The sequence below is a fragment of the Nocardia blacklockiae genome (genome assembly GCF_015477355.1).
In the GTDB taxonomy this organism is placed as follows: domain Bacteria; phylum Actinomycetota; class Actinomycetes; order Mycobacteriales; family Mycobacteriaceae; genus Nocardia; species Nocardia blacklockiae.
This window is the reverse complement of record NZ_JADLRJ010000003.1, coordinates 572,015-629,460: the sequence shown is the minus strand read 5'-3', so window position 1 is coordinate 629,460 and position 57,446 is coordinate 572,015. Positions and strand designations below refer to the sequence as shown.

At 70.6% G+C, this 57,446-nt stretch carries 53 protein-coding genes (2 of these 53 running past the window's edge); 14 read left to right on the top strand and 39 right to left on the bottom strand.

Features of this window, described 5'->3' with window-relative positions; genetic code table 11:
- Window positions 1-704: the 5' portion of a TIGR00266 family protein gene (locus IU476_RS12380; protein WP_195099621.1), read on the bottom strand. Its footprint begins 1 nt before the window's first position; 704 of the gene's 705 nt are visible here — the first part of the coding sequence; its start codon is at window positions 702-704; its stop codon straddles the left edge of the window (only 2 of its three bases are visible, at window positions 1-2).
- A 146-nt stretch (window positions 705-850) separates the two neighbouring features.
- Between IU476_RS12380 and IU476_RS12375 the strand changes: the two genes are divergently transcribed.
- Entirely contained in the window at window positions 851-1,612 is a 762-nt protein-coding gene (locus tag IU476_RS12375; RefSeq protein ID WP_195099620.1) for a glucose 1-dehydrogenase, read from the top strand.
- Window positions 1,613-1,753: 141 nt separating this feature from the next.
- Here the strand turns inward: IU476_RS12375 and IU476_RS12370 are convergent, their stop codons facing one another.
- The 12 genes from IU476_RS12370 to IU476_RS12320 form a co-directional block, all read right to left on the bottom strand.
- Window positions 1,754-4,039 carry an Hsp70 family protein gene (locus IU476_RS12370; protein WP_195099618.1) on the bottom strand — a complete coding sequence of 762 codons (2,286 nt, stop codon included), beginning with the start codon at window positions 4,037-4,039 and terminating at the stop codon, window positions 1,754-1,756.
- Window positions 4,040-4,597: 558 nt separating this feature from the next.
- Window positions 4,598-6,184: an FAD-dependent oxidoreductase gene (locus IU476_RS12365; RefSeq protein WP_195099616.1), complete on the bottom strand. Its 1,587-nt coding sequence runs from the start codon at window positions 6,182-6,184 to the stop codon at window positions 4,598-4,600.
- A gap of 13 nt (window positions 6,185-6,197) precedes the next feature.
- Window positions 6,198-7,202 carry an AurF N-oxygenase family protein gene (locus tag IU476_RS12360; protein ID WP_195099890.1) on the bottom strand — a complete coding sequence of 335 codons (1,005 nt, stop codon included), beginning with the start codon at window positions 7,200-7,202 and terminating at the stop codon, window positions 6,198-6,200.
- 254 nt (window positions 7,203-7,456) lie between these two features.
- The gene (locus IU476_RS12355; RefSeq protein ID WP_195099614.1) at window positions 7,457-8,605 is read right to left on the bottom strand and encodes an Hsp70 family protein; all 1,149 of its coding nucleotides are present in this window, start codon (window positions 8,603-8,605) and stop codon (window positions 7,457-7,459) included.
- A gap of 311 nt (window positions 8,606-8,916) precedes the next feature.
- A complete protein-coding gene (locus IU476_RS12350; RefSeq protein ID WP_195099612.1) occupies window positions 8,917-9,531 on the bottom strand; it encodes a hypothetical protein in 615 nt (204 codons plus the stop codon).
- A 246-nt stretch (window positions 9,532-9,777) separates the two neighbouring features.
- A complete protein-coding gene (locus IU476_RS12345) occupies window positions 9,778-10,773 on the bottom strand; it encodes a sulfate/molybdate ABC transporter ATP-binding protein (RefSeq protein WP_195099610.1) in 996 nt (331 codons plus the stop codon).
- Window positions 10,770-11,579: a sulfate ABC transporter permease subunit CysW gene (gene cysW / locus IU476_RS12340; RefSeq protein WP_195099609.1), complete on the bottom strand. Its 810-nt coding sequence runs from the start codon at window positions 11,577-11,579 to the stop codon at window positions 10,770-10,772. The genes IU476_RS12345 and cysW overlap by 4 nt, the downstream gene beginning before the upstream one ends.
- The gene (gene cysT, locus IU476_RS12335) at window positions 11,576-12,436 is read right to left on the bottom strand and encodes a sulfate ABC transporter permease subunit CysT (protein ID WP_438944008.1); all 861 of its coding nucleotides are present in this window, start codon (window positions 12,434-12,436) and stop codon (window positions 11,576-11,578) included. The genes cysW and cysT overlap by 4 nt, the downstream gene beginning before the upstream one ends.
- Before the next feature lie 46 nt (window positions 12,437-12,482).
- The gene (locus IU476_RS12330) at window positions 12,483-13,532 is read right to left on the bottom strand and encodes a sulfate ABC transporter substrate-binding protein (protein WP_195099607.1); all 1,050 of its coding nucleotides are present in this window, start codon (window positions 13,530-13,532) and stop codon (window positions 12,483-12,485) included.
- Between the two features lie 196 nt (window positions 13,533-13,728).
- A complete protein-coding gene (locus IU476_RS37035; RefSeq protein ID WP_324194030.1) occupies window positions 13,729-13,818 on the bottom strand; it encodes an Ms4533A family Cys-rich leader peptide in 90 nt (29 codons plus the stop codon).
- A 285-nt stretch (window positions 13,819-14,103) separates the two neighbouring features.
- Entirely contained in the window at window positions 14,104-14,370 is a 267-nt protein-coding gene (locus IU476_RS12325) for a hypothetical protein (RefSeq protein WP_195099606.1), read from the bottom strand.
- Between the two features lie 138 nt (window positions 14,371-14,508).
- Entirely contained in the window at window positions 14,509-14,739 is a 231-nt protein-coding gene (locus tag IU476_RS12320; protein WP_195099605.1) for a hypothetical protein, read from the bottom strand.
- Between the two features lie 365 nt (window positions 14,740-15,104).
- Between IU476_RS12320 and IU476_RS12315 the strand changes: the two genes are divergently transcribed.
- The gene (locus IU476_RS12315) at window positions 15,105-17,015 is read left to right on the top strand and encodes a glycoside hydrolase family 15 protein (protein ID WP_228823608.1); all 1,911 of its coding nucleotides are present in this window, start codon (window positions 15,105-15,107) and stop codon (window positions 17,013-17,015) included.
- Window positions 17,016-17,028: 13 nt separating this feature from the next.
- On the opposite strand, the gene IU476_RS12310 is transcribed toward IU476_RS12315, so the two are convergent.
- From IU476_RS12310 to IU476_RS12300, 3 genes are all read right to left on the bottom strand, one after another.
- Complete coding sequence (locus IU476_RS12310; protein ID WP_195099604.1) at window positions 17,029-17,298, bottom strand: hypothetical protein; 270 nt, start codon at window positions 17,296-17,298, stop codon at window positions 17,029-17,031.
- A gap of 77 nt (window positions 17,299-17,375) precedes the next feature.
- Entirely contained in the window at window positions 17,376-19,166 is a 1,791-nt protein-coding gene (locus tag IU476_RS12305) for a P-loop NTPase family protein (protein ID WP_195099603.1), read from the bottom strand.
- Window positions 19,163-22,039 (bottom strand): hypothetical protein, encoded by a 2,877-nt coding sequence (locus IU476_RS12300; RefSeq protein WP_195099601.1) that lies wholly within the window; start codon window positions 22,037-22,039, stop codon window positions 19,163-19,165. The genes IU476_RS12305 and IU476_RS12300 overlap by 4 nt, the downstream gene beginning before the upstream one ends.
- 24 nt (window positions 22,040-22,063) lie before the next feature.
- On the opposite strand from IU476_RS12300, the gene IU476_RS12295 reads away from it, so the two are divergent.
- The gene (locus IU476_RS12295; protein ID WP_195099599.1) at window positions 22,064-22,330 is read left to right on the top strand and encodes a hypothetical protein; all 267 of its coding nucleotides are present in this window, start codon (window positions 22,064-22,066) and stop codon (window positions 22,328-22,330) included.
- Window positions 22,331-22,369: 39 nt separating this feature from the next.
- Here the strand turns inward: IU476_RS12295 and lepA are convergent, their stop codons facing one another.
- Window positions 22,370-24,214, bottom strand: coding sequence for a translation elongation factor 4 (gene lepA, locus IU476_RS12290; RefSeq protein WP_195099597.1), 1,845 nt, complete (start codon window positions 24,212-24,214; stop codon window positions 22,370-22,372).
- Between the two features lie 428 nt (window positions 24,215-24,642).
- On the opposite strand from lepA, the gene IU476_RS12285 reads away from it, so the two are divergent.
- Together IU476_RS12285 and IU476_RS12280 are read left to right on the top strand one after the other, a co-directional pair.
- Window positions 24,643-25,212, top strand: a complete 570-nt coding sequence (locus IU476_RS12285; RefSeq protein WP_195099595.1) for a type II toxin-antitoxin system PemK/MazF family toxin — start codon at window positions 24,643-24,645, stop codon at window positions 25,210-25,212.
- Window positions 25,213-25,216: 4 nt separating this feature from the next.
- On the top strand, window positions 25,217-26,065 hold the full coding sequence (locus IU476_RS12280; protein WP_195099593.1) for a class I SAM-dependent methyltransferase: 849 nt from the start codon (window positions 25,217-25,219) through the stop codon (window positions 26,063-26,065).
- Between the two features lie 134 nt (window positions 26,066-26,199).
- Here IU476_RS12280 and IU476_RS12275 read toward each other — a convergent pair whose 3' ends face one another.
- Window positions 26,200-26,991, bottom strand: coding sequence for an aquaporin (locus IU476_RS12275; protein ID WP_195099591.1), 792 nt, complete (start codon window positions 26,989-26,991; stop codon window positions 26,200-26,202).
- Between the two features lie 185 nt (window positions 26,992-27,176).
- Window positions 27,177-28,376, bottom strand: a complete 1,200-nt coding sequence (locus tag IU476_RS12270; protein WP_195099589.1) for a cytochrome P450 family protein — start codon at window positions 28,374-28,376, stop codon at window positions 27,177-27,179.
- A gap of 251 nt (window positions 28,377-28,627) precedes the next feature.
- On the opposite strand from IU476_RS12270, the gene IU476_RS12265 reads away from it, so the two are divergent.
- The 4 genes from IU476_RS12265 (at window position 28,628) to IU476_RS12250 (ending at window position 31,946) form a co-directional block, all read left to right on the top strand.
- Window positions 28,628-29,572 carry an AraC family transcriptional regulator gene (locus IU476_RS12265; RefSeq protein ID WP_195099587.1) on the top strand — a complete coding sequence of 315 codons (945 nt, stop codon included), beginning with the start codon at window positions 28,628-28,630 and terminating at the stop codon, window positions 29,570-29,572.
- A gap of 119 nt (window positions 29,573-29,691) precedes the next feature.
- Window positions 29,692-29,955, top strand: coding sequence for a 30S ribosomal protein S20 (gene rpsT, locus IU476_RS12260; protein ID WP_195099584.1), 264 nt, complete (start codon window positions 29,692-29,694; stop codon window positions 29,953-29,955).
- A gap of 140 nt (window positions 29,956-30,095) precedes the next feature.
- Entirely contained in the window at window positions 30,096-31,289 is a 1,194-nt protein-coding gene (locus IU476_RS12255; RefSeq protein ID WP_195099583.1) for a phosphatidylinositol-specific phospholipase C, read from the top strand.
- Window positions 31,290-31,598: 309 nt separating this feature from the next.
- Entirely contained in the window at window positions 31,599-31,946 is a 348-nt protein-coding gene (locus IU476_RS12250) for a type II toxin-antitoxin system HicB family antitoxin (protein ID WP_228823484.1), read from the top strand.
- Window positions 31,947-31,957: 11 nt separating this feature from the next.
- Here the strand turns inward: IU476_RS12250 and holA are convergent, their stop codons facing one another.
- The 14 genes from holA to IU476_RS12175 form a co-directional block, all read right to left on the bottom strand.
- The gene (gene holA, locus IU476_RS12245; protein ID WP_195099582.1) at window positions 31,958-32,929 is read right to left on the bottom strand and encodes a DNA polymerase III subunit delta; all 972 of its coding nucleotides are present in this window, start codon (window positions 32,927-32,929) and stop codon (window positions 31,958-31,960) included.
- A 10-nt stretch (window positions 32,930-32,939) separates the two neighbouring features.
- Complete coding sequence (locus IU476_RS12235) at window positions 32,940-34,793, bottom strand: ComEC/Rec2 family competence protein (protein WP_324194029.1); 1,854 nt, start codon at window positions 34,791-34,793, stop codon at window positions 32,940-32,942.
- Window positions 34,794-34,951: 158 nt separating this feature from the next.
- Window positions 34,952-35,758: a ComEA family DNA-binding protein gene (locus tag IU476_RS36075; protein ID WP_324194028.1), complete on the bottom strand. Its 807-nt coding sequence runs from the start codon at window positions 35,756-35,758 to the stop codon at window positions 34,952-34,954.
- 1,068 nt (window positions 35,759-36,826) lie between these two features.
- The gene (locus IU476_RS12225) at window positions 36,827-37,666 is read right to left on the bottom strand and encodes a class I SAM-dependent methyltransferase (protein ID WP_195099580.1); all 840 of its coding nucleotides are present in this window, start codon (window positions 37,664-37,666) and stop codon (window positions 36,827-36,829) included.
- Window positions 37,667-37,731: 65 nt separating this feature from the next.
- Complete coding sequence (locus IU476_RS12220; protein WP_195099579.1) at window positions 37,732-38,574, bottom strand: DegV family protein; 843 nt, start codon at window positions 38,572-38,574, stop codon at window positions 37,732-37,734.
- Window positions 38,575-38,665: 91 nt separating this feature from the next.
- Window positions 38,666-39,376, bottom strand: coding sequence for a diglucosylglycerate octanoyltransferase (octT, locus tag IU476_RS12215; protein ID WP_195099884.1), 711 nt, complete (start codon window positions 39,374-39,376; stop codon window positions 38,666-38,668).
- A 92-nt stretch (window positions 39,377-39,468) separates the two neighbouring features.
- Complete coding sequence (locus tag IU476_RS12210) at window positions 39,469-40,752, bottom strand: hypothetical protein (protein ID WP_195099578.1); 1,284 nt, start codon at window positions 40,750-40,752, stop codon at window positions 39,469-39,471.
- Window positions 40,742-41,431 (bottom strand): histidine phosphatase family protein, encoded by a 690-nt coding sequence (locus IU476_RS12205; RefSeq protein ID WP_195099883.1) that lies wholly within the window; start codon window positions 41,429-41,431, stop codon window positions 40,742-40,744. Before IU476_RS12205 ends, IU476_RS12210 begins: the two co-directional genes overlap by 11 nt.
- A gap of 20 nt (window positions 41,432-41,451) precedes the next feature.
- Entirely contained in the window at window positions 41,452-41,841 is a 390-nt protein-coding gene (rsfS, locus tag IU476_RS12200; RefSeq protein ID WP_195099577.1) for a ribosome silencing factor, read from the bottom strand.
- Window positions 41,838-42,476: a nicotinate-nucleotide adenylyltransferase gene (gene nadD, locus IU476_RS12195; protein WP_195099575.1), complete on the bottom strand. Its 639-nt coding sequence runs from the start codon at window positions 42,474-42,476 to the stop codon at window positions 41,838-41,840. Before nadD ends, rsfS begins: the two co-directional genes overlap by 4 nt.
- 130 nt (window positions 42,477-42,606) lie before the next feature.
- Window positions 42,607-43,290, bottom strand: coding sequence for a hypothetical protein (locus IU476_RS12190; RefSeq protein WP_195099574.1), 684 nt, complete (start codon window positions 43,288-43,290; stop codon window positions 42,607-42,609).
- 65 nt (window positions 43,291-43,355) lie between these two features.
- Window positions 43,356-44,774, bottom strand: coding sequence for a vWA domain-containing protein (locus tag IU476_RS12185; protein WP_195099882.1), 1,419 nt, complete (start codon window positions 44,772-44,774; stop codon window positions 43,356-43,358).
- A gap of 66 nt (window positions 44,775-44,840) precedes the next feature.
- Window positions 44,841-45,716 carry an AAA family ATPase gene (locus IU476_RS12180; RefSeq protein WP_195099573.1) on the bottom strand — a complete coding sequence of 292 codons (876 nt, stop codon included), beginning with the start codon at window positions 45,714-45,716 and terminating at the stop codon, window positions 44,841-44,843.
- Window positions 45,717-46,050: 334 nt separating this feature from the next.
- Entirely contained in the window at window positions 46,051-47,319 is a 1,269-nt protein-coding gene (locus IU476_RS12175; protein WP_195099572.1) for a glutamate-5-semialdehyde dehydrogenase, read from the bottom strand.
- A 23-nt stretch (window positions 47,320-47,342) separates the two neighbouring features.
- Between IU476_RS12175 and IU476_RS12170 the strand changes: the two genes are divergently transcribed.
- Window positions 47,343-48,197: a ribokinase gene (locus tag IU476_RS12170; RefSeq protein WP_195099571.1), complete on the top strand. Its 855-nt coding sequence runs from the start codon at window positions 47,343-47,345 to the stop codon at window positions 48,195-48,197.
- A 125-nt stretch (window positions 48,198-48,322) separates the two neighbouring features.
- Here the strand turns inward: IU476_RS12170 and IU476_RS12165 are convergent, their stop codons facing one another.
- Window positions 48,323-49,126: an NmrA family NAD(P)-binding protein gene (locus IU476_RS12165; RefSeq protein ID WP_195099570.1), complete on the bottom strand. Its 804-nt coding sequence runs from the start codon at window positions 49,124-49,126 to the stop codon at window positions 48,323-48,325.
- A 57-nt stretch (window positions 49,127-49,183) separates the two neighbouring features.
- Complete coding sequence (locus tag IU476_RS12160) at window positions 49,184-50,086, bottom strand: helix-turn-helix transcriptional regulator (RefSeq protein ID WP_195099881.1); 903 nt, start codon at window positions 50,084-50,086, stop codon at window positions 49,184-49,186.
- A 77-nt stretch (window positions 50,087-50,163) separates the two neighbouring features.
- Between IU476_RS12160 and IU476_RS12155 the strand changes: the two genes are divergently transcribed.
- The gene (locus IU476_RS12155) at window positions 50,164-50,841 is read left to right on the top strand and encodes a class I SAM-dependent methyltransferase (RefSeq protein WP_228823482.1); all 678 of its coding nucleotides are present in this window, start codon (window positions 50,164-50,166) and stop codon (window positions 50,839-50,841) included.
- A gap of 78 nt (window positions 50,842-50,919) precedes the next feature.
- Here IU476_RS12155 and IU476_RS12150 read toward each other — a convergent pair whose 3' ends face one another.
- Window positions 50,920-51,483, bottom strand: a complete 564-nt coding sequence (locus IU476_RS12150; RefSeq protein WP_195099567.1) for a TetR/AcrR family transcriptional regulator — start codon at window positions 51,481-51,483, stop codon at window positions 50,920-50,922.
- A 113-nt stretch (window positions 51,484-51,596) separates the two neighbouring features.
- Between IU476_RS12150 and IU476_RS12145 the strand changes: the two genes are divergently transcribed.
- Window positions 51,597-53,270, top strand: coding sequence for a nitroreductase family deazaflavin-dependent oxidoreductase (locus tag IU476_RS12145; protein WP_195099566.1), 1,674 nt, complete (start codon window positions 51,597-51,599; stop codon window positions 53,268-53,270).
- Window positions 53,271-53,435: 165 nt separating this feature from the next.
- On the top strand, window positions 53,436-54,263 hold the full coding sequence (locus tag IU476_RS12140; protein ID WP_195099565.1) for an IclR family transcriptional regulator: 828 nt from the start codon (window positions 53,436-53,438) through the stop codon (window positions 54,261-54,263).
- Window positions 54,264-54,270: 7 nt separating this feature from the next.
- Here IU476_RS12140 and IU476_RS12135 read toward each other — a convergent pair whose 3' ends face one another.
- The 3 genes from IU476_RS12135 to IU476_RS12125 are packed head-to-tail and all read right to left on the bottom strand — an operon-like array spanning window position 54,271 to window position 56,315.
- On the bottom strand, window positions 54,271-54,939 hold the full coding sequence (locus tag IU476_RS12135) for a class I SAM-dependent methyltransferase (RefSeq protein ID WP_195099564.1): 669 nt from the start codon (window positions 54,937-54,939) through the stop codon (window positions 54,271-54,273).
- Window positions 54,940-54,986: 47 nt separating this feature from the next.
- On the bottom strand, window positions 54,987-55,394 hold the full coding sequence (locus IU476_RS12130; protein WP_195099563.1) for an MmcQ/YjbR family DNA-binding protein: 408 nt from the start codon (window positions 55,392-55,394) through the stop codon (window positions 54,987-54,989).
- Between the two features lie 9 nt (window positions 55,395-55,403).
- A complete protein-coding gene (locus IU476_RS12125; RefSeq protein WP_195099562.1) occupies window positions 55,404-56,315 on the bottom strand; it encodes an LLM class F420-dependent oxidoreductase in 912 nt (303 codons plus the stop codon).
- A 127-nt stretch (window positions 56,316-56,442) separates the two neighbouring features.
- On the opposite strand from IU476_RS12125, the gene IU476_RS37030 reads away from it, so the two are divergent.
- Window positions 56,443-57,446, top strand: partial view of a LuxR C-terminal-related transcriptional regulator gene (locus IU476_RS37030; protein ID WP_195099561.1) — the beginning only. It continues 1,273 nt past the right edge of the window; 1,004 of the gene's 2,277 nt are visible here — the first part of the coding sequence; it begins with the start codon at window positions 56,443-56,445; its stop codon lies off the right edge, out of view.

Genomic DNA, 57,446 nt, shown 5'->3' with positions numbered 1-57,446 from the left:
CACTGCCGGTCGGTACGCTCCGGCGGCGCCAGGTAGGGCGCGATGGCCTGGGCGAGATTGCTCATCGTCAACGACTGCAACCACACTCGGCCCGGCCCGGTGAGCGCGGCGAGGAACAGGCCGTCACCGCCGAACAGGATGTTGCGGATGCCGCGCAGGATGGTGATGTCGAAATCGACTGTGGCATCGAACATTCCGATGTGGCCGGGGTGCACCCGCAAGGTCTGTCCCGGCGCGAGGTCGTACTGCACGACCTCGCCGGAGAGTTCCACCCAGGCCTGTCCCGTGCCGCCGACGCGTTGCAGCGTGAACCCGGCGCCGCCGAAGATCCCCGCGCCCAGCCGCCGCTGAAAGCTCAGTGCCACCCGCACATCGCCGGTGGCGCAGAGGAATCCGTGCCGGTGCACCAGATACTCCACGTCCGGCCGCACCGGCACGGGCACGATCCGGCCGGGCAGTTTCGTCGCGAACGCCACGGTTCCGGGGTGGCGGCTGACCGTGTACTCGGTCATGAACCAGCCAGCCCCGGCGAACGCGCGCTTCACCGCCCCGAACATGCCGCCCGTCATGACCCGCGACGAGGTGTGCAGCCGCACCGACTCGCTCATCCAGGACAACTGGCCGGACTCGGCGACGACCCGGTCGCCCGGGTCCAGGGTGACCTCGAGCACCGGCATGACGGTCCCGATGATTCTGGCGTCCATTCTCTCCAGTGTGCGCGCGGGACATCGGCCGACAATACATGACATATCAACTCGATGTCCGGTTTCCGCCAGCTTCGGCGCACCGGCGTTGGTTGACTGAGTTCTGTCAGCGAAACGCCAAGAAGCGCAAAGGAAGTGAATCGACGATGGAACAGCGATTCGAGTCGAAGGTCGTGTTGGTGACCGGGGCGACCTCCGGTGTCGGGGCGGCGGTGGCGCGCCGGGTGGCGGCCGAGGGCGGCGCGGTGGTGCTGGGCGCGCGCGGCAAGGAGTCCGGTGACCGGATGGCCGAGGAGATCCGGTCCGCCGGGGGCCGTGCGGTTTTCGTTCCCACCGACGTCACCGTCGCCGACGACGTGGCCCGGTTGACGCAGACCGCGCTCGACGAATTCGGCAGGCTGGACGCGGCATTCAACAACGCGGGCGCGGTGAGCGCCTTCGGGCCGATCCAGGACATCGACGAGGCGGGCTGGCGCGCTGACCTCGAGCTGAACCTCACCGGCGTGTATTACGGCCTGCGCCACCAGGTTCCGGCCATCCTCGGCTCCGGCGGCGGCGCGATCCTCAACAACGCGTCGAATCTCGGCGTGGTGGGCATGGGCTCGGTGGCCCCGTACGTGGCCGCCAAGCACGGCGTGGTCGGGCTCACCCGGGCCGTCGCCTTGGAGACCGCCCAGCAGGGAGTCCGCGTGAACGCACTGGTATCCGGCGCGGTCGACACCCCGGCCTTCCGCTCCTCCATGGGCGCCACCCCCGAGGGCGAAGCCACCGTCGCCGCCCTCCACCCCCTCGGCCGCATCGCTCGCCCCGAGGAAATCGCCACTCTCTGCGCCTACCTCCTCAGCGACGAAGCATCCTTCGTCACGGGCGCGGCGGTAGCCATCGACGGCGGCTTCACAGCCCAGTAGCGCCTATCCCGCACCCGCTGGTTCCCTTCGTGCGGTGATCGCGCCGGAGCGCGCGGCGGCGCACCGCACGCGCCGCCACGGCCTGCTGCCCCCGACAGGGCCAGCACGGCGGTGGCCGATAGACACGGCAAGCCGGGCGCGTCAGCGGCGGGAGCCGCCGCCACCGCCGGAGGACCCGCCGTGTGAGCCGCCGCCGGATCCGCCCGAGGAGCCGCCGGAGCCCGACGCCCCCTTGGAGCCGCCCGCGTCGGCCTTCGAGGTTCCGCCAGAAGTGCCACCGCCGCTGGAGGTTCCGGCGGACGACGAGCCTCGTCCGGAAGAGGATGCGCCGGAGGAACCTCCGGAGCCGCCCGAGTGATCGCCCGCGGACGAAGCGCCGGAACCTCCCGAACCGCCGGCGCTTCCCGCGGTCGAGGAGTTGCCGCCGGAAGTGGTGCCGCCGGATGCGTTTCCGCCGGAACCGGAACCACCAGAGGCGCTTCCGCCAGAACCGGTACCACCAGAGGCGCTTCCGCCGGAACCGGCGCCACTAGAGGCGCTTCCGCCAGAACCGGTACCACCAGATGTGCTTCCGCCGGAAGCGGTGCCACTGGATGCGCTTGCGCCGGAATCGGTTCCGCTGCCTTGGGTGGACCCGCCGACGCCGGGACTTCCACCGGTACCGGTCCCGCCCGCACCGGCGCCTGTTCCGGAGCCCGCGCCCACAGCCGTGCCCGTACCTGCGCCTACACCCGTGCCCGTGCCGCCCACACCACCGGTGCTGGCACCACTCCCGGAACCCGTGCCACCGGCGGTGCCGGTCCCGGTTCCCGTGCCGCCGGTGCCCGGCCAGGCACTGACACCCCCGGAACCACCGGAGACTCCGCCTGCCGTCCCGGTCCCCGGGGAACCGCCGAGGCTCCCGGATATCGGTGTGCCGGAAGGGCTTCCGTCGGCCCAACCGGTGCCGGTGCCGGACGCACCGTCGGTCGGCCGAGACAGCGACCCGCCGGGTAGGCGCATCGACGGGGCGGGCCCGATGTCGGGGTTGGGTGAGGCCGTCCCGGAGGGGGACGAACCCCACGAGCCCGGGAGACTGACCGAGGGGATGCCGCCGACCGACGCGGCCGAGGTCGAGAACGGGAGGGGGTTGGTGAAGCGGGCCGGGTTGGCGTAGGTGGAGAGCGTTCGGCGGTCCACGGGATCGCAGTGGGTACCCGGCCCGTGGACGCGGACGGCGCGCTCCACCGCCGCCGCGGACCCGGCGACGGCGGCGACCGCTTGTCCCACAGCGATTTTGGGGCGCGCCAGGGACGACGGCGAGAGCAATCCGTCCGCGCCGGCCGGTAATCCGGGCGCGGACTCGAGGCTCTCGAACAGCCGCACATCACGGAACTGGCCGCGGGCGCCCTGCGCGGGACCGGCCAGGGCGGGCGCGAATTCCAGTGCGGGGCCGTCGGTTCCGATCGGCCCGCCGCCGAGCATGGAGGCCGCCGACATGGCCACCGCGGAGGCGACGGCCGCGCTGGAGATCACCGCGGCGCCTCGTGCGTACCGCCCCAGGTTGGTGCCCGGATCGGCCGCGCGGGCGGCGGCGAGCGCCGCGCCGACGGCCGCGGTGTGCGCCGGGTCCTGCGACATCACCACCGGCCGCCCGAGTTCGCTCAGCACCCGCGCCACCTCCGGCGGCCGGGCCGCGCCACCGACGAGCAGGACCCGGTCGATCTCGCCCAGCGTGAGCCCCGCCCCGTACACGCACTTGCGTACCAGGCGCAGGGAATTGCGCACCGTCCAGGTGCGTAATCGGCTGGTGTCGTCGACCGGGACCACCTTCGACACCGGCGTCGGCACGCCGGGAGCGAGGGCCCGCGCGTACCGGGCGAGCACGGTGCCCAGCGGGCGGCCACCGTACTCGTGGGAACGCACCGGTTTGCCGAGCACGCCACGCTTGTCGCGATCCCCCTCAGTGCGTACGACCGCGACATCGAGGGTGTTGCCCCCGAGGTCGTAGACCAGCGTGATGCCGTTCTCGGACACGCCGTGCTCGGCGTCGAGCCATTCCACCGCCGCGACCGCTTCCGGCATCAGCGTCACATCGGCGGCGCCCGCTTTCTCCAGCGCGTGCCGCAGCGGCGACAGCTGGCGCTCGGTATAACTCGCGGGATAGGTGGCGACGGGACCCGCGGCCGGCTCGTCGGCATCGAGCAGGCACGCGACCACCGCGGCCACCAGATCCGCCTGCGTCCAGATCCGGCCGCCCACGATGACCGGCTCCACGTGCCGCGTGAGATCGGCGAAATCCGTGACCACAGGGGCGAATCGGGGCAGCGACCCCATCCGCGGACCACCGGCGCTGTCGAAGGTGACGGCCGTGCGGCGCACACGCACGGCGGGCCGATCGCGCTCGCTGGCGACCGCCCACACGGAGTTCACTGTGCCGATGCTCATGCCGAAGCCAACAGTCATTGCTATCCCGTCAACGCACCGAGACCACGGCCTCACGTAAGCGAACCATGTGGTCGCGGTCGTTTACCAAACAGCGAACACAGGTTAGCTGGTACCTGTCGATTTCGAATACCGAATGCCCCGAAAAGGTTTCATACCCACCGGTCTAAGACACAAAATGCCTGATAGACCAGTGTCCAAGTCGCCGAACGGGTTTCGGATCCGACAAGAACCGACAAGTCGGGGTGAAAACTGGCTACCTTTCAGTAATCTTCCCGACATACCGACCGGTGTGCTGTAGCGCGCCGCAAACGATCACCCGAAACCCGAATACCACCCGCACATTCCGAATGGCTGGAAGGTTGCCGCCCTGCCTCGCCGCCGCAATTCCGGCAGATCCCCCAACCCGAACGAACCGCTCGGTACTTCCGAATTCCCCATGCCCCAGGCCCACTCACACCCAATGGACAGCGCCCTGCCCGGGAATCGAAGCCCGGCAACGACGAACGCGCCCGGCTCCGCTCCTGAGGAAGCGGAACCGGGCGCGTTCGCGAGCAGCGGTCAGGCGCGAGCGAGCAGCTTGCGCTTCCACCACGGCCGGTCGGCGACGGCACCGCCGCGCACGGCCGCCGGATTGCGGGTCTCGATCAGCCGATCGAGATCGGCCGCACCACCGCGCGGCGTAGCCAGCCGCCCCGCGTTGAAGTCGTCGACCAGCTGCCGGATCGTCTGCTGCGCACAGGACTTGTTGGTGCCGATGAAGCCGGTCGGCCCGCGCTTGATCCAGCCGGTCACGTAGGTCGCGGGGACCACCGTGCCGCCGGGCGCGTCCAGCACCCGGCCCTCCTGGTTCGGGATCACGTTCGCGCGCTCGTCGAACGGGAGTCCGGGCAGCGCCACCCCGCGATAGCCGACGGAGGTGAGCACCAGTCCGGTGTCGAGGGTTTCGACCTCACCGGTACCGGCGGCGCGCACGGTGCCGTCCGCGTCGGTGCGAAGTTCGTTGCGCTCCAGCTCGATTCCGGTGACGCGGTCCGTCCCGGCCAGCGCGACCGGCGACGACAGGTACCGGAACACGATGCGCTTGCGGGCGCCGGTCGGCCGCTCGGCCACCCCGCGCAGCAGGCGCAGCTTCTGCTCCACCTTCTGCGGCAGCCCCGGAACCGCCTCGGGCACTTCGCCTTCCACGACGATGTCGACGTCCGCGCCGAGCAGGCCCACGAATTCCGGCACGGTGAACGCCGATTCGGCGGGACCGCGGCGTCCGACGACGACCACTTCCTCGATCTTGCTGTGCCGCAACGCCCGCAGCGCCGCGGGCGACACGTCCGTGCCGGCCAGCGTCTCGGGGTCCACGGTGAGAATCCGGGCGACGTCGAGCGCGACATTGCCGTTGCCGACGATCACCGCCCGCCGCTGCGACAGGTCGAACTCCCGGCCGGCGTGGTCGGGATGCCCGTTGTACCAGGCCACGAACTCGGTGGCGGACACGCTGCCGGGCAGGCCCTCACCGGGAATCCCGAGCTTGCGATCGGCCGAGGCGCCGACCGCGTACACCACCGCGTGGAAGTGGTCGAGCAGCTCGGCGTGCGAGACGTGCTCGCCCACGGCCACATTCAGGTACGACCCGAAACCGGGCTGGGCCGAGATGACGTCGAACAGTCGGCTCACCTGCCGGGTGCGGGCGTGATCGGGCGCGACGCCGTGCCGGGCCAGGCCGTAGGGCACCGGCAGCCGGTCGAAGACCGTCACCGTGACGCCCGGCTGGGTCAGCAGCTCGTCGGCGGCGTACATCGCCGACGGGCCCGAGCCGACGATCGCCACCCGCAGCGCGCCCCGCCCGGCCTCGACGACCGGCGCGGGGATCGGCTTGGCCAGCACCGGCCGCGGCCGGGCCTGGCGGTAGAAGTCGGCGTTGATCTCGATGAACGGCTTCTGCTCGTCGGTGAGCTTCTTCGACGAGGTGATCGCGTCCACCGGGCAGGCCGACGCGCAGGCGCCGCAGTCGACGCACGCCTGCGGGTCGACGTAGAGCATCTCCGCGGTCAGGAAGTCCGGCTCGTCGGGAGTCGGGTGGATGCAGTTGACCGGGCAGGCGTACACGCAGGAGGCGTCGCTGCAACACGACTGCGTGACCACGTAGGGCATCGCGGTCCGCCGCTCAGCCGGCCCGCGCGGCGCGCAGCGGCTCCGAGCGGTACCGGGTGGTGTGCCCGTCGATCTTCAGCAGCTTCCACACGGTCTTGGCGATCGGGTTCATCAAGCCGATGTCCTTGGCCAGCGCGCGCACGTCACCGAAGAAGTCGCTGAACTCCTGCTTGGCTTCCTTGGTGCCGTAGAACAGCTCCTTGCGCACGTAGTCCGGAATGTCGAATTCCTTCCAGAACGACCGCGGCGGGGTGTAGATCGAACGGCCCAGGATCCACATCACGATCGGCATCAGCAGCGACAGCGCGAACTTGTTCGCCTTGGACGTCTCCGGCACGTGAGTCTTGAGGAACTCGTGTGCGAAGGAGATGTGCCGCGCCTCCTCGGCCACGTGAATGGCCATGACGCCGCGCATGATCGGGTGAATTTCCTCGCCCGAGCGCAGGATCGCCTTCTGGATGTGGTCGATCGGCTCCTCGCCGGCGAGCACGGCCATGAAGAACAGGTTGGGGAACTTCGCGGCCACCGGCGCGCCGAGGTACTTGAACTTGCTGACCAGCGGGCCCATGCCCGGCACGTCCAGGCCGATCCGGTTGACCATCTCCTGGAACATCAGGGTGTGGTTGTGCTCCTCGATCATCTCGTGGGAGCAGTACCGGAACTCCGGCGAGCCGTTGGGCAGCCCGAAGTTGTGCGTCACCATGCCGCTGATCAGGATGGACTCGAACTGCAGGCCCACCTTGGCGACATTGGCCTGGCGATACTTGCCGATGGCGATCTTGCGCTCCAGCGGCTGCGCCTGATACCAGGGGTGGCGGCCGAGAACGTCACCGGATACCGGCAGCACCCAGCGCTCCTCGCCGGCGTCGGCGGCGAAGTCGGGGTTGTCCCAGTCGATGTCCTCGAAGGGGTCGAAATGCTTGTTGACCGAGCCCTCGGACAGCAGCATCAACTTCTGCGCGTACTCCTGAGCCTGGGCGACCACGGGGTCGACGTCGGGCGTCGCGGCAACAGACATCGTCGTCACAGCCTCTCCATCTCGCACTACTAACTGTGTCCCATAGTTACACCAACACCCGAGATGGTCAATAGCGAGGACGCACCGAGTCGGAATCGAGTGCACATTTGTACACCGAAGATCCGTCAGTGTGACGTCCCCGCGCAGGCCAGGGCGGCATCGCCGAACCCCTACCCCGCAGTACCGTGTCTCGGATCACGTTCACCGAGTACCTCACATGACGAGGCGTCACACGGTGGTGATCTTCGAAAGTTTCAGCGGTACAGATGAATCAGGCAGGAATCGGCCGTGATGGCGCCGATGCTGGCCTCGTCGCCGGCCACCGCCGTGGCCGCGAACAGCGCCCCCGCGGCCACCAATGTCGCGGTCACCGCCGCGCGGGTCAGGCGTCGGCCGGGCAGCAGCGCGCCCGCGCGGCCGATGCGGGACTGGCCGGAACTCCACCAGCTCCGGCGCGGGCCAACGACGCCGAACTCCTCCTCGGCGGCGCGCCGGGCGAGAATGGCCGCGCCCTCGGCGACCGTGCGTTCCGGGTCGGGCGCCACGATCACCGGGCGGGCGAGCGCGTCGGCGAGAACGCCCGCCACCTCGGGCGGGCGAGCCGCGCCGCCGATGACCAGGACGCGGTCGACGTCGGCCATCGTGACGTCGGCGACGCGCAGGCACCGATACACGACCTCAAGCGATTTGCGCACATGGGCGCGGCGGCGCTCGGTGATCACGGTGTCGGTGTCGGCGTCCGGATTCGCCGCCGATCGCCACGCGGAACCGGTCATTTGCGCGCCGAACGCGCGGCCGCCGAACTCGGTGGAGCGCAACGACTCTCCGACGACGGGATTGCCGGGGCTGCCCGCGCCGACCCGCACGAGGGTGACCCGCAGACCGGACCCGCCCAGGTCGTAGACCAGCGCCAGGCCGGGCATGAGGGGGCCGCAGGCGTCCTCCAGCCAGGCCGTCGCGGCGACGGGCTCGGCGGCGAGCATCGCGCGCTCCAGGCCGACGGCGTCCAGCGCCGCGCGCAGTTCGTCGACCCGGCGCCGCGGATATCCGGCCGGGTGCGTGACCGTAATGCCGTCCTCCGGAGCGGGTTCCGCGCCGCGCACGTCGGTCAGCACGCTGGCCGCGACCGTCGCCACCAGGTCGGCGGCCGACAGCGCGCGGTGGCCGACCCGCGCGGTCGGGGCCGAGCGCTGGGTCAGGTCGGCGAAATCGGTGATGGCGCGGCCGTGTCTGGGGATGCGGCCGACCCGCGCGGCGCCGGTGCTGTCGAAGGTGAGCGTGGTGCGCCAGGTCGCGGGCGGGCCGCTCGCGCGGCGGGCCGACCCCTTTCTGCCGCCGATCCCGCCCTCCACGGCGCACACCGTATTGACCGTGCCGATACTGACTCCGAGCCCAACCCGCATCAACGTCCCACCTCGATCGACGAACCGCAACCGAACCGTGATCCGAACTCGATCCAGGCAACCATTGTGCTGAGAAATTGCCAACCACCGGACAAGTGGTTGTCCGCAGGACCGCCGGTCTCGAGGGAGTCGGCGGAGCGTCGACAAGGTCAGCTCTCACCTGCGCGGTTGTTGATCTTCGGTGCGAGAGAAACAGTCTCGGCACCGAACACGCAGCGGCGATGGTCGATTTGCGGAAAGAAAGCTGCGGGGCGCGGTTCGCCCGGTCCGGAACGTACCGGCGAACGATTCTGCCGCACAACGCATCCGGTTCACTCGGCGAGAATGTCGCCGACCATGGCCGCGGCCTGCTCCTCCCACTGCGCGTAGGCCAGCGGGAACGCCGAGGCCTGGGTCTCCTGCGCCGACTGCCACAGCGGTAGCTCGGGGTAGTCCGGCACCCCGGCGGTCAGTGCGTCGAGGAAGGCCCCGGCAGCGTAGGCCGGGTCGGTCAGCTGCTCCGGCAGACCCCAGCCGGTCGAGGGTCGCTGCTGGAACAACCCCAGCGAGTCGGCGTCGACGGGCACGGTCAGATTCTCGAGCAGCGATTCCTGGAGCGCGGTGGCCAGCGCGATCACCGCCGCGTACACCGGCAGCGCCCGCTCGCGCGCCGCCGCGACGATCACCCGCGCGTTCTCCCACTGCGGCGGGCTCGGCGTGAAATGTTGCTGGGCGCCGACGGTTTCGCGCGGTGACAGTTCTTCGGGCGCGGGATCGGCGTAGGCGTCGCGCGGCGGCGCGGGCGCGACGAGGGGTTCGGCGAAGCGCCGGGTGAGTTCCGGTTCGGCCGCGACGGTCCGTTCGTACCGGGCGGCCTCGTGGCCGGTGACGATCGCGAGGGCACAGCAGGCGGCGACGGCCGCCAGTGATATTCGAGGAAATGGCATGGGAATGGGCTGTTTCTGTGCAGCCGGCGCTCCCCCACCGTGCCGCGGTCGTCAAAGCGCATGCGGCAGCGACGGAAATGACACGGACTACCCGGCGCACATTCCCGCCGGGCACGGGTATGCGATCGCGCGGCGCGCGACCCACGAGCTCACGGTCCTGACGACTGCGGAATTACTCGTTTTGCACGAGGTGTATTCGACCACATTCCCCGAATTAGAAACGCCATTTACCGTCGGCGTGTCGAATCAGCTCACCGGCAGGTCCGGAATTCGCGTCGCCCGCGCATAGACCGTTTCCCCGTCGGCCAGTCGCAGCGCCTCGGCGTCGCCGCGGGTGACCTGCGCGGTGAACAAATCACCGGTCGCCGCGTTGCGCAATTCCAGGCGCACCTCGAAACCCAGTCGCACCACGCGTTCCACCGTCGCCCGGGTGACACCGGACGATTCCGCGGTGCCCTCGTGCTCGGCCAGCGCCATGGCGGGATCGCGGCCGATCCGGATATCGTGCGGCCGCACCAGGTGCCCGTTCAATTTCGCCACCGCGCCCAGGAACGACATCACGAAATCGTTGGCCGGGCGGTCGTAGACGTCCTCGGGGCTGCCGACCTGTTCGATGCGGCCGGCGTTCATCACGGCGATCCGATCGGCCACGTCCAGGGCCTCCTCCTGGTCGTGGGTGACCAGCACGGTGGTCACGTGCACTTCCTCGTGCAGCCGCCGCAGCCATTTGCGCAGATCGTGGCGGACTTTCGCGTCCAGGGCGCCGAACGGCTCGTCCAGCAGCAGCACCTGCGGATCCACCGCGAGCGCGCGAGCCAGCGCCATGCGCTGCCGCTGACCGCCGGACAATTGCGCCGGATAACGGTGCTGGAAGCCGTCCAGACCGACGATGCCGAGCAATTCGTCGACGCGTTTCGCGATCTCGGCCTTGGGCCGCTTACGAATCTTCAACCCGAATGCCACATTGTCGCGCACGGTCATGTGCTTGAACGCGGCGTAATGCTGGAAGACGAATCCGATATCCCGCTTCTGCGGCGCCAGCCGGGTCACGTCGCGCCCGGCGATGGTCACCACGCCGGAATCCAGCGATTCCAATCCGGCGATCGAGCGCAACAGCGTGGACTTACCGGAACCGGACGGTCCGAGGAGCGCGGTCAGCTCGCCCGAGGGAATCTCGAGGCTGACGTCGTCGAGCGCGGCGAACGAGCCGTAGCGTTTGTTCGCATTGGTCACGGTGATCATTTGGCAGTGCCCCGCTTGCGTTCGAGGAGAGTCATCAGAATGAGGGTGACGAGCGCGAGGCCCATCAGCAGGGTCGCCGCACAATAGGCGCCGAAGGTGTTGTGGTCGTTGATGTACCGGCCGTGCACGAGCAGGGTGAGCGTCTGCGAGATGCCGGGCAGCGCGGAGGACACCATGATCACCGCGCCGAACTCGCCGAGCGCGCGGGCCACGGTGAGCACGATGCCGTAGGTCAGGCCCCACCGGATGGCCGGCAGCGTGATGCGCCAGAAGGTCTGCCACCGGTTGGCGCCGAGCGTGGTGGCGGCCTGCTCCTGATCGTCGCCGATCTCGTGCAGCACCGGGACCACCTCGCTGACCACGAACGGCAACGTCACGAACAGGGTGGCGATCACCATGCCGGGCAGCCCGAAGATCACCCGGAAGCCGAGGCTCTCGACACCGCCGAACCAGCCGCCGGCGCCCCACAGCATGATCAGCGAGACGCCCACCACCACCGGCGACACCGCGAACGGCAGGTCCACCACGCCCTGGATCAGGGTGCGGCCGGGGAAGTTCCCGCGCACCAGCGCGATCGCGGTGAGCACACCGAACACCACGTTGAGCGGCACGACGATGGCCACGATCAGGATCGACAGGTTGAACGCCGAGACGGCCGCGGGCGTGCTGATCGAATCGATGAACGCGCCGATGCCCCGCTCGAAGCTGCGCCACAGGATGATGACCAGCGGTGCCACCAGCAGCACCAGCAGGTACGCGAGCGCGATCACACGCAGCGAGATCCGGGTCGGGAGAGACAGTTTCATCGGCTCGCCTGCTCCTTGCGTGCGGTGCGGTCCGCCAGCACCCGCAGCACCAGCAGCGCGACGAACGAGATCGCCAGCAGCGCCACCGACACCGCGGCGGCGTTGACCGGCCGGTCCACCTCGATCTGCTGCTGGATGTACTGCGAGGTCATCTGGGTCTCGCCGGGGATGTTGCCGCCGATCAGCACCACCGAGCCGTACTCGCCGATGGCGCGGGCGAAGGCCAGGCCGCCGCCGGAGATGATCGCGGGCAGCAGGGTGGGCAGCACGACCAGCCGGAACGTGGTCCAGTTGTCCGCGCCCAGCGACGTGGCTGCCTGCTCCACCTCGCGGTCCGCCTCGATGAGCACCGGCTGCACCGAGCGCACCACGAACGGCAGCGTCACGAACGCCAGCGCGACCACCAGGCCGGGCTCGGTGGCGTTGAGGTGCACGCCGACCGGGCTCTGCGGGCCGTACAGCGACAGCAGCACGATGCTGGCGACGATGGTGGGCAGCGCGAACGGCAGGTCGATCAGCGCGTTCACGATGCCCTTGCCCGGGAAGTCGTCGCGCACCAGCACCCACGCGACCAGGGTGCCCATCACCACGTTGAGCAGTGCCACCACGGCCGAGACCAGCACCGTGACCCGCAGCGAGTCCAGCGCCGCGGGTGCGGTGACGGCGTCCCAGAAGCCCGACCAGCCGTCGTCGAAGGAGTGGAAGGTCAGCGCGGCCAGCGGCAGCAGCACGATCACGCTCAGCCACAGCACCGCGATCGCGGCGCCGAGCGGACCGGTCGCGCCGGTGACCCGCAGCAGCGAGCGGCCGCGCGGCGCCTTCGGCGTGACGCCGGGAACAGCGGTCCCGGCGTCGATACTGCTCTCAGTCACAGTAATCGAGTATCCCGTGTGCTCGGTCGGGCTACTTGGTGGCCTTGTCGTAGATCTGCGCCACGCTGCCGGAGCCCTGCGTGAACAGATCCTTGTCGACGGTCTTCCAGCCACCCAGGTCGTCGATCGTCCACAGCTTCTGCGGCGTCGGGAAGTCCTTGCCGAACTCGGCCGCGACGGCGGGATCGACGGGCCGGAATCCGGCCTTGCCCCAGGCCTTCTGGCCCTCGGTGGTGTACAGGAAGTCCTTGAAGGCGACGGCCTTGTCCAGGCTCTTGCTGTTCTTCAGCACCGCGACGGGATTCTCGATCTTGAAGGTGGTGGGCGGCACGACGTGCTCGATCGGGTCGCCGTTGCGCTCGGAGAAGATGGCCTCGTTCTCGTAGCTGAGCAGCACGTCGCCGGTGCCCTGCAGGAAGGTCTCGGTCGCCTCGCGGCCCGACTTCGGCTGCACCTTGACGTGGTCCTTGGAGATCAGCTGGCTCAGGTAGTCGAGGCCGGCCTGCGGGTTCTTGCCGCCCTCGCTCTTGGCGGCGTAGGGCGCCAGCAGGTTCCATTTGGCCGAGCCGGAGCTGAACGGGTTGGGGGTGACCACCTCGACGCCGGGCTTCAGCAGGTCGTCCCAGTCCTTGATGCCCTTGGGGTTGCCCTTGCGGACCGCGATGACGACGACCGAGCCGAACGGAATGCCCTTGTGCGCGTCGGCATTCCAGCTCGCGTCGACCAGGCCCGCGTCGACCAGGCGGGTGATGTCGGGCTCGACGGAGAAGTTCACCACGTCGGCCTGGGCGCCGTCCTTCACCTTGCGCGACTGGTCGCCCGAGGCGCCGTAGGACTGCTGGATCTGCACGCCCTTGCCCGCGTCGGTCTTGTTGAACTCGGGGATCACCTTGTCGAAGCCCGGCTTGGGCACGGCGTAGGCGTAGAGGTTCAGCGTGCCGCCGCTGCCGTCGGCCGCGGGCCCACCGCTGGTGCTGTCGCTGGCCCCGCCGCTGCAGGCGGTGAGGGTGAGCGCCGCCAGCGCGGTGAACGCGACGGCGAGCTGACGTCGGCGCGAGAAGAGCCGTGTGTTGCGAGACATCGGGTGGGCCTTTCCTCATTCCCGCCAGCACTGGGAATGCTCGGGGATGGCGGGTCGATATGGTTGCCGAGTAGACCTGACGCGAAAATTTGCGGCAGTGGCGCGACTGCGGCACGAAACCGCCGGAAACGGGATATCTCTGCGAAAGATTGCGCGCCAGTCTACTGGGAGGACTCGCAGACACCCCGATCTGCCGTCAGCGACAGTGGATGTCCGCGACCACGAGGCAGCCGACTGCGATCAACGCCAATTCATGGCGGACCTGCGGCAAAACACTCGATGACACGGGCAAACTGTAGCAGAGCAGAATCGACGCCCGCTAATCGAACGATAACGAACCGTGTGAACCGAATGTCCGGTCCGGACCGCGCCCGCCGCGGTTTCGACCGGGATGCCGATGGGTGGCTGGACGCGGCACCGGGTCCGTCTCAGGAGAGCTTCGACGCCCCTCGGCCGCACGGTGCGCGACCGCGGCCGCGAAGCCGGGGTCGCGGTGCGCACCGTGGGACAAGGGTGAGCGGGTGACGAAACTCGGAAAAGTGTTGGAGCGTAAGGGATCGGCCTCAGCCGGTCACTCGTCCTCGACCTCCGGCGGGCTCTCGAGCAGGTCGATGATCCACTCCTCGGTGGCCGTCTCCTCGCCGTCCTCGGTGGTCTCCTCGACCCGGAGCTGGTTGTGCAGCCGCACGCCCAGGCCGAGCACCTGCGCGGCCCGCACCATCTCCACCGCCTCCTCCGGCGAGGCGTAGTGGGTGGCGAGCAGGCGCGGTCCCTCGTCGAGCTCGTCGGAGTCGTCCAGCAACTGAGTGATCTCCGCGAATTCCTCATCGGTTGACATGCCGTGCACAGTACCTCAGCGGTCAGCAGCCAGGCGACGATCACCAGCACCAGCAGCGCGACCAGCGCCAGCTGCACGCGCGAGCGCGGCATCACGCACCGTCCCTTCCGGCACCCGCGGCGCCCGCGGTGAACCCGGTCACGCCGCCTCCTCGCGCATCGGCCGCGCGGGCTCCCCGCCGCTCTCCCGAGCCTGGTTCCGGTCGCGGCCCAGCAGCCGCAGCACCACCCGCAGGCCGCGGTCGAGCAGGAAGGCGATGGCGAAGCTGGCCGGGAGCGCCCCGATCATCACCACCAGGAATTGCGGAAGGAACGGCAGGCCGGCGACCCACAGTTCGAAGCCGTCCCACCAGCCAGCAATGCGATGCACCTCCCCAGCCTAATCTTTTGGCGCCGCCTTCGGCGTCGCGGGTTTGCGGCGCCTGTGTGGCTCGGTTTTCGGCGACCGCCGCTTGCTCCTTCGTCGCGGCGCGGCGGTCGCCGAAAACCGAGCCGCGCCGCAAACCTCGTCGGTGTTCGGATCGGGGGATGTGGGCCGGATGGTTTTGCGGGGTGGGGGCCTTCCCACTGTGGACGTGGGGTGCTTGCGCGTCGATGATGGTTGCTATGTCGTCCTACGATGAACCGATCAGCGACGCTCCCGGGATGGCTTCGCCGCTGGAACCCGCGGTTCCGCGGGACGCGCTCGAGGATGTGACCGACGCGTCGCCGGCGGGCGGGTTCATTCCGGCGACGATGGGGACCACGCATCGGTCGGCGTATCCGCCCATCGACGACTACGCGTTCCTGTCCGATTGCGAATCGAGCTGCCTGATCGCGCGCAACGGGTCGGTGGAGTGGATGTGCCTGCCGCGGCCGGACTCGCCCAGCGTGTTCGGCGCGATGCTGGATCGCAGCGCGGGGCACTTCCGGGTCGGGCCGTACGGGGTGAACGTGCCCGCCGCGCGGCGCTACCTGCCCGGCGGCATGATCGTGGAGACCACCTGGCAGACCGAGACCGGCTGGCTGATCGTGCGCGACGCGCTGGTGCTCGGGCCCTGGCACAACACCGACAAGCGCAGCCGCACCTACCGGCGCACCCCGCGCGACTGGGACGCCGAGCACATCCTGCTGCGCACCGTGAAGTGCGTGAGCGGCGTGGTCGAGCTGGAGCTGATCTGCGAGCCCTCCTTCGACTACCACCGCGGCGTGGCCGCCTGGAACTACACCGGCCAGGTCTACGAGCAGGCCACCGCCAGCTGCGCGGACGTCCCCGAGGCTCCCGAGCTGACCCTCACCACCGACATGCGGCTGGGCCTGGAGGGCCGCTCGGCGCAGGCGCGCACCCGGATGCAGGAGGGCGACGAGGTGTTCGTGGCCCTGTCCTGGTCACCGCTGCCGCCGCCGCGCACCTTCGCCGAGGCCGCGCAGAAGATGTGGGCCACCACCGAGTACTGGCGGCAGTGGATCACGCTCGGCAAGTTCCCGGACCACGAATGGCGGGGCTACCTGCAGCGCAGCGCGCTCACCCTGAAGGGACTGACCTACGCCCCGACCGGGGCGCTGCTCGCCGCGGCCACCACCTCACTGCCGGAAACCCCTGGCGGAGAACGCAACTGGGACTACCGCTACAGCTGGGTGCGGGACTCCACCTTCGCGCTGTGGGGCCTGTACACGCTCGGCCTCAACCGCGAGGCCGACGATTTCTTCGCCTTCCTCTACGACGTCGCCAACGGCGAGAACGGGGATTCGCTGCCGCTGCAGGTGCTCTACGGCATCGGCGGCGAACGCGAGATCACCGAGTACGAGCTCGGGCACCTGCACGGGTACGACGGCGCGCAGCCCGTCCGCGTCGGCAACGACGCGTATCAGCAGGACCAGCACGACATCTGGGGCACCATCCTGGACTCGGTCTACCTGCACGTGAAATCGCGCCAGCAGGTGCCGGAATCGCTGTGGCCCATCCTGGAACGCCAGGTGCAGGCCGCGATCGAGCACTGGCGCGAACCCGACCGCAGCCTGTGGGAGGTGCGCGGCGAACCGCAGCACTTCACCTCGTCGAAGGTGATGTGCTGGGTGGCGCTGGACCGCGGCGCGAAACTGGCCGAGATGCACGGCGAGTACGACTATGCCGAGAAGTGGCACGACCTCGCCGCCGAGATCCACGCCGACGTCCTCGACCACGGGGTGAACGCGGACGGCGTCTTCACCCAGACCTACGGCGGCGACACCCTCGACGCCTCGCTGCTGCTGGTGCCGCTGCTGCGGTTCCTGCCGCCGGACGACGCGCGGGTGCGCAAGACGGTGCTGGCCATCGCCGACGACCTCACCGAACAGGGCCTGGTGCTGCGCTACCGCACCGAATCGACCGACGACGGCCTGAGCGGCGCGGAGGGCACCTTCACCATCTGCTCGTTCTGGCTGGTCTCGGCGCTGGTGGAGATCGGCGAGGTGCAGCGGGCGCGGCATCTGCTGGAGCGGCTGCTCGGCTACTCCAGCCCGCTCAAGCTCTACGCCGAGGAGATCGACCCGCGCTCGGGCCGGCATCTGGGCAACTTCCCACAGGCCTTCACGCACCTGGCGCTGATCAACGCCGTCATGCACGTGATCCGCGCGGAGGAGTCGGTGGGCGCGGGTGAATTCCACCCGGCGCACCGGGCGGGATGAGCTGCGGCGATCCTCAGCGCTGCGCGGGCGCCTGCCCGCCGGTCGGCGTGCACTTGATCGTGTCGAACTTGGCCTGGCCCCGCCACTCCGGCCGCGCCCGCAGCCGCGCCTGCGACACGCCCTGCCGCGCCTCCACCACGACCGGCTCCAACTGCTGACCGTCGTAGGCCTGCGCCGTGCAGGTGTAGGTCGGCACGGCCTGCGCCGCCGGCGCCACCGCCACGGCGAGCGCCGATCCGAACAACAGGGCGACCGGTAATCCGGCGACGAGTTTGGTACGCACAACGACTCCATCCCGCGACAACACGTTCGGCCAGGTAACTTACCCCACCCGCCCGCGGGCGGCAGGGGTTACGGGCGTCAGAGGGCGTCGGCGCGTTCGCGGATGTCGCGGAGGCGGACCAGGGTTTTCTCGATTTCGGTGAGGCGGCGGTCGCGGCTCTCCGGGGAGTGCACGGCGGCGGCTTCCTCGGCGGCGCGCAGGGATTCGTCGACCGAGCGCAGGGTCTGGTTGGCGATCTCGGTGAAGTGGTCGCGCAGGGTGCGCTGCACGTTGCGCAGGCGGAACCGCGACTCCTTGCTGACCTGGAAGATCACGTCGTCCATCAGGCGCGCCACGGCGACCTTCGCCTCCGACCGGCGACGGTCCAGGCGCATCTTGCGGTCCTCCCACAGCGCGTTCACGCCCAGGATCGCCGCGGCCGCACCGGAGTACCAGTTGACCAGGGGCATGTTCAGCAGGGTGGTGAGCACGCCGACCATCAGCAGCCCGCCGTAGGAACCGCGCATCGCGTTCAGAAACGATTGCGTGACACTGACTTTCGCGCTGCCCAGCGGTTCCAGCGAGGCCACCGGTTCGAGCACCTCGCCCGGATTCTCCAGCCGCATGTCCGGCAGCGGCACGTCCCAGTCGGTGTGCGGGAACTTCTCCGACACCTGCTCGGCCAGCTCGATCGAGCGGTAGTGCGCGATGACGAAGTTCTCCTCCACAGCCTCGCAGATGCGGGCGTCCAGGTCGGCGCCGAACTCCTGCCAGCGGCGCGCCGGGTCGCGCTTGCCGATCTCGGTCTCGGCCTCCCGGATCAGGGTGCGCAGCCGGTGCCGCAGGTCGTGCTCGATGTCGGCCATCAGCTCCGAGCAGCCGTCGGCCAGCGTGACCTGCCAGTTCGACGAGCGCTGCCGCAGTTCGTCGGCCTCGGCGCGAGCCGCGCGCAACTGCTCGGTGAGTTCGCTGCGCCGCCGCGGGTCGCGCAGCGTCTCCGCCTCGGTGCGCAGCGCCATCGCCAAATGGTCTGTGCAGGTGCGGATGTCGCGCACCGCGGCCTCGCGGGCGACCACGTCCGCGCGGCCCAGCACATACTCGCGCAGATGGTCCAGCAGCTGCGGCACACCCGACTCGAGATCGCGGCGCTGATCGCCGGCCGCGCGCAGATGCAGTTCGGCGGAGATGGGCGCGACCGCGAAACCCAGTCCCGCCGCGTCCAGCAGCGACCGGTTGCGCTGCTGCACCCGGGCCCAGTACGGATACCGATCGATCTTGTTGAGCACGCACACCACGGTGGGACATACCTGCTGGATGCGCTCGAGCAACGCGATCTGGTCGGCGGTGTACTCGGCCCCGGCGTCGGCGACGTAGAGCACGGCGTCGGCGGCGGCGATGAGCGACCAGGTGGTCGGGGTGTCGGCGGGCGCGCCGGGCGCGTCCATCACCACGAAGCCCTCGGCCAGCAGCGGGCTGGGTTCGGTGAACTCGGCGCGAATCACGCCCTCGGCGGCCAGCGCGGGTCCCGGATCGAGCGGGTCGACGGACTGCCGCTCGGTGCGGCCGCCGCCGATCGAACGGACCAGGGTGGCCGTGGCCCGCGGACCGTATTCGGCGATGGCCGGGACGCTGATCGAGCTGTCGGTCGGGCTGATCACCGTCCCGACCAAGCCGTTGACCAGCGTGCTCATCCCGTTCTTGGGCTCGCCGACCACGACCAGCCGCACCCGCGGATCGGCGACGCGGGACCGCGCCATGCCCACCCGGGCGGACAGGTCGGCGCGGCCGGCCGCGCGGGTCTGGTCGAGCAGTTCGTCGAGCAGACCCCGCAGCGGCGCCATCGCGTCCGGATGCTTGGCGGCGGAGTCCACTGCGGCCGCTCCGGTCACAGCATGATGTGGTGGTCGGTGACGAGATGCAGTGCCGGGTGATCGAGCGCCGCGGCGTCCGGGCCGGGCAGCAGCGGGTTCGACAGGCCGCCGTGGTCGGCGGTGGACAGGCCCGCGTGCTGGACCGAGGGCCAGCCGGCGTCGGCCGAATCCGCCTGGTACGACATCGGTTTCACCGGGTGCACGCCGTTGGGGGCCGGGTCCACGGTGGTCGGCGGCTTCACGGTCGGCGGCGGGGTGATCGGCTGCGTGTGGGTCGCGATGCCGCCGCTGTCGCCGGTGTCCGGCTGCACCGGCTTGCTGATGCTGGGGACCGTGGGGGCATGACTGGGCATCGTAGTGGGGTTCGACGCGGTCGGTTCGTGCGAGGGCACGTCGTGGGTGGGGACCGTCGCGGTCGGCCCGTCACCGTCGGAGGTGGTGGGCCGGTGCGGGGCGCCGCCGGGCTGGTCGGAGTCGGTGTCGCGCGGCAGCGTCACGGTCGGGGTGACGCTGGTGGCGTCCGAATCGCGGGTGCCGCTCGCGCCGGTGGACGTGCCCGGGCGGGTCGACGCGTCCGGGCGGGTGGTGTCCGGCGTCGTGACGTCGGGGCGCGTGGTGTCCGGCGTCGTGACGTCCGGCCGCGTGGTTCCCGGCTCGGTGGGCGTGACCGTGGTCGAGTGGCCCGGGCCGAAGATGGGCAGGCCCGGCAGGCCGGTCTCCGTCCCGGGCGACGGCGTGGCGCCGGTGGTCGTGCCGGAGCCGCCGACGTGCGGGCCGGTCGAGGGCGCGGTGGTGCCGGTCAGCGTCTGCGCGCCGGTGGACGGCGATCCGGACGCGTCGTCGTGCGGCTTCCCCGTGCCGACGTGCCCGGGCCGTTCGGGCCCCTGGTCGAACAGCGCCGGCGCGGCGAAGGCCGGCACGGTCAGCGGCGACGGACCCGCGTGCGCCACCAGCACATTCGCGATCGGATGCGAGGCCGCCTCGGGCTGGATAGTGGTCTGCAACGGCGTGGCGGCCACCGGCTGCGCGATCACCGGCATCGGCGGCGGGGGCGCGACCGGCGCGGGCACCGCCGTAATCGGTTGCGCCACAGCCACAACCGGCATGGGCGCCGGACTCGGCGCCACCATCGGCGCAGGCGCCAGGGACGCGGGCAACGCGGCAGGCGCCACCGCCGGAGCCACCACACCCGGCGCTACCACACCCGGTGCCACAGCACCCGGCGCTGCTCCCGGTGCCACAGCGCCCGGCGATACCGCACCCGGTGCTACAGCGCCGGGAGCCACAGCACCTGGGGCCATCGCACCCGCAGCCGCCCCCGGAACAGGCGCACCCGCCGCCAAACCCTGCGACCCCGGATGCCCTCCCCCAGCCGAACCACTGTGCGCACTACCAGGAAGCCCTCCCCCCGAACCACCATGCACAGCACCGGAATGCGCCGAACCACCCTGCGCGGAGCCAGGCTGAGCTTCCGCCGCAACACCGTGCGCGGTACCGGCGGGCCCGCCGAACGCGGACCCCGGCTGAGCTCCCGCTGGGCCGCCCAGCACCGATCCGGAGTGAGTTCCCGCCGAGCCATCCACCGCGGACCCGGGGTGAGCCCCACCTGGTCCGCCGAACGCGGAACCGGGGTGCGCCGCGGCCGCGGGGTCCTGCGACGAGCTGGAAAGCGCGCCCGGACCACCGTGCGTGGAGACGGGGTGCGCTCCGAAGCCATCTTGTCCGGAGCCGGGATGTGTGGTCGGGTCGCTGGGGGTGGGGCCGGCGTGCGCTCCCGACAGCACCGAGCCGTCGTCCGCGCCGTGTGTGAAGCCCAGGCCGGGGAGCAGGCCGTCGATGCCGTTCGAGGACCCGGGGTCGGTGCCGCCGAGCCAGTCGCCGTAGTGGTCGAGTTGCTGGCCGACGTCGCCGACGGCGATGTCCAGTTGCGCGCTGCCGGTGATCCAGATGCCGTCCAGGCCGATGTGGGCGTCGAGGTGCGACTCGGTGTCGAAGAACACGCCCACCATGTGACCGTCGCCGATGCCGTCGAAGGCGTGCCCGGCCGCGGGATCCGTCCCGTCGGGCAGGCCGAAACCGTTGGCGCCCAAGCCGTTCATGCCCGGCAGGTGCAGGCCGGCGGTCCCGGGCAGACCCAGACCGGGGCCGAAGTTGTGCGCGGGGTGCGGCTCGCCGACGCCGAACCACCGGGATCCCTCGGAGTCCTCGGACTCGGCCGCCCGGCCGGTGCTCGAGGCGACGTCGCCGACCGTGCCGCTGGTCGGATGCGTCAGGTACCCGGGCAGGTCGAAACCTCCGTCGCCGAGTCCGGGCAGACCCGGCAGCCCGAAGCCCGGGTCGCTGAGCGATCCGAACGGAAGCGTGCCGGAATCGCCGTACTCGGGCGCGGTGGAGTGACCTGAACCGGGCGCGTGCGACTGCGCCTGCGATCCGCCGGGCGTCACCGAGGGCGAGTACCCGTCGCCGGTCGGATGGGAGTACCAGTACCCGCCGCCGTTGAAAGAGCCGTCCGGCGTGGAGAATCCGAAGCCCCCGTCCTGCTGCGGCGCCGCCCACTGATTCGGCGCGGCGGGCGCGGGTGCGGCGGCGGGCGGCGGGGCAGTCTTGCCCAGCACGGGAGGCGGCACCGAGTCCGGGTCCGGATCGGGATAGGTGACCACGGGGCTGGGCGCGTCCGGATGCGGATCGTTGGGGACCAGGCCGGTGATGCGGCTGGTGTGCGACTCGTTGGTGGGCGCCGGTGAACCGTTCGATGCGATCAGCGCACCACCGGTGACATACGCCCCCGCCCTGGCCACCCGCGCGACTCCCGTCGCCACTCGGTACGCGGCGTCGCTCGCGTGCTGGCCCGTGCCCGGATCGTCGTCCTCCGTGGGCAGGTCACGCGTCATACAAGCTCCGCTCTCAGGTGTTCGGTGTCCGAACCGAACGCGGGTATTGCCAATTCAGATCGCTTTACACCTTATTTCCGGATAACCGGCCTGTCACATCCTTCGAGCCTGCCCGCAGGCCCTCCAGGCGTCCGTCAGGCGGCAACCGACGATACAGTGCTGCGCCCCACAGCTTGGCAGCGCTCGAATCAGTATGAAAGCCCCAAGATCAACGGGCAATACCAACCGGTCAAACGCTCAGACCTGCGGGAACGCGCCGCCGAAAACGCCGCGAATGCCGACCGCCGGTGAGACCTACCCCACCGCACCGCGCCGTCAAACCCCCTGGCGCTACTTTCCCTTCGGCTTTTCCGCCGCGGACTCGGTGGACAGCGCCGCCACGAAAGCTTCCTGGGGGACATCGACCCGCCCGATCGTCTTCATGCGCTTCTTGCCCTCCTTCTGCTTCTCCAGCAGCTTGCGCTTGCGGCTGATATCGCCGCCGTAGCACTTGGCCAGCACGTCCTTGCGGATGGCGCGAATGTTCTCGCGGGCGATGACCTTCGACCCGATCGCCGCCTGAATGGGCACCTCGAACTGCTGCCGCGGAATCAGTTCCTTGAGTTTCTCGGTCATCCGCCGCCCGTAGGCCTGCGCCGCGTCGCGGTGCACGATCGCGGAGAACGCGTCGACCGCCTCGCCCTGCAGCAGGATGTCCACCTTCACCAGGTCGGCCTCCTGCTCGCCGGCCTCCTCGTAATCGAGGCTGGCGTAACCGCGGGTGCGCGACTTCAGCGAGTCGAAGAAATCGAAGATGATCTCGGCCATCGGCAGCGTGTAGCGCATTTCCACGCGCGTCTCCGACAGGTAATCCATGCCGCCCAGCTCGCCGCGCCGGGACTGGCACAGTTCCATGATCGAGCCGATGAATTCGCTCGGCGAGATGATGGTGACCTTCACGATCGGCTCGAACACCGCGCGCGACTTGCCCTCCGGCCAGTACGACGGATTGGTGACGACGTGCTCGCTGCCGTCCTCCATGATCACCCGGTAGATCACGTTGGGCGCGGTGGAGATCAGGTCCAGATCGAATTCCCGCTGCAACCGCTCGCGGGTGATCTCCATGTGCAGCAGGCCCAGGAAGCCGCAGCGGAAACCGAAGCCCAGCGCCACCGACGTCTCCGGCTGATAGGTCAGCGCGGCGTCGTTGAGCTGCAACTTGTCCAGCGCGTCGCGGAGGTCCGGATAATCCGAGCCGTCCATCGGATACAGACCCGAGAACACCATCGGCGAGGGCTCCCGATATCCGGTGAGCGGCTCGGCGGCACCGCCCTTCGCGACGGTCACGGTGTCACCGACCTTCGACTGCCGCACGTCCTTCACGCCCGTGATGAGGTAGCCGACCTCGCCGACGCCCAGCCCCTGGGTGGGCTTCGGCTCCGGCGACACGATGCCGATCTCCAGCAGCTCGTGCGTGGCGCCGGTGGACATCATCTTGATCTTCTCGCGCGGGGTGAGCTTGCCGTCCACCACGCGCACATAGGTGACCACGCCCCGATAGGTGTCGTAGACCGAGTCGAAGATCATCGCCCGCGCGGGCGCGTCGGCCTCACCCTGCGGCGCCGGCACCTTCTCGATCACGGTGTTCAGCAGCTCCGGCACGCCCACGCCGGTCTTGCCGGACACCCGCAGCACGTCCTCCGGCTCGCAACCCACGATGTGGGCCAGCTCGGCGGCGTAGCGGTCCGGGTCGGCGGCGGGCAGGTCGATCTTGTTCAGGACCGGGATGATCTCCAGGTCCTTGTCCAGAGCCAGATAGAGATTGGCCAGTGTCTGCGCCTCGATCCCCTGCGCCGCGTCCACCAGCAGAATCGCGCCCTCGCACGCCTCCAGCGCCCGCGACACCTCGTAGGTGAAGTCCACGTGGCCCGGCGTATCGATCAGGTGCATCACGTAGTCGGTGCCTTCGACCGTCCACGGCAGCCGCACGTTCTGGGCCTTGATGGTGATACCGCGCTCCCGCTCGATATCCATCCGGTCCAGGTACTGCGCGCGCATCTGCCGCTCCTCGACCACCCCGGTCAATTGCAGCATCCGGTCGGCCAGGGTGGACTTCCCGTGGTCGATGTGCGCGATGATGCAGAAGTTCCGGATCCGCGCGGGATCGGTGAACGTCGTGTCGGCGAAGCTTGGCACTCCACTCCTGTGTCTAATTGCGCCGCCTCCGGCGTCGCGGGTTTGCTGTGTTCGACTGCCGCGGCTCCGCCACGGCGGGTTCGCGGCGCTTGTGTGGCTCGGTTTCCGCGACCGCCGCTTGCTCCTTCGTCGCCTGCGCGGCGGCCACCGAAACCGAGCCGCGCCGCAAACCGTTGTGGCTGCGCGGTGTCGCTTGCTTACGTTTCAGCTTATGGGTTGGAGCCGCCGGAGTTGTAACGCCCCTCTTCTCCAGGGCTATCGCTCCCGGCGCGAGGAGATCCCGGTCACAGCCGCGCCCGCTCGGCGGTTCTGCCACATTTGCCGCTCGGAACCGATCGCCCGGCCCCTCGAACCCGGCAAATTCCCAGCTCGCACAACGGCGTTGGGGCGGGATGAGATTGCGACCTTACGCCGTTATAGTCCGATCCATGGCCAGCACGTGGAGCTCACTCGGCAAGCAGTTGGGGACCATTGCCAAGGAGCAGGGGCCCAAGATCGTCCGCAAGCAGGCGCCGAAGCTGGTCGATCGGGTGCAGCGCTCGGCGGTGTGGGATCGGGCCATGGGGCGGCGGAAGGCGCCGGGCGTGACGGTGCGTCCCGCGGCCTCGACGCCGGTGCCGACCCGGGAGCGGGCGCGGCAGGTGGTGTACTGCCCGCACCTGGACGGGCGCGCCGACCCCGGGGAGATCGTGTGGACCTGGGTGCCGTTCGAGGAGGACCCGAACAACGGCAAGGACCGCCCGGTGCTCGTAGTCGGCCGGGAGCGCAAAACCCTGCTGGGACTGATGCTCTCGTCGAATCCCGAACGCGCCCACGACCGCGACTGGATCGGAATCGGTTCCGGCCCTTGGGATCACGCCGATCGCCCGAGCTGGGTCCGGCTCGACCGGGTACTCGACGTCCCGGAGGCGGGCATCCGCCGCGAGGGTGCCATCCTCCCCCGCAAGACCTTCGACCTGGTCGCCCACCGCCTCTGCACCGAATACGACTGGCGCTGAGCCGATGGCATTCGACGCGGAGACCGCCGCGCTGATCCGCGCCAACGAGCGCAACTGGGACGCCCGCACGCCGATCCACGCGGCCTCCGCCTTCTACGGCATCGACGGCAGCCGACCGGCGGAATCCTGGTTCGGCCCGTTCGAATGGGACGACTTGGGGCCACTCGACGGCCGCGACATGGTGCACCTGCAATGCCACCTCGGCACCGAGACGATCGCCTTCGCCCGACGCGGGGCCCGCGCGGTCGGCCTGGACCTGTCCGGCCGGTCCGTCGAGCAGGCCCGCCGCATCGCCCGCGAGCGCGAGGCAGCCGTCGACTACGTCAAGTCCGACGTCTACGACGCGGCAACGGCCCTGGGCGACCGGCACTTCGACATCGTCTACACCGGCAAGGGCGCGCTATGCTACCTGCCCGACCTGGACCGCTGGGCCGCGGTGATCCACGAGCTGCTGCGCCCGGGCGGCCTGCTGTACCTCGTCGAATTCCACCCCGTACTGACCTCGCTGGGCCCCAAGCCCGGACCGGACGACGGCCCCGAACTGCTCCTGCGCCACGACTACCTCGAGGGCCGCGGCCCGGTCGAGCACAACGCCACCCACACCTACACCGACGGCCCCGCCCTCCCGCCCGACGCGGCGCCGGTCTACGAATGGGCCCACGGCCTCGGCCACGTCGTCACCGCACTCACCCGGGCGGGCCTGACCGTCACGTCGCTGCGCGAGACCGATCTGCTGCCCTGGCCGCGCTGGCCGCACATGCTCCGCGACGCGGAGAGCGGCTGGTGGCGCCTGCCGCCGTCGGGCCCGCGCATCCCGCTCCTCTACGCCTTACGCGCCACCAAGCCACGTTGAAAACGCTGCCCCGCAACCGTTTCGAGCCCGCAATCGGGAAGCCATATTGCGCGACCTGGCCCGCAACTCATTTCGGGCCGGTGATCACGAAGCCGTATTACGCGATCTGGCACGCAACCCTTTTCGGCCGGTGATCACGAAGCCATGTTGCGCGAGCGGCCGAACAACAGGCTGTACACCAGCGCGCCCAGCAGGCCCCCGACGAGCGGGAACACGATGAACACCCAGACCTGGGCCAGCGCGCCTTCCTGATAGGGCGCGACGGCGAGGCTGCGCGCGGGATTGACCGAGGTGTTGTCGATCGGGATCGAGATCAGGTGGATCACCGCGAGCGTGATTCCGATGGACAACCCGGCCAGCGGCACGTCGGAGAGCTGATCGGTGGACGCCAGCACCACGAAGACCAGCAGCGCGGTCAGCAGCACCTCGACGGTGATCGCCGCGGCCAGCCCGTACCCGTTCTGCACCAGCGTCCCCATCGGCCCCTCGACCTGGAGCTTCGACGGGCTGTGCGCGCCCCACCCGTTCGCGCCGAGACCGTCGCGCAAGCGGTTGTAGGCGGGCAGGTTCTGAGCCAGCGCGTACACCACCGCACCGGCCGCGAACCCGCCGACCAGTTGCGCCACCACATAGCTGACCGCGGTGGCCACATTGACCCGGCCGAGCAACAGTTGCCCCAGCGTCACCGCGGGATTCACGTGACAACCGGACACCGGCCCGATCGCGTACACCAGGAACAGCAGCGTGAACCCGAACGCCAGGGCCACGCCCAGCGCACTGACCCGCTCCCCCGCGATCACGGCCGTGCCGACGCCGCCCAGCACCAGGACGAACGTCCCGATCGCCTCGGCGAGCAGCTTGCGCGTCAACGGCACCGGCCGCCGCTCGACATCTTCCTCGACAACTTCCTGCGCAGTCGGAGACATCCTCTGCCACCTTCCCCTTCGGACCGAAGCTTCGGGACCAGGTCTTGCACGGAGAATTCGCGAACGGACGACCGAGACGGCCGTTTCGGTTCGGACGCTACGCCGGCCGGATCCCCGGCACAACGATCCCGCGCCGCCGCGCCCGGCATTCGCATTTCGGGCGAAACGGCACGGGATCGCGGGAACTAGCGGGCGGAGTCGAGCCGGACCGGCAGTTCGATCGGGCCGGTGGTGCTGATCTGCGGCACATACGCCAGCTCCGCCGGATCGCAGGCCAGTTCCAGGCGCGGAAAGCGGTTGAACAGCATCGACAGTGCGATGCGGCTCTCCAGCCGGGCCAGCGGCGCACCGAGGCAGAAATGCGGTCCGCGGCCGAAGCCCAGCTGGTCGCGGTGGTCGTGGTCGATGTCGAAGGTGTCGGCGTCCGGGTAGCGGCGCGCGTCCCGGCCCACCCCGCCGTGCCACAGCACCATGCTGCCCGCCGGAATCTCGACGCCCGCGATCGTCACGTCCCGGCGCGGGTAGCGCATCAACGCCCCGACGACGGGCGACCCGTAGCGCAGCGCCTCCTCGACCACGTCGGCCCACCGAGCCTCCTCGGTGGCGCGGGCCCGCTGTTCCGGGTGGGTGCACAGGGTCACCACGGCCGTGCTCAGCAGGTGCACCGTCGTCTCGTGGCCGGCCACGATCACCAGCCAGAGCATGTTGACCAGTTCCTCGACGGTCAGGTTGTTGTCCTCGTTGGCCGCCAGCAGCGCCGTGGTGAGGTCGTCGGCGGGTTCGCGCCGCTTGCGCTCGAGCAGTTCGGTGAAGTAGCCGAGCATGCCGATCATCGCGTTCTGCGCCTGCTCGCCGGTGCTGGTGGCCGAGACGATGGTGGCGGTCCAGTCCTTGATCTGCCCCTGCTCGCCGGCCGGCACGCCGAACAGCTCGCAGATCACCCGCACCGGGAGCGGCGTGGTGAAGTGCGCGACCAGATCGATCACCTCCTCCTCGGGGAAGTTCGCCATCAGGTTTGCGGCGATCTTCTCGATCCGCGGTTCCAGCGCGGCGATCCGGGCCGGGGTGAAGGCCTGGCCGATCGTCTTGCGCAACCGGCGGTGCTCGAGGCCGTCCTTGTTGAGCATGTGGTCCATGTCGGTCAGGGCGCGCAGCGGCCAGTCGGCCGGGATGGTGCCGTCGCGCAGCGCGGGGCAGTTCTCCGCGCTCTTGCCGAACACCTTGTCGTCGAGCACCTCACTCACGGCGCGATAGCTGACCGCGACGAACGCCGGCACCCCGCCGGGCAGTTCGATCGGGACGATCTCGCCGACGGCCCGGATGCGGGCGTAGGTGTCGCGGACGGATTCCCCAGCGGTCGGAAGCTGGATGACTGCTTCGGTCATGATGTCTCCCAATGGTTTTCCGGGCCGAACCCGAGCAGTGTCGACCGAATCGTCCGAATCCGACAGCAGTTGCGAGATCTCCTGCCCGGCACCGGAATTGAGCGACACAAAAACGTAAGTCGCTGGGAGCGCGGCGAAAACTCGTCCGGCGCTCGCAGCGGGTGGGAGAATCGGCGCACCCGGTCGCGTCCGGACGATCGGCGCTCGACGGCCCGGACGCCTCACCCGTCCGAGCCGAGGATCGAGCCCACATGCGATACGACCAGCTGTCCGTCGACGACGCCCAGCACTGGACCGAACTCACCAACACCTTCGTGCCGATGGACCACCGGATCGCCGACCCCGCACGCTGGCGTTCCACGCTGACCGTGCAGCGCACCACCACCTACAGCCTGCTGCGCTGGGACGAACCCGGCGACCGGGTCGCCTATCGCACTCCCTCGCTCGTGCGGCGCGCGGCCGCCGACGGCTTCTACTGGCTGGTGCTCCCACAGCGGGACGCCTTCACCATCAGCTGGCAGGACGACGGCGCGGCCGTCCCGCCCGGGCGCGCGGTGCTGATGGGACTGGACCAGGTGTGCCGGATGCGGCCGGGCCCGTCCGCGCTGGCACTGCAATTGCCCCGCACCGGTATCGACCACGCGCTGCCGCCCGACGGGCCGCGTCGCCTGGTGCTCGACCTGAGTTCGGGTCTGGGCAGGGTCACGGACTCGATGATCCGCAGCGTGCACGCCGAGCAGTCCCGGCTCGACGGCCGGGAGTTCGACGGTCTGTGCGATCGCATCGGCGAACTGCTGTGCATGCTGGCGCTCGGCGACCTGCGCCCGCAGCACGCCCATCTCGACGAGACCGTGGCGGCCGTCCGGCGGCACGTGCGGGCCACCGTCGGCATCGGTGATCTGCGGTTGCCCGCGGTCGCGCAGGCGCTCGGCTGGTCGCCGCGGCAGGTGCGCGTCGCTCTGCAGCACGCCGGCACCACCTATCGGGAACTGCGCCGCGAGGAGGCGCTGCGGTTCGCCCGCGACATTCTGGAAAGCCCCGGACCGCACGCGCCGAGCATCACCGAGATCGCCGCCCGCAGCGGTTTCACCCCGACCTGGTTCTCCGCGGCCTTCAAGGCCCGCTACGGCGAGAGTCCGCGCGAATTCCGGCAGCGTCGCGCGGCAGACGCCGTCGAACGGCGTCGACCGGGGTGATTTCGTCCCCGACCGTGACAACTGGTAACCTCGATCGTCGGCGCGGCGCTACGCAGTTGCGGTAGTGCGCCCAGAGACTTCCGAGACACCAACTGACGACAGGAATCAGAGGAACAAGCGTGGCCAACATCAAGTCCCAGATGAAGCGGATCCGTACCAACGAGGCGGCGCGGCAGCGCAACCAGTCGGTGAAGTCCGCGCTGCGCACCTCGATCCGCAAGTTCCGCGAGGCCGCCGCGGCCGGCGAGAAGGATCAGGCGCAGACCCTGCTGGTCTCGGCCAGCCGCGACCTGGACAAGGCCGCCTCGAAGGGCGTCATCCACGCCAACCAGGCCGCCAACAAGAAGTCGGCCCTGGCGCTGGCCTACAACAAGCTGGGCTGATGCCCGCGCGGTAGGCCTACCGCACACTCTTCTCGACGCCGCCGTGGCAGAGGGTCTGTGAGACACAGACGACCACGGCGGCTTTTGTCGTGTCGCGCAACGGATTCGCCCGGCCCGGCCGCGTCGGTTACCGTGAGCGGATGCTGGGTGGGGAGTTGTGCAAGATCGCGGTGCTGTTGACGGTAGGGGCGGCGGTGGTCGGCTGCGGCGGATCTTCCCCGTCGACTCCGCAGCCCGTGACGGCGGAGTCCGTGGTGGCCGCGACGCCGGAAGGCGAGGTGAGCGCGACCCCAGGAGGTGAGACGGCCGCGACCCCAGGAGGCGAGGCGCCCGGGGCCCCAAGAGGCGAGGCGGCCGCGACTCCAGAAAGTGAGGCGCCTGCGGCTCCAGGAGGCGAGGCGGCCGCGAACCCGGGAGGCGAGACGGCCGGGCTGCCGCGGGCGGGCGGCGCGAAGCTGGACTCAGCGAACCATCCCGACTGGATGGCCGCGCTGCCCGACGACCGCCCGCTGAGCCGGGTCTCGCTGCCCGGCACCCACGACACCATGGCCTTCCACGGCGGTCGGGCCGGACCGGCGGTCGTGACGCAGGAGAGTTTCGGCACGGGCTGCCGCGCCGACGACTGCGTCTCGCGGCAGAGCCTGCGCGTCCAACTGAACGCCGGGGTGCGCGCGCTGGACGTACGGGTGCGACGCGACGAGACCGACGGACTCGCCATCCAGCACGGGCCGTTCTTCCAGCACGCGACCCTCGACGACGTGCTCGGGGTGATCGAAGACTTCCTGGCCGGGCATCCCCTGGAGACGGTGCTGATCCGCCTGAAGGCCGAATGTGTCGCGGCCCCTTCGTCTTTCGGGTGCACCGATGCCGCCGGAGTGGCGCCGGACCTGGCGCGGGTGGACCGCTCCCTCGCCGCACACCCGCGCATCTGGCAGCCCTCCGCCGTCGGCCACGCCGGGATCCCGACCTTGCGCGAGGTCCGCGGCCGCATCGTGTTCACCCAGTTCACCGCCTTCGCGCAAGGCGACGACCGCGGCCTGCCCGTCGACGCGCAAGACCTCTGGGACGGCCCCGACATGGACGTGAAGTGGGCCGCGATCGCCACCCACCTCGACCGCACCGCCACCGCCACCCCCGACACCCTCTACGTCAACTACCTCTCCGCCAACGGCACCCCCGACCCCACCAAACTCCCCCGCCGCTACGCCACCATCCAGAACCAACACACCCTCGACCACCTCCGCACCCACCCCCAAGCCCCCACCGGCATCCTGATGATGGACTTCCCGACCCCCGACCTACTCACGGAAATCCTCCGCCACAACACGGGGTGAACCACAGCCCCAGCACGCCATTCTGGCCACGCTGTGATATCACCGGTAATATCATTCGTGGGTGTCGACGACCGCGAAGATTCTTCGGAGGATGGTGGAGAGCCCTGGCAATGTCAGGTACAGCGACCTACATCGGGTGTGCACCGAGTATTTCGGCGCACCTCGACAGGAGGGCACAAGTCACGCGGTCTTCAGGACACCATGGCAAGGTGACCCGAGGATAAACATTCAGCGGGGAAACGCCGGTAAGGCGAAGGCTTACCAGGTCAGGCAGGTGCTGGCGGCGATCGAGAAGCTGGGGCAGACGCAATGACAGGACACGAGAGTAAGTACAGCGATATGCACTACTCCTTCCGGGTGGCATGGTCGCCGGAGGACGAGGAGTTCGTCGGCCGCTGCCTCGAGTTTCCGTCGCTCTCGTGGCTGGGCGGCACGGTGCACGAAGCGTTCGACGGGATCGTTCGGCTCGTTGCCGACACGGTCGACGATCTCGAGAGGTCGGGTGAGGTGATTCCCGAGCCGTTTGCCGATCGCACGTTCAGCGGGCGTTTCGCGTTGCGGATGTCGCCGGTGTTGCATCGGCGGCTCGCTATGGAGGCCGCCGAGCACGGGGTGAGCATCAACAAGTGGGTGAACGAGAAGTTGGCCGACGCGTGAGTTGTTGGGGGTCAGCGGGTTTCGTGTAGGTCGAGGATGCGGGAGAGGGCGTGCTCGAGGGCGAAGTCGGTGTCGGCGGCGCCGCCCTTGACGTCGGCGTTGAGGGCGGCGACCACCTGGAGGGCCGTGCCGATGGTGGCGGGGGTCCAGCCGCGGGCTTGGGCCTGGGCCTTCTTCACCTTCCACGGGGGCATGCCCAGGGTGGAGGCTAGTTTGAACGGGTCGCCGCGGCCGGCGGAACCGACGCGGGCGATGGTGTGGACCGAGTCGGCGAGGGCGTCGGCGAGCAGGACGGCCGGGACGCCGCGGTCGGTGGCCCAGCGCAGCGCCTCCATGGCGGCGGGGCGGTCGCCGGAGACGGCGAGTTCGGCAACGTCGAAGCCGGTGACCTCGGCGCGGCCCGAGTAGTAGCGGCGGACGGCGGCGACATCGACCCGGCCGCCGGTGTCGGCGGTCAGCTGGGAGCAGGCGGCCGCCAGTTCGCGCAGATCCGAGCCGACGGCCTCCAGGACCGTCTGCACCACCTCGCCGGACACGCGGATGCCGGCCGCGCGGAACTCGTTGCGCACGAACTCGATTCGCTCGCCCGCCTTCGAGACCTTGGCGCAGCTGTGCACCACCGCGCCCGCCTTCTGAAGGGCGGGAGCCAGCGCCTTGGCCCGGCCGCCACCGGTGTGCAGGATGATCAGGACCACGCCCTCGGGCGGTGCCGAAGCCGCGTCGGTGATCACCGCGACGGCGTCCTTGCCTGCCTCGGCGGCGGACTCCAGAATGATCACCCGGTCCTCGGCGAACAGGGACGGGCTCAGCAACTCGGCCAGCTCGGAGGTGCTCGCATCGCCCGCGCGCAGCCGGTCCACCGGCAGCGCGTCGGGATCCGGTGCGGCGCCGCGCACCTGGGCGACCACGGCGGCGACCGCGCGCTCGATCAGCAACTCTTCCTCACCGAGCACGAGATGGACGGGTGCGGGGCGTTCGGTCACGGCGATGATCCTACGGGTGCGGACCGACACTCCCCGGCCTGCCCGGTCTCCCCGCCTGCCCACTTGCCCCGGCCTGCCTGGCTGCCCCGGCCTGCCTGGCTGGCGTGGCCTGCCTGGCTGGCGTGGCCTGCCTGGCTGGCATGGCCTGCCCGGTTGGCGTGGCCTGCCCGGTTGGCGTGGCCTGCCCGGTTGGCGTGGCCTGCCCGGTTGGCGTGGCCTGCCTGGCTGGCATGGCCTGCCCGGTTGGCGTGGCCTGCCCGGTTGGCGTGGCCTGCCCGGTTGGCGTGGCCTGCCCGGTTGGCGTGGCCTGCCCGGTTGGCGTGGCCTGCCCGGTTGGCGTGGCCTGCCCGGTTGGCGTGGCCTGCCTGGTTGGCGTGGCTTGCCCGTTGGGGTGGAGCGTCTGCCGGTTCGCGGGGGCATGGGGGGTGGGGCGGCGGGCTACAGCTGGGCGGGCGAGCCGGGTCAGGGCCGCGATCAGCAGGGCGGTCACGATCGTGACCGCGAGGATGCCGCGTGTGCCGGTCGGGATGGTGAGGGAAAGGTCCAGGGCCGCACCGTGTTCGGCGACGGTGAGCAGCCACCACAATGGCGGTCCGGTCAGGCGGAGCAGCAGGATCGCCGCGGGTTGCCACACGCAGGACAGCGCCGCGCCGAGCGTTCCGAGGATGGTGATCGGCGCGACCACCGGCTCGACCAGGACATTCGCCAGGATTGCCAGCAGGCCGACGTGTCCGGTCAGCGCGGTGATGATCGGCGTGGTGACCAGGAAGGCGGCCGTCGCCACGGCGAAGGGTTCGGCTATGCAGCGCGGCCAGCCCCGGTCCTGTAACCACCGGGCCCAATTCGGAGCCAGCAGAATCAGTCCCGCGGTGGCGAACACCGACAGCGCGAAGCCCGCGTTCACGGCCAGCGCGGGTGAGAAGGCGAGCAGGCCGAGCACGGCCGCGCACAGGGCGGGCAGTGCTTGTTTCCGGCGGCCGGTCATCGCCGCCAGCAAGGCGATCGCCCCCATCACGGCGGCGCGCAGCACCGACGGCGAGGGGCGGGCGAGGACCACGAACATCACCAGCGCCGCCGCCGCGAGCACGATCCCCAGCCGGGCGTCCAAGGTGAGCGCCCGCACCGAGAGGAGCACTGCCGCGAACAGAATCGAGACGTTCATTCCCGACGCGGCCGTCAGGTGCGCCAGATCGGTCTTCTCGAAATTCTCCCGTACGTGCTCGGGCAGCCGGGAGACGTCACCCGCGACCAACCCGGGTAGCAGCCCGGCAGCGTCGTCGGGCAGGGCACGCGCGGACGCCGCCGCGAACTTCGACCGCACCGTCCCCGCCACCCGCTGCCACCAAGGCGCCTCGGCCACCGTGGTCGGCGGGCCTTGTGCACGCAGGACCGCGACGGTCAGGTCGTTCCGCCACGGCCGGTCCGTCCGCGCGCGGAACGTCACCGTCCGGCCGGGAAGCAACGTCGACCAGCTGTCGGGCGCGAGAATCACGACATCGCCGCCTGCCCGCACCGGAACCAGCCCGTGCCGATACTCCCGCAGACCGGCCCGCACCAGCCACTGCCGCCCACCGAACGGCTTGCCGGGCAACAACTTCGGATCGTCGACTGGTGTGACCACCGCCGTCAGGTAGGTCCCCGGCGCCGCGCCCCGCAACGGATGCACCGCCACCCGATGCTCCTGCCACGCCGCCGCCACCGCGAACCCGCTCCCCGCCAGCACCGCGGCCAACACAGCGACGGCAATCGACCGCTGCCCGCCGCCGCGCCCGGCACGCACCACCCACACCCCCACCCCGCCACCGATCGACGCCAAGACCCCCGCCGCCCACAACCCATCCCGCCAGCCCCAGGCAACAGCCACGATCGTGGCACCCCAACACACCACAACAGCCGGCACCAGCCGCACATCCAACAACTGCGCTTCCTCAACCCCCTCCCCTCTCTCCGCCCCTGCCGTCTGCCTCGAATCCCCGCCCACCTCTCCCCCTTCCATCGCCGTGTGCCATTCGGAACCCTTGCTCATACGGTCACCAGGTCGCGTAGGCGTGCGAGGCGAGAGGGGCCTATTCCGGTGACTTCGGCCAGTTGGTCGACGGTGGTGAAGCGGCCGTGTTCGGTGCGCCAGGCGAGGATGGCGCGGGCCGTGGCGGGGCCGACTCCGGGCAGGGTGTCGAGTTCGGATTCGGTGGCGGTGTTCAGGTCCACCTTGGCGAGTGGGGCCGGTGGCGGCGAGACGCCCGAGCCTGCGGGTGCCGGGGTCGAGCGGCCGCCCGGGATCACGACGCTGCCCAGTTGGGGCGGGCCGGGGTTGGGGCCGGTGGTCCCGACCACCACTTGGTCGCCGTCGGCGAGACGTTGGGCCAAGTTCAGACTGCCCAGGTCCGCACCGTCTTTCGGCCCGGCGAGCGACAGGGCGTCGGCGACGCGGGAACCGGACGGCAGGTGCAGCAGTCCGGAACGGTCGACCAGGCCGATGACGCTCACCACCAGATCGGCTCCCCTGCCCGGCGGCGGAGTGGGCGCGACGCCCGCCGGACTCGCCACGGGAACCACCTCGGCGGGCGCCGCCTCGGAAGTGGTCGCCAGCGCACTGCTCCGCACCGCCGGAAGCGGTGGAACAGGCTGCGCCACAGGCCGTTCCCGCTGTGCCGCCGCGGCCGCGAGCACCACGGCCACCAGCCCCACCGCGGCCAACACCACCACCCCGCGCCGTCCCGGATCGAAGCGGGTACCACGAAACCGCTCCGGCACCAGCCGCTCATGCCACACCGCAAGCCCACCCGACGGCTCACTCAACCACTCCGGAGTCCGCGGCCCCTCAACCACCTCCCCCCACTCCTCATCCCTCTCCTCCCGCCCACTCCCCCGCTCGAATCCCTCACCGGCCCAACGCTCGCCACTCACCGCCCGCTCAGGCTCGAACCCCTCCCCATCCTGATACTTGCCAACACCTGACCGCCCTTGCCCCGAACGCTCGGACGCGAACACTTCCTGATCCACGTACTCACCAGCACCCAACCGACCCGGCCCGGAACGCTCGGACTCCAGCACGTCCCGATCCACATACTCGCCAACACCCGACCGCCCCCGCTCGGGCTCGAACACTTCCGGACCCACGTACTCACCAGCACCCAACCGCCCTCGCCTCGAACGCTCAGGCTCGAGCACGTCCCGATTTGCGTACTCGCCAGCACCTGACCGCCCTTGCCTGGAACGCTCGGACTCGAGCACGTCCCGATCCACGTGCTCGCCAGCACCCGACCGCCCCCGCCCCGAACGGTCGGACGCGAGCACTTCTCGATCCAGGTGCTCGCCGACACCCGAACGCGTCCCCGTCGGCTCCTCATACTCGAACTTCTCACGATCCCACCGGCCCCCAGGGATCGACCGCGTGCCGGGCGGCTTCTCCGCGAGCGCTCCCAGCCGCTCCCGCACCCGCCGTCGCTCCTCGTTTCGCGCCATGCGAGCCACCGTAGGTATCCGCCGCCACGAGACCCCTGCCGTGACAAGGCTTTTCCTTCACCCTGGGGACAGCGAAGTACCTGTGCACAACCACCCACCCGTCGCGCGAGTCTTGTCACACCGCTCTGCTAGCCGAGCTAGATCCCACCTCGAGGGACGCCGGGCCGAGGACCATTCCCCTCAGCACACCTGGCACCGAACGTGCTGTACCGCGCCCGCCGCGGGCACCGAGGAAACCGCACACCATCAGCCGATTAGGGGTCGGCCGCTGACATTCTCGTGCTGCCTCGCCTCAGATCATCCGATGGTCGCGCCCGAGCTCCGACCCAGGCCAGCAACGTCATGCTGCCGCGCAGGGGCTGTTGTATGAGCCTGCGATTAGTCGACTGTATGGGCCCACGATTTCTCGACGCCGCTTCCGGCACTACTGCGTTACTTCACCGGACGCTGCGCGTAATGGACCGTGCGGGCGGTGAGGAGGAAGACATCGGGGCGCTGGTCGATGCAGAGGGGGTCGGCCGGGTCCAGTAGGCGGTCCAGAGTCGCCAGGTCGTCGGGGTCCAGGTGGTCGGCGCCCATGCCGCGGTAGCGGGCGATCCAATGGCGGACCGAGCGGCGCGGGCCTGCTTCGAGGGGGGCGGGGTGGTCGACGAGGAAGCTGCGGCTGTGTGCGTCTGCCAAACCGGCGGCGCGGAGCAGGGCGGGCCAGTCCTCGATGACGGCCACGGCGTCGGGCAGTTCGGTGCGCATCCGGTCGAATCGCTCCTCCAGCACGGCATCGAGCCGGGATTGCAGGCCGGGACGCCCGAATCCGATGTGGCGCGGCAGCCACCGCGCCGCCAGTCCGCCCTCGGCGATGGCCAGCACACCGCCCGGCCGCAACAGCCCTGCCATGCGACCGAGTGCGTCGAGCTGGTCGCCGACGTGATGGACCACATTCGCCGACCACACCAGATCGGCCTCCGGCAACTCGCCGAGATCCTGCGGGAACTGCGCGACCCGGGTGCGCAGCCGCACACCGAGTTCCCGGGCGCGGCGTTCGGCGCGGTCGAGCAGTTCGGGCGTGCCGTCCACCGCGATCACCTCGGCCTCCGGGAACCGCTGCGCCAGCAGGCAGGCCGCCACACCGGGTCCCGCACCGATATCGAGGATCCGTCGCGGAGCCGGTCCCGGCAGGGCATCGAACGCGGCGTGCAGATACGGGCTGTACGCCTCGCCCTCGTCCACCAGCATGTCGGCCATGGCGGCCCAGTCGAAATCGTCGTGGTTCATGACTCCCACGATGCCGACGAGAGGGCCGATCCGACAAACTTTGTTGCCGATTCGGCAAACGTGTCTCAGGCGCAGCCGCCGGGCACCACCAGCACGCCGACGGCACCCGTGCCGAGGTGCACGGCCAGGGTCGGCCCGAACTCCGCGGTCACCAGTTCGCGGATGCCGGGGATGAGGTCGGTCAGCTGCGCGGTGATGGTGGCGGCGGCCTCGGGTTCACCGAGGTGCTGCACGGCGACGGTGGCCCCGTCCTCACCCGCCGCGTCCACCGCCGCCGCGACGAGCTTCGCGTACGCCTTGGACCGGGTGCGCGCCTTCTCCCGCAGCTCGAGCCGACCGTCGACCATCTGCAGAATCGGCTTGGTGACCAGTTCGGTCCCGAAGAACGCGGCGGCCGAACTCAGCCGTCCGCCGCGGCGCAACTGCTCGGTGCGATTGACCACGATGAACGCCCGGCCGCGCGACGCCGCCGAGGCCGCCGCGTCGTAGACGACATCCAGCGCGGCGCCCTCGCGGGCCCGGCGCGCCGCGGCGAGTACCGGCAGGCCCGTCCCGAGCCCGGCGCTGAGCGAATCCACCAGGCGCACACGGTCGGCGGCATCCATGTCCCGCACGGCTTGGCGGCCCGCCTCCCAGGTCGCCGACAGCTGTCGCGAAATGTGCACGGCCACTACGCCGTCGCCCTCGCTGAGTTCCAGCGCGCGCTCGTAGGCCGCGCCCAGTTCGCCCGGCGCGGCGGCCGAGGTCGTCACCGTCGAGGACGAGTAGTCGATCGGTTCGTCGTCGACGCCTTCACAGAACGCCCGATCGTCGACCAGCACATGCAGCGGCACTACCAGAATGCCCAGCTCCGCAACGAGTTCGGCGGGCAGGCTGGCGGAGGAATCGGTCACCACCACGACGGACACAGCTACCGGGCCTCTCCCGAGCCGAACGAACGGAGACGGATCGGGCGCGGTTCGCCACGGCGCTGTTCGACAGCGCGCGAAGGGTTTTCGCTCATGCACCGGCCTTCGGCGCGCGGACCTCCGCCAGGGCTTTGACCATGGCGCGCGCCACGGCGTTGTGCCCTTCCCAGCCCCAGTGGATGCCGTCGGGGTTGGACTCACCGTGGAAGATGTTGTCGCGCACCGCTTCCGCCAGATCGACCAGTGGGACCGCGGTCTTCTCCGACCAGGCGCGCAGGGCGCGGACCGCCGGCTCGCGGCCGACGTGCACGCGACCGTAGGCCTCACAGTCGTGCACCGACGGGAGCACGCCGATCACCGGCAGGTCGGGACGCAACTGCGCCAACGCGTTTCGCGACTGTTCCAGGTAGTCGACGCTGACGTGCGGCGGCAGCGCGACCGGTCGCCCCAGCTTGGACAACCGGGGCTGCAGCCACTGGTACCCCGTGCGGACCCGGCGGCGCAGCGCGGGCGGCCGCACGTAGCGGATCAGTTCGCGCAGCGCGGTCGGCAGCGGCGAGGGCAGCGAATCCATTCCGCCGGTGGCGAAAACGACTGCGCCCGCGCGCGGCACCGCCGCCCACACCCGGGGGTCGCCGATCAGCGCCCAGTGCGCGTCCCGGCAGGTCCACCCGATCCGCGCGACCAGCTCGACATCCCAATCCAGCTCCGCCGCAACGAGATTAGGCCAGATCCGCGGATCATCCGCGGGCAGGCCGCCTTTCGGCCCGAAGTACGCCAGCGAGTCCGCGAGCACCAGCAATACCGGTCGCTCGAACCTCGACGCGGTCGACCCGTCGTCGGACGGCTCGACGGCCGCACCCCGGACCTCCGCGTCGTCGCCGCCGGCACCGCTCACGTCGACCGCCCTCGGAACAACCGGGACATGGCGCGCCGCAACAGCCCACCACCCGAATCCCCCGCTCCAGCCGAACCCGACCCCGCCGCACCACTCTCAGCCGCCGCACCACTCTCGGCCGCCGCAGCGGGCTCCTCGGTCGCACCGGCCTCAGCATCTGCCGCAGATTGATCGACGGTATCGCCTTCCTCGGAGGAAGCGGCCCCGTCCACCGAATCATCCTGCGCAGCAGCGGAACCGGCTGCTTCTCCAGCCGCACCACCCGCAGACTCATCCGCACCGCTCGCCGAGTCGGAAGCTCCGCCAGCCGTCTCAGCCTCCGCGCCCGCCGACTCCGCTTCCGCGCCCGCCGACCCGGCCTCGGCACTGGCGGCCTCAGCGCCCGCACCCGCCGACCCGGTTTCCGTGTTTGCCGACTCGCCGTCCGCAACAGCCGCCTCGCCGGTCCCCGCAGGCCCGTCTTCCGCGCCCGCCGACTCTGCGTCGGCACTGGCCACCTCGCCGGTCCCCGCAGGCTCCTGTTCCGTGCTCGCCGACTCTGCATCCGCACTGACCGCCTCGCCGGTCCCCGCAGACCCATCTTCCGCATCAGCCGACGACTCGACAGGAGCTTCCTGCTGGACCGATTCGGCCGCTACCGCAGCAGTATCTGCCTCGACACCCGAACCCTCCTGCGAGGCAGAAGTTTCCGTCGCCGCGCTCTCACCGTCCGCCGAGCCAGGGTCGCCCACCGCGCCTACGTCCGAATCAGAGGCGTTCTCGCCGCAATCGGCCGACTCGGGGCCGCCTTCGGACGCGTTGTCGCCCACAGTGGTCGGCTCGTCACCCGCAGCGGCTTCCGAATCGCCTGTGCCCGAGGCGGACTCCTCCGCGTGGGCAGCCGAAGCCTCCTCGACAGCGCCGGTCTCGGAGTCGGCCGCGATCTCCTGCGGCACCTCGGGCGCTGCCGCCGCAGAGTTGTCACCCCCGGCGTGCTCCGCCTTCTCCTCCGCCGCAACCGGTTCCGGCGGTGTCACCGGGCCACCGAACAGCACGTCGGGGAGGTGCCGCACCGGCGCTTCGGACGCCTTGCGGAAGAGTTCGTCGGGCACGGACTTGCCGCGCTCGTAGTCGGGTTCGACCTCCGGTTCCGGGTCCTGCTCCGGCTCGGTGGGCGCGGGCCCACCGAACAAGGCGTCCGGTAGGCGCCGCACGGGCACCTCGGACGCCTTGCGCAGCAATTCGTCGGAAACCTGCCGGACCGGTTCGTCCCGGTCGTCGGAGGACTTTTCAGAGGACATCAGGTGCTACCTTCGCCGCCGCATTCCACACATCCAGCCGCCACCCGGGCTGCTCGATGCTCGGACCGTGGCTGCTCAGTTGCACCCAGCTGGTGTTGGCCAGTCCGCCCAGGACAGGCCAGTTCCGTGGGGGCAACTCGAGCAGCGCGGCGGTCAGTGCCGCGATCAACCCGCCGTGCGCGACGAGGATGATGGTACGGCCGGGCCAGTCGGTGCGCTCGGCGAACAGCTCACGAACCACCGGCAACGCCCGGGCACCCACCTCGAGCTTGCTCTCGCCGCCCGGCGGGGTGAAGTCGGCGTTGAGCCGCCAGGTCTGGCGGGCGCCCGGATACTGCGCGTCGACCTCGTAGTGGGTCAGCCCCTCCCACTCCCCGAGGCTGGTCTCGCGCAGCCGCGGATCGCGGACCACCTCGAGCGCGGTGTGGTCGGCCAGCGCCACCGCGGTGTCGTAGGCGCGCCGCAGATCCGAGGCGAGGATGGCGATCGCGTCGTGGCCGGACAGCTCGCGGGCGGCGTCCTTGGCCTGCCGGCGGCCCAGCTCGCTCAGCTCCGTATCGGTCTGGCCCTGCATGCGATCGGAGGCGTTCCACTCGGTCTGCCCGTGCCGCAACAGGATCAGCCGGCGGACGTTGGCGTGCTTGTCGTAGCGGGCGCCCTGCTCCTCGGACTCGTCCAGGGCGCCGTCGAATCCGAGGCTCACTCAGCGGCCTCGTCGCCGCGCGGCCCGCCCAGCCCGTCCACGGGAACCTGCGGGCAGTCCTTCCAAAGCCGTTCCAGGCCATAGAAATCGCGTTCGTCGCTGTGCTGGATATGCACCACGACCTCGACGTAGTCCAGCAGTACCCAGCGCCCCTCACGGGTGCCCTCACGCCGCACCGGCTTGTGCCCGGACAGCCGCAGCTTCTCCTCGACGTTGTCGACGATCGCGTTGACCTGCCGCTCGTTCGGCGCCGACGCGATCACGAAACAGTCGGTGATCACCAGCTGCTCGGAGACGTCCAGCACCACCACGTCGGAAGCCAGCTTCTCGTCGGCCGCGCGCGCGGCGATCCGCGCCGTCTCGACCGCTTCGACGGATGCCGTCATCCAGCTCTCCCGTTCCCTCCCGGCACGTACAGGTGCCGCTTCGATATGTACTGCACGACCCCGTCCGGGACGAGGTACCACACCGGTCGCCCCTCGGCGGCACGGCGACGGCACTCGCTCGACGAGATCGCCAGGGCGGGGATCTCGATGACGGTGACCGCGTCGGCCGGCATGTCGCGCAGGTGTTCGGCGAGGTGGTCGATGTTCAATTCGTACCCCGGACGGCTCACCCCGACGAATTTCGCCAGCTCGAACAGTTCCGCCCAATCCTGCCACGTGAGGATGCTGGCCAGCGCGTCCGCACCCGTGATGAAGTACAGGTCGGCGTCGGGATGCTGACTTTGCAGGTCACGCAGGGTGTCGACGGTGTAGGTGACCTTGGCGCGGTCGATGTCGGCCCGGCTCACCGAGAACCGCGGATTGGACGCGGTCGCGATGACGGTCATCAGATACCGGTCCTCGGCCGGGCTGACCTGCTTGCTGGCCTTCTGCCACGGCTGCCCGGTGGGGACGAATATGACTTCGTCGAGGTCGAAGCGGTGCGCGACCTCGCTGGCGGCAACCAGGTGCCCGTGATGGACGGGATCGAAGGTCCCACCCATCACACCCAGTTTGCGCCGACCTGTTTCTTGCACGGATGCCGAGCTTACTGGGCGCGGGTCCGAACACCCGGCACCACAGCCACCTGCGGTCCAGGGGCGGGAGCGCGCTCGCGTTCATCGCGGGGCGGCAGCCGCGTGGTCCGGTTGCGCACCGCGCGGCGGCTCAGCGCGTTGCCGGACGACGCACGCGGGCGAGGGACGCCGCCAGGGCGCGGCGGAGCGCGGCGATCGGGCGCGCGGCCGCGCGGGCGGTGGATGCCGAGGCGAGCAGGTCGCGGTGCAGGTCGCGGCAGTCGGGGTCGTCAGCGGCCAGTCGCGCACCGATGTCGAATACCGTTGCGGCGCTGCGGTATCGGTGCACGGCGAGCAGGCAGGTGCCGTATTGCTCGTGCAGCACCGCGATTTCGGGAGCCGGGTACGGGAGGTCGGGGCAGGACAGCCCGCGCCGGTAGAGGCCGACGGCTTCGTGGTGGCGGCCGCACCGGTAGTAGAGGCGGGCGGCGAGCAGCGTGTAGTGCGCGGCGTCGTTGGCCGACAGGCTCCACCAGCGATCCGCGGCCACCAGTGCCGCGGCGGCCAGGTCGGCCTCGCGCCCGGGCTGCCCGCAGATCGCGGTGACGATCAGCGAATACAGCCGGGCGAGCTGATCCGGGGGCAGTACGGCCGCACCGGCGCGCACCGCCCGCCGCAACGCGCCCTCCGCGACGGCGGGGGTGTCGGCCAGCCGCGCGGTACCGAATTCGATCAGCGCGGACAGTTCGTTCGGGCCGTACCCGGAGTCGTCGGACGATGCGACAGGCGACGGGTCGGCTGGGCGCTCGTCGGTCTCCCGGGGTCGGCTCGGCACGCGTGCATCGTCGCCCCGGCGGCTTGCGGGCGGCTTAACGAGTTCTAATGCCGCGGCCCGAACCCCTATACCGGGAGTAGGCGACTGACTACGGAGGTGAGTTGGCGGGCCGAGCGGCATTCGTGCATCTCGATCACCTGGGCGTAGCGGTTGGCGGCGGAATCGCCTGTGCCCCAGACCTTTTCGGCCTCGGGGTTGAGCCAGTAGGCGTGTTTGGCGACCTTCACCAGGTCCGCGAGAGTGTCGAGGGCGGGGTCGCGGTAGTTGGTGCGGGCGTCGCCGAGGACGAGCAGGGAAGTGCGGCTGGTGACGGCGTCGGGCCAGTCCTCGGCGAAACCGCGCAGGGCGGTGCCGTAGTCGGAATGTCCTTCGATGCCGACCACCTCGGCCTCGGTGAAGATGCGGCGCGTCACCTGGTCCAGCGGGGTCACCTGGTCGAACAGGTGGGTGACCTCGTCGACGCGGTCCACGAAGGCGAAGATCCGCACCCGCGAGAACTGTTCGCGCAGCGCGTTCACCAGCAGCATCGTGAAACTGGAGAAGCCGGCCACCGAACCCGAGATGTCGCACAGCAGAACGAGATCCGGGCGTCCGGGACGCGGCTTGCGGGCGGCCAGCTTGATCGGGACGCCGCCGGTCGACATGGATTTGCGCAGCGTCTTGCGCAGGTCGATCTCCCCGCGCCGGGCCCGCCGCCGGCGCGCGGCCAGCCGCGAGGCGAGCACCCGGGCCAGCCGCTGACTGCTGCGGCGCAGTTCGGCCAGCTCGTTTTCGGAGATGCGCAGGAAGTCGGCGTCCTCGGCCTGGCGCTGCACGCCGTAGGTGGCCACCCGGTCGCGGCCGATGCGTTCGGCGACGCGGCGGCGCGTCTCGCTCTCGACGGTGCCGCGGAAGTCCTTGATGCGCTGCCGCGCGATGCGGCGCGCGACCTCGGTGTCGAAGTCCGAATTGTCGGTCCCCGCGGCCAGACCGGCGAGGATCTTGCTCACCAGCAGTTCGGGTTGCAGGTCCTTGAGCGTCTGATAGGCCGAGAACGACGGCCCGTTGGCCGACCGGTACTGCCCCATCTGCTCGACCATCTGCGCCGCCAGCTCCTGCAACTGCCGCGCCTGCTCCCCCGAGGGATCGGCAACCAGCAACTCCGCCAGCATCTTTCGCAACTCGATGATGTCGACCTCGCCGTCGGGCTTGCGCGGGATCTCCACCTCCTGCGCGCCCGCGCGCTCGCCCAGCGCGGCGGGGAACCACAGGTCGAACATGCCGTCGAAGGTCGCGCGCTGGGACGCGCGGCGCAGCAGCGCGCAGGCCAGCCCTTCGCGCAGCATCTCGCGGTCCATCAGGTCCAGCACGGTGAGCACCTGGCCGGCGTCTACGGTCTCCGACGGGCCCACCGGGATGCCGCGGCCCCGCAGCGCCTCCACGAACCCGATCAGGTGACCCGACAAGCCATGCGGCGCAACGGATTCCGGTTCCTCCGCCGACATCCGCGGCGCGGACCGCCACACCGCCGGGACGATCGAGCGGGTCGTGCCGCGCTTGCCGGACATCGGTCAGGCCAGTTTCAACTCGGCCAGCGCGCGCTGGTGGTCGCTCTGGTGCTTGAGCACGACGCCCAGGGTGGCGCGGACCGTCTTGTCGTCGAGGTCCTTCAGGCCCAGCGCCAGCAGCGTGCGGCCCCAGTCGATGGTCTCCGCCACCGAGGGCAGCTTCTTCAACTGCATGCCGCGCAGCACGTGCACCACCCGCACCAGCTGCGCCGACACGGCCGGGGCCAGCTCGGGCACGCGGCTGGCGAGGATGCGTCGCTCGAGTTCCTCGTCGGGGAAGTCGATGTGCAGGTAGAGGCAGCGGCGCTTCAACGCCTCGGACAGTTCGCGGGTGGCGTTGGAGGTGAGCACCGTGAACGGGCGGCGGACCGCCGCGATGGTGCCGAGTTCGGGGACGGTGACGGCGAAGTCGCTGAGCACCTCGAGCATCAGGCCCTCGATCTCGACGTCGGCCTTGTCGGCCTCGTCGATCAGCAGCACGGTGGGGTCGGTGCGCCGGATCGCGGTGAGCAGCGGGCGCGACAGCAGGAATTCCTCGCTGAAGACGTCGGCTTTGGTGTCCTCCCAGCCGTTCTCGCTGGAGGCCTGGATGCGCAGGATCTGCTTGGCGTGGTTCCACTCGTAGAGCGCGCGCGCCTCGTCGATGCCCTCGTAGCACTGGAGGCGCACCAGTTCGGCGGCGGCGACCTGGGCCACGGCCCGCGCGAGCTCGGTCTTGCCGACGCCCGCCGGTCCCTCGATCAGCAGCGGCTTGCCGAGCCGGTCGGCCAGGAACACCGAGGTCGCGGTGCCCTTGTCGGCCAGATAGCCGGTCTGCGACAACCGCTCGATCACGTCGTCGACCGACGCGAAGATCGGCTCGTGCACTGCGGTCTGCACTGGTCCTCCTCCGGAAGCGGCCCGCCACTCCCCTACGGTTGCCGGCCCCGAGGCCGCGGGCATACCGGGTATGCACCGTATAGACGTCTTCGTTCGACGGTACACATCCAGCGCACCCGCCTGATACCGGGTGTCAGGAATCGCACGCTCCCGGCGACCGGCCGCATGTCACCGTTCGCGACGCCTCGCCGCGTGCAGAGCACGGAGTCCGATGCGACCACGTCGTGCACGCGGTCGCAGACGCGGACCGCTACCGACGTGGCAGGGTGGGTCGGGCGACGGTAGGGCCGAGTTCGCTGTTCGTTCGCCGGACCGCGCGGCGAACCACCCGGGCTCAGACGGGCCGGATCTGCCCGTCGCCCCAGACGACCCACTTGGTGGAGGTGAGTTCCGGCAGGCCCATGGGGCCGCGGGCGTGCAGCTTCTGGGTGGAGATGCCGATCTCCGCGCCGAAGCCGAACTGCTCGCCGTCGGTGAAGGCGGTGGAGGCGTTGACCATGACAGCGGCCGCGTCGACCCGGTTGCTGAACTCGCGGGCCGCGGCCAGGTCGCCGGTGACGATGGCCTCGGTGTGCCCGGTGCCCCAGGTGTTGATGTGCTCCACGGCCGCGTCCAGGTCGGCGACCACCTTGAGCGCGATGTCGAGGGACAGGTACTCCTCGCCCCAGTCGGTGTCGTTCGCGGGGATCAGGCCCGGCAGGTCGCCGTGCACCGTGACGCCGTGCCGTTCCAGCGCCTCGATCAGGCGGGGCACCGCGGTGGTGGCGACGGCGTCGTCGATCAGCACGGTCTCGGCGGCGTTGCAGACGCTGGGCCGGCGGGTCTTGGCGTTGAGCAGGATCGCCTCGGCCATGTCCAGGTCCGCGGCGGCGTGCACGTAGACGTGGCAGTTGCCGGTGCCGGTCTCGATGGTCGGCACCTGCGCGTCGCGGACCACGGCGTTGATCAGGCCGGCGCCGCCGCGCGGGATGACCACGTCGACCAGGCCGCGCGCCTGGATCAGATGGGTGACGCTGGAACGGTCCTCGCTCGGCAGCAGCTGCACCGCGTCGGCCGGAAGTCCCTGTGCGACAAGCGCTTCCCGCAACACCTCGACGAGCGCGGCGTTGGACCGGGCCGCCGAGGAGGACCCGCGCAGCACCGCCGCGTTCCCGGACTTCAGCGCCAGCCCGAACGCGTCGACCGTGACGTTGGGCCGCGCCTCGTACACCATGCCGACCACACCCAGCGGCACCCGCACCTGCCGGATCTCGAGTCCGTTCGGCAGCGTCGACCCGCGCACCACCACGCCCACCGGGTCCGGCAGGCCGGCGACTTGGCGCAGCCCCGAGGCGATCCCGTCGACGCGGGCCTCGGTCAGGCGCAGCCGGTCGAGCAGCGACTCGGCGGTGCCGGCCGCGCGGGCGATCTCGAGGTCCTCGGCATTGGCCGCGAGGACCCGGTCGCTCGCGGCCAGCAGCGCGTCGGCGGCGGCGTGCAGCGCGGTGTTCTTCTGTTCGGTGGTGAGCTGGGCGAGCGTTCGCGACGCCACCCGGGCCCGGCGCGCCGCGTCGTGCACCACCGTGCGGACCGAGTCCTGATCGGTGGCAGTGGGAGCAGTCATGCGTATCAGCCTACTGTGCGGATATGGCGCGAATCGCGGTGGTGGGCAGCATCAACATGGATCTGGTGACGACGACCGGACGGCGGCCGGAACCCGGTGAGACCGTGCTCGGCCGCGGCTTCGACATGGTGCCCGGCGGGAAGGGCTCCAATCAGGCGATCGCGGCGCGGCGAGCGGGTGCCGAGGTCGACTTCGTGGGCGCGGTCGGCGACGACCTGTTCGCGGCGGAATTGCGCAAGGTGCTCGACGGGGCGGGGGTGGGGACCCGGCGGCTGCGCACGGCGGCCGGTCCGAGCGGCGTCGCCACGATCGTGGTTGACTCCGCCGGCGAGAACACCATCATCGTCGTCGAGGGCGCCAACGCGACGCTGACCGACCTCACCGCGGACGACCTCGCGGCGGTGGCGGCGGCGGACATCCTGCTGTGCCAGTTGGAGATTCCGCTGCCGACCGTGCTCGCCGCCGCCCGGCACGCCCGCGCCTCGGGCACCACCGTGCTGCTCAATCCCTCACCCGCGCAGGATCTTTCGCCGGAGTTCTGGTCCGTCGTCGACATCGCCGTGGTCAACGAGGGCGAGTCCGAGCGACTGGCCGCGTCCCTGGATACCGTGCCGCACGTGGTAGTCACGCGCGGCGCGAACGGAGCGGTGTACCGCGGACCCGACGGCGAGATCGCCCACCCGGGTGTGCGGGTCGAGGTCGTCGACACCACCGGCGCGGGCGACACCTTCACCGGAGCCCTCGCCGCCCACTGGCACCGCGGCCCCGCCACGGCCCTCGCCTGGGCCTGCACCGCAGGCGCCCTGGCCACCACGAAACTCGGTGCGAGCGCGTCCATCCCGAGCCGAGCTGACATCGAGGCCGCACTCGAACGCTGAGCACTCCCGCCGACAGCGCCCCCGCCCCTCGTCGACCGCCCTACCTCGCCCCGAATATCGGTGCGGGACTTGCCCCCCACAGGGACATCACGAAGCCTCCGGCGCTCAGCGGAAGCGACCGGCGCTCAGCGGAACAGGTCCGCGTTCGCGGTGGCCCATTCGGCGAAAGTGGTGGCGGGGCGGCCGGTGAGGTCGGCTACGGCGGTGGTGGCTTGTTGCGGGTGGTCGACCATGGCGGCGAGCCCGTCCACGTACCATTCGGCGAAATCGCCCATGGTCGGGCGCAGGGCCGCGACGGTGTCCGCACGGGGCACGGTCTCGAAGGTGAGCTCGCGGCCCAGCGCCGCGCCCAGTTGGCGGACTCGCTCTGCGCGGGTGAGGGTTTCGGGGCCGGTGAGTGGATAGGCGATGCCGTCGTGGCCGTCCTGGGTCAGCACCGTCGCGGCGACCCGGGCGATGTCGTCCATCGCGATCGGCGCGTTCGCCGACTCCGGGTACGGCTCGCGCACCGTGCCGGTGGTGCGCCCCTGCTCCGCCCACATCGTGGTGTTCTCCATGAACTCGCCCGCGTACAGGTGCGTCCAGGCGACGCCCGACTTCTCGACCGCGTGCGCGATCGGCTGCCAGTCCGTGGTCTCGTCGCCGGACAGGTCGACGATGCGGCCGACGCCCGCCTGCCGGGCCAGCTCCACCACCTCGGTGACGGTCTCGAGGGCGGGCGCCAGATACATCCGCTGCACCCCCTCGAACGCGGCGGGCAGCGACGACAGCCGGCGCAGGTAACCGCGCACCACCTCGACGCCCTCGGGTAGTCCGGCACGTTCGGGGTGATTGGACAGGGCGCGAATGTCGTCCGCGCCCAGCGCAATCAGATGATCGACCACTTTCCTACCGATGTTCCCGGTGGCTCCGGTGACCAGAATCTTCATGGGAGACAGGCTAGTTGCCCACCCCTTGCCTGGGCACATGGGAATTTCACCGGATCACTACGACGCCTCGGCGACGCGGTCGCGCCAGCGGCGGGGCGGCTCGCCGTGCGTGCGGCGGAACAGCCGGGTGAAGTAGCCGGGGTCGGGAACGCCGACGCGGCGGGCGATCTCGGCGATCGGCAGGTCGGTCTCGGCGAGCAGCTGGCGGGCCTCGGTCATGCGCCGATCGGCGATCCAGTCCTGCACGGTGCGGCCGGTGCGGCGGCGCACCACGGTGGTCAGATGTCCCGGCGTCATGCCGACCGCGCGCGCCACGTCCCGCAGCGACAGCGGCTCACCGTGCCGCCGCTCGATCACGTCGAACACCTCGGCCAGCAAGGGTTCTCCGCTGCGCCGCAGATCGCCGACCACGTCGGCGGCCAGCCGCGCCAGCTCGATCAGCAGCAGCGTCAGGTGTGCCGCGGCCGCCTGCCGATACCCCTCCTGCCGCTCGGCGAGTTCGGTCTCGATCGCCGCGATCGCGTCGTCCCACCGCGCCCGGCGGTCCGCGGGCACCTCCAGCCGCAGCAGCCCGCTCGACCGGCCGTGCAGGAACGGGAACAGCAGCGGATGCGAGCGCCACGCCGGCCACGGCGTGCGCCCGTCGTCGAGCACGGCGGGATCGAAGAACACCCCGACACCGTCGCCGACCGTCCGGGCCGCCTCGACGTCGACCACCTGACCCGCGCCGATCACGTACACCACGGCGGCCTCGGCGGCGTAGAACAGCGCGGGGAAATCGTGGATGTGCGGCCACACCTCGCGTCGCTCCCCCGGCTCGGCGCCCTCGCGCATCACCATGGTGTGCCCCTCGAAGGACTCGAAGCGCAGCAGCGACACCGGCGGAGTGAGGTGGTCGGCGCGGTAGTCGTACACGGGCACGCCGCCGCGATGACCCACCACCCTCGTCGACGCGCGCACCACGAGACCGAAGATAGTCCTATTTCTCCCGAGAATCACCCAACCAGCGCCCATTCGCGACGATCACGATGGACTACATGACCGAACATCGTCCACATTCCGTCACCACGGCCATGGGAAACCGGCACGACTACCTGCCCGCCGCCGGCCGCGACGCGCTGCTGCCGACCTACGACCTGCTCACCCGGCTGCTCGGCGCGCCCCGTTTGCACCAGCGCCTCGTCGACCAGGCCGATCTCCGAGACGACCAGCGTGTTCTCGAAATCGGCTGCGGCACCGGCAATCTCACGCTGCGAGCGAAGCGCGCCCGGCCCGCCGCCGAGGTGATCGGCACCGATCCCGACCCGCGCGCCCTGTCCCGCGCCGAGCGAAAGGCTCAGGGACAGGCTGGAATCCGCTTCGAGCGCGCCTACGCCCAGGAACTTCCCTACGGCGACGGCGAATTCGACCGGGTGCTGTCCTCGCTGATGCTGCACCACCTCGATGCCGACGTGAAGGCCGCGGTGGCCGCCGAGGCGCTGCGGGTGCTGCGGCCGGGCGGCCGGTTCCACATCGTCGATGTCGGCGGCCCGATCACGCCTGCCGACGGCCTCGCGGCCCGGCTCATGCTGCGCAACCACCACCTCGACGGCAATCTCGGCGACGGCATCCCCCGGCTGCTGCGCGGCGCCGGATTCGTTTGCGAGGAAGTCGATTCCGAGCGCCACCGCCTCATGGGCCGGGTCACCTACTACCGCGCCACGCGACCGGACTGACGCCTGGCCCGCGACGCCGAGGTGACCGCCGACGTCACCTCGGCCACGGCGGGCCGCACTGACGAGAGCGGCGACTCCTCAGCGAGCCGTATACGTGGTGACCAGGTCCGACAGCTGGCCACCCACCCGTTCGAGCGGGTCGACCGAGCGGGTGGCCAGCGACATCACCACCGCGCCCTCGATCGCGGCGACGATGGTGGTCGCCAGCGCCAGCGCGCGCTCGGGCGCCACCCGCTCCGCACGCAGGCGCTCGGCGAGAATCTGCTCCCAGTCGGCGAAGCTGGCGCCCGCCGCGTCCGCCGCCGCCGGTGCTTCCGCCCGGCCCAGCGCCGCGGCCACGATCGGGCAGCCGGCGGTGAAATCACTGCTCACTACGGTTTCCCGCCACAGCGCCGGGAAGGCGGCCACACACGCGGCCAGGTCTGCGCCGGCGGTGAGCTCGCGGATCAGCGCGCTCGCCGCCTGCCCGGCCGAGCGGGTGGCCTCGGCGACCAACTCGGCCTTGCCGTCGGGGAAGTTCAGATAGACCGACCGCCGCGAGATGCCGCTGTGCTGCAACAGTTGCGCGATCCCGGTGCCCGCGACGCCGTAGCGGCGCATGAGGTCGACGGTGCTGTCGAGCAACCGGTCCCGAGCCGCCATGATGCGATCCTCCTCCGCGGATGACAGTGCGACCAGCCTACCTTGCCGTAGACCGATCGGTGTACTACCGTGCGACTAAACCGATCGGTCTACCGCGACGGAGGAACACGACGATGACCGACCTGCCCGATCCCCTCCCCCTGCCCTGCGGGCAGACGCTGCCCAACCGGATCATGAAGGCCGCGCTCAGCGAGGGCCTCGGCGACGCCGGTCTGGGGCCCGACGAGCGCCTGCACCGCCTGTACCAGCGTTGGGGCGCAGGCGGTTTCGGCCTGATCGTCACCGGCAACGTGATGATCGACCGCACCCAGCTCGGCGAGCCCGGCAATGTCGTCGTCGAGGACGAGCGGCACCTGGACGCGCTCAGCCGCTGGGCGAAGGCCGCGAAGGACGGCGGCACACCGGTCTGGATGCAGCTGAATCATCCTGGCCGCCAAGCCAATCCGCTGGCCACCCGGCGGCGGCCGGTCGCGCCGTCGGCGATCGCGCCCGGCATCCCCGGCCTGCCCGTGCCGCGCGCGCTGACGGCGGCCGAAATCGAGGACCTGATAACGCGTTTCGCCACCGCCGCGCGCGTCGCCGAGGCCGCGGGCTTCGACGGCGTCCAGATCCACGGCGCGCACGGGTATCTCGTCTCCCAGTTCCTGTCGCCGCTGGCCAACCGGCGCACCGACGACTGGGGCGGCGATCCGGAGCGACGCCGCCGCTTCGCGCTCGAGGTGGTCCGGGCGATCCGCGCGACGGTACGCCCCGGGTTCGCGGTGGCGATCAAGCTCAACTCCGCCGACTTCCAGCGCGGCGGGTTCACCGAGGACGAATCGCGGTCGGTCGTCGCGGCGCTGGCCGCCGAGGGCCTGGACCTGATCGAGATCAGCGGCGGCAGTTACGAATCCCCCGCGATGATGGGCCGGGCCACCGCGAGCACCCGCGCCCGGGAGGCCTACTTCCTCGACTACGCCGAGACCGCGCGGCAGGTCGCGGGCACCGTACCGCTCGCGGTGACGGGCGGCTTCCGGTCGCACGCGGCGATGCGGGCGGCGCTCTCGGCCGGTGCCTGCGACGTCGTCAGCCTGGGCCGTCCCACCGCGGTCTTCCCCGCGGCCGCGGCCGACCTGCTCACCGGACGCACCGCGGCCCTGCGACCGCCGGCCATCTCACTCGGCCGCGCGGCCGGTCGGCTGAAGTCCTTCGACGGGGCCTTGGACCTGCAATGGCACACCGACCAGCTGCACCGCCTCGGGCGCGGCCAGGACCCCGATCCCGCGCGCTCGCCGTGGCTGACCGCCGGGACCATGCTGCGGCGCAACGGGTTCGACGCGTTCCGGCCCCGGCGCGGCGGTTCCGGTGCCGCACCGCAGGGCCTGGCCCGCAAGTTCCGCGTCGAACGCGCCGTCGGCCGCTACGTCGCCAATCCCACCTTCCGCGCCCTCGACCGCCTGGGCGTGCGTTCGACGTTCGCCACCGAGCTGGAGACCATCGGCCGCAAAACCGGGCAGCCGCGCCGGGTGCCGGTGTCGGTGCTGTTCGACGACGACGGCGCGTGGATCATCTGCCAGCACGGCATGCGCTCGGGCTGGGGCAACAACGTGCGCGCCGACCCGCGCGTGCGCCTGCGCCGGGGCGACCGGTGGCTCGCCGGGCACGCGGAGCTGCGGCCCGACGACGACGTGGTGGCCCGCGCCCGCGCCTTCGCACCGCATCCCCTGCTGGCGCCGCTGACCGCGGCCGGGTTCGCCGCGCTGCAGACCACCCCGGTCTCGGTGCGGGTCACCTTCACCGACGCCTGAGCGCGGCGGGACCGGCATCCTCCTGCTCGATCGACGCGAGGTACGTAGTTCCACGGATTCGCAACCGGCGGACGGCAAGTCACTGTGACTGGAGACACAAACGGTGAATTCGCACCTGCCCGATCGAAGTACTTCTAGACTCCACCTGAGCTATCGGAGGATTTTATGACCGTCACCGTGCTGCCCTCCGCGGAACGCACCACTCCCGCCCCGCGCCACGCGACGGACACCCGCAATTCGGCCCTGCCGGTCTCGATGATCGAGCGGATGACCCTGATCCTCGACGCGTTCGACGCCACCACGCCCACGCTGACCCTGCTGGAACTGGTGGAACGGACCGGGCTGCCGCGCTCGACGGTCCACCGCATCCTGGACCAGATGATCCGGCTGCGCTGGCTGGCGCACACCTCCGGCGGCTACCGCCTCGGCATGCGCACGCTGGAGCTGGGCGGGCTCACCGCCGACCACAACGAGATCCGCGACGCGGTCGGCCCGCTGCTGCACGAACTGTCGCAGCGCACCGGCACGGTCGGGCATCTGGCGGTGCTCGACGGACGCGACATCGTCTACCTGGACAAGGCCGGCGGCCGCTTCGCCACCGCGCTGCCCACCCGGCTCGGCGGCCGGATGCCCGCGCACGCCACGGCGCTGGGCAAGGCCATGCTGGCCGCGCTGGAACCGGGTATCGCCGAGGCGGCGTTCCGCACCCGGCTGCCCCGGCTCACCCCGCGCACCCTGTGCGAGCCCGAGGCCCTGCGCCGTGAACTGGCCCAGATCCGGCTGCGGCAGGGCGTGGCCGTCGACCGCGAGGAGTCGGTCGCCGGAATCGCCTGTGTCGCAGCACCGTTACGGGTCCGCGGCAGCGCGCCGGCGGCGCTGTCGCTGTCCGGTCCGGTCGAGACGATGAGCTTCGACCGGCTGGCCCGCGTGGTGCTGGAGGTGGCCCACGAGGCCGGCCGTGCCCTGTCGCCGCGCCGCGCGGGATGGCGCTGACCGGCGGTCACAGGCGGCGGATGCGGGCCAGCCAGGCGGCGGTGTCGATGATGCCGTCGTCCGACGGGCGCAGGTCGAGGGCGTCGGCCTCGGCGGCGACCAGTCCGGTGATCCGGCCGCGATACCGGCTCGGCCGCAGCTCCTCCACTTCCCAACCGGCCGCGAAGGATTCGCGGATCAAGGTGTCGCTGATGCGCGGGCCGATGCCCGGCTCGGCGGTCGACAGCGCCAGCACGTGCACGTACCCGCCCGGCGCGCAGAGGGCGTGCAGGCCGCGCACGTAGTCGGCGCGGGCCTCGGGCTCCTCACGGAACACGTGGAACAACGCGCTGTCGATGATCGTGTCGAAGACCCCCAGCGCGGCGGTCGCGGCGGGTTCGCGGCCCAGCCGCACGGCGTCGGCGACCTCGAAACGCGCTGCGGGCACGCCCTTCTCGGCGGCGTTGCGGCGGGCGTGGGCCACGGCGCTGGGCGAGAGGTCGACGCCGAGCACGTCGTAGCCGAGGCGGGTGAGCAGGATGGTGTGCTCCCCCGCCCCGCTGCCGGGGTCGAGTACGCGGCCGCGGATTCGGCCTTCGCGTTCCAGCTCGACGATCGCGGGCTGCGGCTCACCGATCACCCACGGCGCGGTGCCGTTGTCGTACACCGGGTTCCAGAACTCTGCGGTTTGCGTCATGCCGACACTGTCCACCCTCAACCACACTCGAGGTCAACAGCGTTCGGTCAGCCGTGCTCGGCTAGCCAGCGTTTCGCCCGCGCCGCCGAGGCGCGCGACAGCCACGCGTCCTGTATCACCTCGGTCAGCTCGTCGAGCCCGAGTTCGCCGATCCGGCTGCCGCGCACCAGCACCGACAGGTGACCGTCGAAGTGCGCGGTGCTGAAGAACGGCGAGCCGGGATCCTGCACCAGCGCCCGCTTGTCCGATTCCGAGGGCACCCAGATCACGATCACATCGGTGTAGCGCTCCCCGGACTCGGGGTCGAACGCATCCGGGCGCGGGGTGCGGAAGAAGACGAACGACTTCCGCCCCACCTGATAGATCGCGTTACCCTGCGGGCCGTACTCGACGGTCACGTGCGGCATCGATCCGGCCAGCTCGTGCACATCCTCCACCCGGGCGCGGCGTGCCATCACGACACCTCAATCGGCAAGTCCGGCAAGGAGTTTGCGGGTGCGGGCCGCGGCCTCGCCACCGGCGAACACGGCGCCGTAGAACTCGGTCGCGCCCGCCTCGAAGACCGCTCGGACCCGGGCCGCCACCTGCTCCTCGGATCCGATGATCGCCAGGTCGGCCGGGCCCGCGGCGCCCTCGCGGTCCATCATCGCCCGGTACGAGGGCAGCGAGCCGTAGGCGCCGAACACCTGCGCGGCCGATTCCCGCGCGCCGTCGACGTCGTCGGTGACCAGCACCGGCAGCGCGCAGACGACGCGCGGCGCCGGGCGGCCCGCCTCGGTCGCGGCGGCGGTGATGGTCGGCGCGATGTGCTCGCGAATGGTCGCGGGCCCGGTCATCCACAGCACGGTGCCGTCGGCGCGGCGGCCCGCCAGCTTCAGCATCTGCGTGCCCATGGCCGCGATCAGCACCGGCACCCGACCCTCGTTCGGGACGCTCAGGGCGAGGTTGGCGCTCAGCGTTTCGCCTTGGTACGAGACGTTTTCGCCCTCCAGCAGCGGCAGCAGGATCGACAGGTACTCCTTCATGTGCCGGGCGGGCCGCTCGAACCCGTAGCCGAACATGTTCTCGATGACGACCTGATGCGAGAGGCCGATGCCGAGGGTGAGCCGGCCGGGGCCGACCGCCAGCGCGGTGGTGCGGGCCTGCTGCGCCATCGCGCCGGGATGCCGCGGATAGGTGGGGACGACGGCGGTGCCCAGTTCGATGCCCGGCACCTGGCTGCCCGCGACCGCCAGCGCGGTCAGCGCGTCGATACCGAAGATGTGCGACAGCCACGCGGAGTCGAAACCCTCCGCGGCGGCCTGCGCCAGGTCGTCGGTGATCCGGCGCAGCGCGTCGGGTCCGGTCGGTTCGTTGAGCAAGATGCCGATCCGCACAGCGGACCTCCTCGGGTCGATGGGTCGAACACACGTCGATGAGTCGAACGCCGGATATCTGTCCGATCATCCAGCCTATGCCCGATGCGGTCCGCCGGCGCACCGCCGCGCGATAGGGTTACCGGCCATGGCGCGGCGTGTCACCGGGAACCTTCCCGCCGAGGTCACGAGCTTCGTGGGCCGCCGCGACGAGCTGGCCGCCGCGCGCCGGCTGCTGTCCTCGACCCGCGTGCTGACCCTGGCGGGACCGGGCGGCGTCGGCAAGACCCGGCTGGCCCGGCAGATCGGCCGGGCGACGGCACGGGCCTTCCCGGACGGCGTGTGGCTGGTGGAACTCGCCGATCTGCGCGACCCCGAACTGGTCACGCTCGCCGTCGCCGACGCGCTGCGCCTGCGCGACGACACCGCCGCCCCGCTGCCGCGCCTGATCGAGGTCCTCGCGGACAAGCGGCTGCTGCTCGTCCTGGACAACTGCGAGCACCTGATCGAGGCCTGCGCCGAACTGGTGGAGCGGCTGGTCGCCGGCACCGAACAGCTCCGCGTCCTCGCGACCAGCCGCGAGTTGCTCGGCATCGCCGGGGAACAGGCGCTGCCCGTCATGCCGCTGCCGGCCGCCGACCCGGACAGCGACGCGCTGCGCCTGCTGGTGCAGCGCGCCATCGCCGCCAACCCCGGCTTCGCCGCGACACCCGCCGAGACCGCGACGCTGGCGGCCGTCTGCCGCCGGCTCGACGGGATCCCGCTCGCCTTGGAGCTGGCCGCGCTGCGCCTGCGGATGTTCACCCCGCGCCAGGTGCTGGACCGGCTCGACGACACCATGGAGCTGCTCACCGCCGGACCGCGCACCGCACCGCGGCGCCAGCGCACCATCGAGGGCGCCATCGGCTGGAGCTACGACCTGTGCACACCCGCCGAACAGGCGCTGTGGCAACAACTCTCGGTGTTCGCCGGTGGTTTCGACCTGGACGCGGCGCAGGCGGTGTGCGAGTTGCCCGCGGGCGCACCGGCACTCGTCGACGCGCTCACCGGGCTGATCGACAAGTCCGTGCTCACCCCGCGCTACGACGGCACGGTCGCCAGATACTCGATGCTGGAACCCATTCGGCAGTTCGGCCACGATCGTCTGCTCGA

Bases quoted from the DNA above. Each gene is read 5' to 3' on its own strand.
- IU476_RS12325 (WP_195099606.1), bottom strand. From the start codon at position 14,370: ATGTCAACCGATGAGGAATTCGCGGAGATCACTCAGTTGCTGGACGAC.
- IU476_RS12255 (WP_195099583.1), top strand. From the start codon at position 30,096: ATGCTGGGTGGGGAGTTGTGCAAGATCGCGGTGCTGTTGACGGTAGGG.
- IU476_RS12330 (WP_195099607.1), bottom strand. From the start codon at position 13,532: ATGTCTCGCAACACACGGCTCTTCTCGCGCCGACGTCAGCTCGCCGTC.
- IU476_RS12145 (WP_195099566.1), top strand. From the start codon at position 51,597: ATGACCGACCTGCCCGATCCCCTCCCCCTGCCCTGCGGGCAGACGCTG.
- IU476_RS12365 (WP_195099616.1), bottom strand. From the start codon at position 6,184: ATGCCCTACGTGGTCACGCAGTCGTGTTGCAGCGACGCCTCCTGCGTG.
- IU476_RS12355 (WP_195099614.1), bottom strand. From the start codon at position 8,605: ATGCGGGTTGGGCTCGGAGTCAGTATCGGCACGGTCAATACGGTGTGC.
- rsfS (WP_195099577.1), bottom strand. From the start codon at position 41,841: ATGACGGCATCCGTCGAAGCGGTCGAGACGGCGCGGATCGCCGCGCGC.
- IU476_RS12370 (WP_195099618.1), bottom strand. From the start codon at position 4,039: ATGAGCATCGGCACAGTGAACTCCGTGTGGGCGGTCGCCAGCGAGCGC.
- IU476_RS12350 (WP_195099612.1), bottom strand. From the start codon at position 9,531: ATGCCATTTCCTCGAATATCACTGGCGGCCGTCGCCGCCTGCTGTGCC.
- IU476_RS12285 (WP_195099595.1), top strand. From the start codon at position 24,643: ATGGCCAGCACGTGGAGCTCACTCGGCAAGCAGTTGGGGACCATTGCC.
- IU476_RS12175 (WP_195099572.1), bottom strand. From the start codon at position 47,319: ATGACTGCTCCCACTGCCACCGATCAGGACTCGGTCCGCACGGTGGTG.
- IU476_RS12275 (WP_195099591.1), bottom strand. From the start codon at position 26,991: ATGTCTCCGACTGCGCAGGAAGTTGTCGAGGAAGATGTCGAGCGGCGG.
- IU476_RS12225 (WP_195099580.1), bottom strand. From the start codon at position 37,666: ATGAACCACGACGATTTCGACTGGGCCGCCATGGCCGACATGCTGGTG.
- IU476_RS12345 (WP_195099610.1), bottom strand. From the start codon at position 10,773: ATGATCACCGTGACCAATGCGAACAAACGCTACGGCTCGTTCGCCGCG.
- IU476_RS12185 (WP_195099882.1), bottom strand. From the start codon at position 44,774: ATGTCGGCGGAGGAACCGGAATCCGTTGCGCCGCATGGCTTGTCGGGT.
- IU476_RS12155 (WP_228823482.1), top strand. From the start codon at position 50,164: ATGACCGAACATCGTCCACATTCCGTCACCACGGCCATGGGAAACCGG.
- IU476_RS12270 (WP_195099589.1), bottom strand. From the start codon at position 28,376: ATGACCGAAGCAGTCATCCAGCTTCCGACCGCTGGGGAATCCGTCCGC.
- IU476_RS12250 (WP_228823484.1), top strand. From the start codon at position 31,599: ATGACAGGACACGAGAGTAAGTACAGCGATATGCACTACTCCTTCCGG.
- IU476_RS12150 (WP_195099567.1), bottom strand. From the start codon at position 51,483: ATGGCGGCTCGGGACCGGTTGCTCGACAGCACCGTCGACCTCATGCGC.
- IU476_RS12375 (WP_195099620.1), top strand. From the start codon at position 851: ATGGAACAGCGATTCGAGTCGAAGGTCGTGTTGGTGACCGGGGCGACC.
- IU476_RS12140 (WP_195099565.1), top strand. From the start codon at position 53,436: ATGACCGTCACCGTGCTGCCCTCCGCGGAACGCACCACTCCCGCCCCG.
- IU476_RS12300 (WP_195099601.1), bottom strand. From the start codon at position 22,039: ATGACGCGTGACCTGCCCACGGAGGACGACGATCCGGGCACGGGCCAG.
- IU476_RS12360 (WP_195099890.1), bottom strand. From the start codon at position 7,202: ATGTCTGTTGCCGCGACGCCCGACGTCGACCCCGTGGTCGCCCAGGCT.
- IU476_RS12135 (WP_195099564.1), bottom strand. From the start codon at position 54,939: ATGACGCAAACCGCAGAGTTCTGGAACCCGGTGTACGACAACGGCACC.
- IU476_RS12315 (WP_228823608.1), top strand. From the start codon at position 15,105: ATGGGGACCACGCATCGGTCGGCGTATCCGCCCATCGACGACTACGCG.
- IU476_RS12130 (WP_195099563.1), bottom strand. From the start codon at position 55,394: ATGGCACGCCGCGCCCGGGTGGAGGATGTGCACGAGCTGGCCGGATCG.
- IU476_RS12165 (WP_195099570.1), bottom strand. From the start codon at position 49,126: ATGAAGATTCTGGTCACCGGAGCCACCGGGAACATCGGTAGGAAAGTG.
- IU476_RS12210 (WP_195099578.1), bottom strand. From the start codon at position 40,752: ATGTCCTCTGAAAAGTCCTCCGACGACCGGGACGAACCGGTCCGGCAG.
- IU476_RS12265 (WP_195099587.1), top strand. From the start codon at position 28,628: ATGCGATACGACCAGCTGTCCGTCGACGACGCCCAGCACTGGACCGAA.
- IU476_RS12170 (WP_195099571.1), top strand. From the start codon at position 47,343: ATGGCGCGAATCGCGGTGGTGGGCAGCATCAACATGGATCTGGTGACG.
- cysW (WP_195099609.1), bottom strand. From the start codon at position 11,579: ATGAAACTGTCTCTCCCGACCCGGATCTCGCTGCGTGTGATCGCGCTC.
- IU476_RS12280 (WP_195099593.1), top strand. From the start codon at position 25,217: ATGGCATTCGACGCGGAGACCGCCGCGCTGATCCGCGCCAACGAGCGC.